52 protein-coding genes (1 of these 52 cut by a window edge) are annotated in these 54,000 nt (G+C 73.9%); 20 read left to right on the forward strand and 32 right to left on the reverse strand.

The genetic code is table 11. From position 1 onward, the window contains the following. The 10 genes from V6U77_RS05650 to V6U77_RS05695 form a co-directional block, all read right to left on the reverse strand. A protein-coding gene (locus V6U77_RS05650) for a polymorphic toxin-type HINT domain-containing protein (RefSeq protein ID WP_334605092.1) crosses the window boundary here: on the reverse strand, positions 1 to 2,603 show its start. The gene continues 4,219 nt to the left of window position 1, outside the view; only the first 2,603 of its 6,822 coding nucleotides appear in the window; it begins with the start codon at positions 2,601 to 2,603; its stop codon lies off the left edge, out of view. A 93-nt stretch (positions 2,604 to 2,696) separates the two neighbouring features. Then, on the reverse strand, positions 2,697 to 6,164 hold the full coding sequence (locus V6U77_RS05655) for a LamG domain-containing protein (RefSeq protein WP_334605154.1): 3,468 nt from the start codon (positions 6,162 to 6,164) through the stop codon (positions 2,697 to 2,699). Between the two features lie 113 nt (positions 6,165 to 6,277). Next, on the reverse strand, positions 6,278 to 9,415 hold the full coding sequence (locus V6U77_RS05660; RefSeq protein WP_334605093.1) for a DNRLRE domain-containing protein: 3,138 nt from the start codon (positions 9,413 to 9,415) through the stop codon (positions 6,278 to 6,280). Between the two features lie 928 nt (positions 9,416 to 10,343). Further along, on the reverse strand, positions 10,344 to 11,840 hold the full coding sequence (locus tag V6U77_RS05665; protein ID WP_334605094.1) for a phytoene desaturase family protein: 1,497 nt from the start codon (positions 11,838 to 11,840) through the stop codon (positions 10,344 to 10,346). Between the two features lie 14 nt (positions 11,841 to 11,854). After that, entirely contained in the window at positions 11,855 to 13,648 is a 1,794-nt protein-coding gene (locus V6U77_RS05670) for an ABC transporter ATP-binding protein (protein ID WP_334605095.1), read from the reverse strand. Next, positions 13,645 to 14,415: a class I SAM-dependent methyltransferase gene (locus tag V6U77_RS05675; RefSeq protein WP_334605096.1), complete on the reverse strand. Its 771-nt coding sequence runs from the start codon at positions 14,413 to 14,415 to the stop codon at positions 13,645 to 13,647. Before V6U77_RS05675 ends, V6U77_RS05670 begins: the two co-directional genes overlap by 4 nt. 1 nt (position 14,416) lies before the next feature. After that, positions 14,417 to 14,977, reverse strand: coding sequence for a hypothetical protein (locus V6U77_RS05680; RefSeq protein WP_334605097.1), 561 nt, complete (start codon positions 14,975 to 14,977; stop codon positions 14,417 to 14,419). Further along, a complete protein-coding gene (locus V6U77_RS05685) occupies positions 14,974 to 16,833 on the reverse strand; it encodes an alpha/beta fold hydrolase (RefSeq protein WP_334605098.1) in 1,860 nt (619 codons plus the stop codon). Before V6U77_RS05685 ends, V6U77_RS05680 begins: the two co-directional genes overlap by 4 nt. A gap of 143 nt (positions 16,834 to 16,976) precedes the next feature. Then, a complete protein-coding gene (locus tag V6U77_RS05690; RefSeq protein WP_334605099.1) occupies positions 16,977 to 17,204 on the reverse strand; it encodes a hypothetical protein in 228 nt (75 codons plus the stop codon). A 37-nt stretch (positions 17,205 to 17,241) separates the two neighbouring features. Beyond that, the gene (locus V6U77_RS05695) at positions 17,242 to 17,466 is read right to left on the reverse strand and encodes a hypothetical protein (protein ID WP_334605100.1); all 225 of its coding nucleotides are present in this window, start codon (positions 17,464 to 17,466) and stop codon (positions 17,242 to 17,244) included. Positions 17,467 to 17,628: 162 nt separating this feature from the next. Here V6U77_RS05695 and V6U77_RS05700 point away from each other — a divergent pair, with 162 nt between their 5' ends. Genes V6U77_RS05700 through V6U77_RS05710 form a run of 3 tightly spaced genes read left to right on the forward strand, consistent with a single transcriptional unit; the run spans position 17,629 to position 19,819 of the window. Beyond that, on the forward strand, positions 17,629 to 18,114 hold the full coding sequence (locus V6U77_RS05700; RefSeq protein WP_334605101.1) for an XRE family transcriptional regulator: 486 nt from the start codon (positions 17,629 to 17,631) through the stop codon (positions 18,112 to 18,114). After that, positions 18,104 to 18,616 carry a hypothetical protein gene (locus V6U77_RS05705; RefSeq protein WP_334605102.1) on the forward strand — a complete coding sequence of 171 codons (513 nt, stop codon included), beginning with the start codon at positions 18,104 to 18,106 and terminating at the stop codon, positions 18,614 to 18,616. The genes V6U77_RS05700 and V6U77_RS05705 overlap by 11 nt, the downstream gene beginning before the upstream one ends. A 15-nt stretch (positions 18,617 to 18,631) precedes the next feature. Further along, entirely contained in the window at positions 18,632 to 19,819 is a 1,188-nt protein-coding gene (locus V6U77_RS05710; RefSeq protein WP_334605103.1) for an MAB_1171c family putative transporter, read from the forward strand. Positions 19,820 to 19,898: 79 nt separating this feature from the next. Here the strand turns inward: V6U77_RS05710 and V6U77_RS05715 are convergent, their stop codons facing one another. The 3 genes from V6U77_RS05715 to V6U77_RS05725 form a co-directional block, all read right to left on the reverse strand. Beyond that, the gene (locus V6U77_RS05715; RefSeq protein ID WP_334605104.1) at positions 19,899 to 20,861 is read right to left on the reverse strand and encodes a golvesin C-terminal-like domain-containing protein; all 963 of its coding nucleotides are present in this window, start codon (positions 20,859 to 20,861) and stop codon (positions 19,899 to 19,901) included. Further along, positions 20,861 to 21,025: a hypothetical protein gene (locus V6U77_RS05720; protein WP_172896572.1), complete on the reverse strand. Its 165-nt coding sequence runs from the start codon at positions 21,023 to 21,025 to the stop codon at positions 20,861 to 20,863. Before V6U77_RS05720 ends, V6U77_RS05715 begins: the two co-directional genes overlap by 1 nt. Before the next feature lie 189 nt (positions 21,026 to 21,214). Beyond that, a complete protein-coding gene (locus V6U77_RS05725; RefSeq protein WP_334605105.1) occupies positions 21,215 to 22,003 on the reverse strand; it encodes an aldo/keto reductase in 789 nt (262 codons plus the stop codon). Positions 22,004 to 22,098: 95 nt separating this feature from the next. Between V6U77_RS05725 and V6U77_RS05730 the strand changes: the two genes are divergently transcribed. Together V6U77_RS05730 and V6U77_RS05735 are read left to right on the forward strand one after the other, a co-directional pair. Further along, the gene (locus V6U77_RS05730; RefSeq protein ID WP_334605106.1) at positions 22,099 to 23,160 is read left to right on the forward strand and encodes a DNA polymerase ligase N-terminal domain-containing protein; all 1,062 of its coding nucleotides are present in this window, start codon (positions 22,099 to 22,101) and stop codon (positions 23,158 to 23,160) included. A gap of 16 nt (positions 23,161 to 23,176) precedes the next feature. Continuing rightward, positions 23,177 to 24,370, forward strand: a complete 1,194-nt coding sequence (locus V6U77_RS05735) for a threonine synthase (protein ID WP_334605107.1) — start codon at positions 23,177 to 23,179, stop codon at positions 24,368 to 24,370. Positions 24,371 to 24,387: 17 nt separating this feature from the next. Here V6U77_RS05735 and V6U77_RS05740 read toward each other — a convergent pair whose 3' ends face one another. The 3 genes from V6U77_RS05740 to V6U77_RS05750 all read right to left on the reverse strand — a co-directional run bounded on the left by V6U77_RS05740 (position 24,388) and on the right by V6U77_RS05750 (position 27,454). Next, entirely contained in the window at positions 24,388 to 26,184 is a 1,797-nt protein-coding gene (locus tag V6U77_RS05740) for a glycoside hydrolase family 15 protein (protein WP_334605108.1), read from the reverse strand. Positions 26,185 to 26,230: 46 nt separating this feature from the next. Next, complete coding sequence (locus V6U77_RS05745; protein ID WP_089001794.1) at positions 26,231 to 26,623, reverse strand: cupin domain-containing protein; 393 nt, start codon at positions 26,621 to 26,623, stop codon at positions 26,231 to 26,233. 354 nt (positions 26,624 to 26,977) lie between these two features. Then, complete coding sequence (locus V6U77_RS05750; RefSeq protein ID WP_334605109.1) at positions 26,978 to 27,454, reverse strand: septum formation initiator; 477 nt, start codon at positions 27,452 to 27,454, stop codon at positions 26,978 to 26,980. A 102-nt stretch (positions 27,455 to 27,556) separates the two neighbouring features. Here V6U77_RS05750 and V6U77_RS05755 point away from each other — a divergent pair, with 102 nt between their 5' ends. From V6U77_RS05755 to V6U77_RS05770, 4 genes are all read left to right on the forward strand, one after another. Beyond that, positions 27,557 to 28,252 carry a response regulator transcription factor gene (locus tag V6U77_RS05755; RefSeq protein WP_334605110.1) on the forward strand — a complete coding sequence of 232 codons (696 nt, stop codon included), beginning with the start codon at positions 27,557 to 27,559 and terminating at the stop codon, positions 28,250 to 28,252. Next, on the forward strand, positions 28,249 to 29,523 hold the full coding sequence (locus tag V6U77_RS05760) for a sensor histidine kinase (protein WP_334605111.1): 1,275 nt from the start codon (positions 28,249 to 28,251) through the stop codon (positions 29,521 to 29,523). The genes V6U77_RS05755 and V6U77_RS05760 overlap by 4 nt, the downstream gene beginning before the upstream one ends. A 163-nt stretch (positions 29,524 to 29,686) precedes the next feature. Further along, positions 29,687 to 30,211 carry a PepSY domain-containing protein gene (locus tag V6U77_RS05765; protein ID WP_334605112.1) on the forward strand — a complete coding sequence of 175 codons (525 nt, stop codon included), beginning with the start codon at positions 29,687 to 29,689 and terminating at the stop codon, positions 30,209 to 30,211. Positions 30,212 to 30,333: 122 nt separating this feature from the next. Continuing rightward, entirely contained in the window at positions 30,334 to 31,437 is a 1,104-nt protein-coding gene (locus V6U77_RS05770) for a beta family protein (protein ID WP_334605113.1), read from the forward strand. A gap of 46 nt (positions 31,438 to 31,483) precedes the next feature. Here V6U77_RS05770 and V6U77_RS05775 read toward each other — a convergent pair whose 3' ends face one another. After that, positions 31,484 to 31,765, reverse strand: a complete 282-nt coding sequence (locus V6U77_RS05775; protein WP_334605114.1) for an adhesin — start codon at positions 31,763 to 31,765, stop codon at positions 31,484 to 31,486. Positions 31,766 to 32,079: 314 nt separating this feature from the next. Here V6U77_RS05775 and dacB point away from each other — a divergent pair, with 314 nt between their 5' ends. Then, on the forward strand, positions 32,080 to 33,663 hold the full coding sequence (gene dacB, locus V6U77_RS05780) for a D-alanyl-D-alanine carboxypeptidase/D-alanyl-D-alanine endopeptidase (protein WP_334605115.1): 1,584 nt from the start codon (positions 32,080 to 32,082) through the stop codon (positions 33,661 to 33,663). A gap of 37 nt (positions 33,664 to 33,700) precedes the next feature. On the opposite strand, the gene V6U77_RS05785 is transcribed toward dacB, so the two are convergent. The 5 genes from V6U77_RS05785 to V6U77_RS05805 all read right to left on the reverse strand — a co-directional run bounded on the left by V6U77_RS05785 (position 33,701) and on the right by V6U77_RS05805 (position 36,928). After that, complete coding sequence (locus tag V6U77_RS05785) at positions 33,701 to 34,027, reverse strand: hypothetical protein (RefSeq protein WP_334605116.1); 327 nt, start codon at positions 34,025 to 34,027, stop codon at positions 33,701 to 33,703. A gap of 143 nt (positions 34,028 to 34,170) precedes the next feature. Beyond that, the gene (locus V6U77_RS05790) at positions 34,171 to 34,515 is read right to left on the reverse strand and encodes a DUF1330 domain-containing protein (protein ID WP_334605117.1); all 345 of its coding nucleotides are present in this window, start codon (positions 34,513 to 34,515) and stop codon (positions 34,171 to 34,173) included. Between the two features lie 118 nt (positions 34,516 to 34,633). After that, complete coding sequence (locus V6U77_RS05795) at positions 34,634 to 35,065, reverse strand: nitroreductase family deazaflavin-dependent oxidoreductase (RefSeq protein WP_334605118.1); 432 nt, start codon at positions 35,063 to 35,065, stop codon at positions 34,634 to 34,636. A gap of 98 nt (positions 35,066 to 35,163) precedes the next feature. After that, positions 35,164 to 36,126 (reverse strand): hypothetical protein, encoded by a 963-nt coding sequence (locus V6U77_RS05800; RefSeq protein WP_334605119.1) that lies wholly within the window; start codon positions 36,124 to 36,126, stop codon positions 35,164 to 35,166. Between the two features lie 208 nt (positions 36,127 to 36,334). Beyond that, positions 36,335 to 36,928 carry a pentapeptide repeat-containing protein gene (locus V6U77_RS05805; protein ID WP_334605120.1) on the reverse strand — a complete coding sequence of 198 codons (594 nt, stop codon included), beginning with the start codon at positions 36,926 to 36,928 and terminating at the stop codon, positions 36,335 to 36,337. A 76-nt stretch (positions 36,929 to 37,004) separates the two neighbouring features. Between V6U77_RS05805 and V6U77_RS05810 the strand changes: the two genes are divergently transcribed. Both V6U77_RS05810 and V6U77_RS05815 read left to right on the forward strand, forming a co-directional pair. After that, positions 37,005 to 38,237: a serine hydrolase domain-containing protein gene (locus V6U77_RS05810; RefSeq protein WP_334605121.1), complete on the forward strand. Its 1,233-nt coding sequence runs from the start codon at positions 37,005 to 37,007 to the stop codon at positions 38,235 to 38,237. Between the two features lie 137 nt (positions 38,238 to 38,374). Further along, the gene (locus V6U77_RS05815; RefSeq protein ID WP_334605122.1) at positions 38,375 to 39,016 is read left to right on the forward strand and encodes an NAD(P)-dependent oxidoreductase; all 642 of its coding nucleotides are present in this window, start codon (positions 38,375 to 38,377) and stop codon (positions 39,014 to 39,016) included. Positions 39,017 to 39,023: 7 nt separating this feature from the next. Here V6U77_RS05815 and V6U77_RS05820 read toward each other — a convergent pair whose 3' ends face one another. Together V6U77_RS05820 and V6U77_RS05825 are read right to left on the reverse strand one after the other, a co-directional pair. Further along, positions 39,024 to 39,488: a PPOX class F420-dependent oxidoreductase gene (locus V6U77_RS05820; protein WP_334605123.1), complete on the reverse strand. Its 465-nt coding sequence runs from the start codon at positions 39,486 to 39,488 to the stop codon at positions 39,024 to 39,026. A gap of 87 nt (positions 39,489 to 39,575) precedes the next feature. After that, positions 39,576 to 40,217, reverse strand: coding sequence for a DUF6642 family protein (locus V6U77_RS05825; protein WP_089001809.1), 642 nt, complete (start codon positions 40,215 to 40,217; stop codon positions 39,576 to 39,578). A gap of 304 nt (positions 40,218 to 40,521) precedes the next feature. Between V6U77_RS05825 and V6U77_RS05830 the strand changes: the two genes are divergently transcribed. After that, positions 40,522 to 41,310: a D-Ala-D-Ala carboxypeptidase family metallohydrolase gene (locus tag V6U77_RS05830; protein WP_334605124.1), complete on the forward strand. Its 789-nt coding sequence runs from the start codon at positions 40,522 to 40,524 to the stop codon at positions 41,308 to 41,310. 177 nt (positions 41,311 to 41,487) lie between these two features. Here the strand turns inward: V6U77_RS05830 and V6U77_RS05835 are convergent, their stop codons facing one another. From V6U77_RS05835 to V6U77_RS05845, 3 genes are all read right to left on the reverse strand, one after another. Next, positions 41,488 to 41,922 carry a hypothetical protein gene (locus V6U77_RS05835; protein WP_334605125.1) on the reverse strand — a complete coding sequence of 145 codons (435 nt, stop codon included), beginning with the start codon at positions 41,920 to 41,922 and terminating at the stop codon, positions 41,488 to 41,490. Between the two features lie 99 nt (positions 41,923 to 42,021). Further along, entirely contained in the window at positions 42,022 to 42,762 is a 741-nt protein-coding gene (locus V6U77_RS05840; RefSeq protein ID WP_334605155.1) for a response regulator transcription factor, read from the reverse strand. Next, positions 42,741 to 43,994: a sensor histidine kinase gene (locus tag V6U77_RS05845; protein ID WP_334605126.1), complete on the reverse strand. Its 1,254-nt coding sequence runs from the start codon at positions 43,992 to 43,994 to the stop codon at positions 42,741 to 42,743. Before V6U77_RS05845 ends, V6U77_RS05840 begins: the two co-directional genes overlap by 22 nt. 133 nt (positions 43,995 to 44,127) lie before the next feature. On the opposite strand from V6U77_RS05845, the gene V6U77_RS05850 reads away from it, so the two are divergent. The 5 genes from V6U77_RS05850 to V6U77_RS05870 all read left to right on the forward strand — a co-directional run bounded on the left by V6U77_RS05850 (position 44,128) and on the right by V6U77_RS05870 (position 48,666). After that, positions 44,128 to 45,024 carry an ABC transporter ATP-binding protein gene (locus V6U77_RS05850; protein ID WP_334605127.1) on the forward strand — a complete coding sequence of 299 codons (897 nt, stop codon included), beginning with the start codon at positions 44,128 to 44,130 and terminating at the stop codon, positions 45,022 to 45,024. Then, a complete protein-coding gene (locus tag V6U77_RS05855) occupies positions 45,021 to 45,818 on the forward strand; it encodes an ABC transporter permease (protein ID WP_334605128.1) in 798 nt (265 codons plus the stop codon). Before V6U77_RS05850 ends, V6U77_RS05855 begins: the two co-directional genes overlap by 4 nt. A 2-nt stretch (positions 45,819 to 45,820) precedes the next feature. Beyond that, complete coding sequence (locus V6U77_RS05860; protein ID WP_334605129.1) at positions 45,821 to 46,564, forward strand: YqeB family protein; 744 nt, start codon at positions 45,821 to 45,823, stop codon at positions 46,562 to 46,564. 37 nt (positions 46,565 to 46,601) lie between these two features. Continuing rightward, positions 46,602 to 47,132, forward strand: a complete 531-nt coding sequence (locus V6U77_RS05865; RefSeq protein WP_334605130.1) for an SOUL family heme-binding protein — start codon at positions 46,602 to 46,604, stop codon at positions 47,130 to 47,132. Between the two features lie 115 nt (positions 47,133 to 47,247). Further along, positions 47,248 to 48,666 carry an amino acid permease gene (locus tag V6U77_RS05870; RefSeq protein ID WP_334605131.1) on the forward strand — a complete coding sequence of 473 codons (1,419 nt, stop codon included), beginning with the start codon at positions 47,248 to 47,250 and terminating at the stop codon, positions 48,664 to 48,666. On the opposite strand, the gene V6U77_RS05875 is transcribed toward V6U77_RS05870, so the two are convergent. From V6U77_RS05875 to V6U77_RS05895, 5 genes are read right to left on the reverse strand one after another with little or no spacing between them, the layout of a single operon-like run. After that, positions 48,633 to 49,313: a 4Fe-4S cluster-binding domain-containing protein gene (locus V6U77_RS05875; protein WP_334605132.1), complete on the reverse strand. Its 681-nt coding sequence runs from the start codon at positions 49,311 to 49,313 to the stop codon at positions 48,633 to 48,635. The genes V6U77_RS05870 and V6U77_RS05875 overlap by 34 nt on opposite strands. After that, positions 49,306 to 50,292, reverse strand: a complete 987-nt coding sequence (locus V6U77_RS05880; RefSeq protein ID WP_334605133.1) for a ComEA family DNA-binding protein — start codon at positions 50,290 to 50,292, stop codon at positions 49,306 to 49,308. The genes V6U77_RS05875 and V6U77_RS05880 overlap by 8 nt, the downstream gene beginning before the upstream one ends. After that, positions 50,273 to 50,485 (reverse strand): DUF2997 domain-containing protein, encoded by a 213-nt coding sequence (locus V6U77_RS05885; protein ID WP_334605134.1) that lies wholly within the window; start codon positions 50,483 to 50,485, stop codon positions 50,273 to 50,275. The genes V6U77_RS05880 and V6U77_RS05885 overlap by 20 nt, the downstream gene beginning before the upstream one ends. After that, positions 50,485 to 50,937 carry a hypothetical protein gene (locus V6U77_RS05890; RefSeq protein ID WP_334605136.1) on the reverse strand — a complete coding sequence of 151 codons (453 nt, stop codon included), beginning with the start codon at positions 50,935 to 50,937 and terminating at the stop codon, positions 50,485 to 50,487. The genes V6U77_RS05885 and V6U77_RS05890 overlap by 1 nt, the downstream gene beginning before the upstream one ends. Positions 50,938 to 50,968: 31 nt before the next feature. After that, positions 50,969 to 52,630, reverse strand: a complete 1,662-nt coding sequence (locus V6U77_RS05895; RefSeq protein WP_334605138.1) for an AAA family ATPase — start codon at positions 52,628 to 52,630, stop codon at positions 50,969 to 50,971. A gap of 222 nt (positions 52,631 to 52,852) precedes the next feature. On the opposite strand from V6U77_RS05895, the gene V6U77_RS05900 reads away from it, so the two are divergent. Together V6U77_RS05900 and V6U77_RS05905 are read left to right on the forward strand one after the other, a co-directional pair. Continuing rightward, positions 52,853 to 53,785: a ParA family protein gene (locus tag V6U77_RS05900; RefSeq protein ID WP_334605139.1), complete on the forward strand. Its 933-nt coding sequence runs from the start codon at positions 52,853 to 52,855 to the stop codon at positions 53,783 to 53,785. Next, positions 53,782 to 54,000, forward strand: a 219-nt coding sequence (locus V6U77_RS05905) for a hypothetical protein (RefSeq protein WP_334605140.1), incomplete at its 3' end; no start/stop codon positions are given. The genes V6U77_RS05900 and V6U77_RS05905, both read left to right, overlap by 4 nt.

Consider the following 54,000-nt stretch of genomic DNA (forward strand, 5'->3'; position numbering starts at 1 on the left):
TGCGTCTCGGTCGCGGTGTTGTGCCGCCACGGGATCGCGATGCTCTTGCTGACCGCGGCGGCACCGTCGTACACCACGCTCTCGAGCTGGTGCCCGGAGAACTCGGGGTGGTCGGTGTGGGCGCCGCCGGTGGAGTCGGTGACGGTGACCGTACGGGTGCCGCCGTCCGGGTCCTTGTCGCCGTGCATGCCCCGCAGGTATCGGTACGCCGTCTTCGTCGTCTGGGTCTCGCCGTCGCCGGCGGTGACGACCACGTGGCCGTAGCCGCGCCACTCGCTCCACGTCCGGTCCTCCGCCTTGGAGAACCCGTCGGGCTCCGTGTGCCGCCAGGCCGCCCCGTCCAGGTACTGGTACCGGGTCACCATGTCCGGTGCGCCGCCGGTCCGGTCGGTCTCGACGACCTGCTCGACCACGTACTTGTGGAACCAGTCGGTGATCGGGTCGCCGCTGCCCAGCGGGCTCCACTTCACGGGATAGCAGCGTCGCGTGCTGTTGCCCGGCGTGGGCAGCGTGCTCTCCGTGCAGTCCGCCTCGGCGTAGTTGACGTCGACCTGCCCGCCCGAGTCGTTCCACACCGTGGCCAGCCGGAAGCGGACCAGCGGAGCGATGAAGTCGCCGGTGCGGTCGATCCGGTTGGGCAGCTGGAGGCCACCCAGCTCGACCGACGGCATGGCGATGTCCGCTGCCGGGCCGTAGCTGCCCGTGTGGGTGATCTTGTGCAGCCAGAGGGTCCGCGAGCCGTCGCCGTTGTCGGTGAACAGGTGGTCGAGCTTCCAGGTGTCCACCGGCGTCCAACCGGTGCCCTCGCGGATCTCGGTGGTGATGCCGGTCAGGCGCACCCGCGTCCAGAACGTCGGGGTGATCTGGTCGAGCTTGCACTTGGTGTTCACGGCGCAGTTACGGTCGAACGGCACGTCCGGCCAGTGCGACGCGGTGGCGGCGGTCAGGTCCTGCGGGTCGCAGTCGACGCTGCCGCTCGGCAGGCACCGCTCCTTGGTGGCGAACACGACCCGGGCCGGGGCGTTGGTGGTGTAGACGGCGTTGTGGCGCTGGCCGTAGTCGACGCGCTTGAGCGAGCCGCCCCGCACGTACGGCACGCCGTTGACGTCGGTCTTGTTGCCGCGGGCGTAGTAGTTGATTTCCTGGTTGTAGTAGTACGAGGTGACGTTGCCGTAGCGGTCCTTGACGTAGTCGAGGCTCCACCGCCACGCCTGGTCGCAGTACGCCGAGGTGAAGGTCGCGTTGTAGCACGGCTCGTTCACGTCGTCGCCGTAGATCGGCAGGGTCCAGGCCGACTTCGTCTCTTCCTTGCCGGCGGTCCAGCCGGGGAGCCGGTTCATGCCGAAGTAGTACTCGGTGCCGTTGGTGGTGGTGACCCGCCAGTACTCACCGTCGTCGTCACCGTTCACCGCACCGGAGAGGCGCTCGACCTTGGAGCCGTCGTCCGTCGCGAACCGCCAGGTGTTGCCGGTCTTGACCAGCTCCGTCGACCTGCCGTTGAGCAGGATGGTCGCGTTGTCGAACGCCCAGCACTGGTCGGCGTACTGGTTGTGCCCGTCCTCCGCGCACGGCTTGTACCGGCGTTCGATGTGGCCCGGCTCGTAGTTGAAGCCCTCTCCGATCCACGAGCCCTGGTTGTTCGTGGTGGCGGTCCGTCCGTCGACCGACTGCGACGAGTACCCGAGGGTGATCCCCGGAGCGTTGCCACCGGGCACCGGCGGCGTCCGCAGCGGGTAGCTCCAGGAGAAGCCGCCCGTGGACGGGGCCACCGACCACTTCGACGACGGGGAGAGACTGGTGGCGCCGTAGTCGCCCTGCGACGAGGCGTCCGTGGCGGTCATGGCGAACAGCGCGCCGGTGCTCGCCTCGGCCGACACCGTCTTCGACTCGCCGTCGTTGGTCGTCGGCACCGGCACGCCGGCACAGTCCGCCCGTTCCGGAGTGGTCAGGGCGCACTCCGGCAACCGCACCAGCCGCAGCCGGGCGCCGAAGTCGCCGCCGTAGGCGCCGGCGATCCCCTCGTAGCCGAGGCCGAGACGGATCTTCCCGGCGGCGGAGCGTCCGTCGTTGCGGGTCAGCCGCACGAGCGGGCCGTCCACCTTCGCCCGCTGCGAGGCCTCGCGGTCGAGCACCTCGACCCGCACCTTGCCCGGAGCCGGGTCGGGGGCCGGGCTCGGGTCGCCGGTCGCCGCTGGGCGGCTCCCACCGGGGGACACCTTCGTCGCGGCCGGCACGGCGGACACCGAGACCGGCAGGCCGCCGATCTTGGCGGTCGCGGTCGGGGCGGCCGACCGGGCAGTCGAGGCGGACGGCACGGAGACGTCCGCGGCACCGGCTGCGGGCCAGGAGACCTTCGCCGGCTCGGCGGTCGCGGCGGCCACCGCCGGGTTGCCCTTGCGGGGCTTCACCGGCAGCGGATCGCGCTTCGGAAGCACCTTCGACGAGTCTGACGTCGACGGTCGGTTGGACTTCGGCTCAGCCGAGGCGGGGTTGGTCGCGAGCTGGATGAAGCTCGCCCCCATCACGCCGGCCATGGCCCAGGAGATCGGTCTCGTGAACCGGCGGTTGAACACGCCGGAGCGGACCGGAGGTCGGGAGAACATCGCCCCTCCAGGGGTCGGGTCGGGAAGACAAGGAAGATCGCGGCGCGAGGCGGTGGGCCCGACCGGTACGGAACGGACCCACCGCCTGCCGCGTCACAGCGTCAGTTGCTCGCGTACCGAGACGTTGAGCTTCTGGATCAGCACCGGGTCGGTCACCCCGTCATAGACGCGGACGTCGTCGATCGCGCCGGACAGGTGCTCGTCGAAGGCGCCGGCGACGAAGGCCCGGCCCAGTTGCACCCCGCCGGTGGCGGCGAAGGGCGACTTGAGCTCGATCGCCTGGCTGAAGGATCCGTTGACGTACAGGGCCATCTCGCGGATGTAGCCGTTGTAGACGAGGGTGAGGTGATCGCCCTTGCCGATGAGCTTCGGTGCCTCACCGGCGCTTCTCGTCGTCCACTCCGGGGCCGCCACGTCGCTCTCGGCCATGGCCAACTCCCACGAGCCCTGGTCGTTGCAGCGCACGATCACCGAGCTGCCCTGGCTGCCCTTCTGCGAGAACACGGTCATCGGGGCACCCGCGCAGTTGCTGGTCAGCTTGACCCGGGCGCTGATCGAGAAGCTGCCCGCCATGTCGGCGTTCGTCGGCGTGCTCGCGTAGCTCGCCGGCTGGCCGTTGAGCGCCAGGTGTCCGCCACCGAGCAGGGAGAGCACCGGGTGGCGGTAGATCGTCGCCGCCGGTCCCAGCGTGACGCCCGTGCCGTTCTTCTCCTCGGGGCTGACTCCGCTGGTCTCGGCGTTCAACCGCCAGTAGGCCTTGCGGTTCGGCGCCGTCTTCTTCAGACCGGTGACCTCCGCCGGGAGGATCAGCCGGTCGAAGACCGAGACGTCCGCCATCGACCCCTGCCAGTTGTCGAAGTAGCCACCCTTGGTCAGGGTGCGGCCGATCTGCAGCGGGCCACGCGACTTGGTCAACGACCGACGTTGGGCGACGACCGGGGCGGCGGTGCCCACCTGGAGCGACATCTCCTTGCTGGTGCCGTCGAAGATGGCCGCGACGTACGTCCAGCCCGTCGTGGCCGGGCCCCCGATCACCTGCCACCGGCCCAGCGTGACCACGTCGTTGACCGGCATCCGGAAGTACCAGACGCCCTCGTCGATCCCCAGCGAGGGCCCCGGCTCACCGGTGCCGTCCTGGCTGATCGCCACCTGCCTCCGGGTGGGGTCGTCGACCTTGAACCAGCCGGTGATCGCGAAGCTCGCCGACGTGTCCGTCAGCACCGGCCTGGCGGTGGTCAGGTAGGCGTTCGCCGTGCCGTCGAAGCGGGCCGCCGTGTCGGACGGGCCGCCGGGGCCCTCCGCCCCGAAGGTGATGCCGCTGCCGACCGTGGCGTCGTTCTCGCCGAGGCCGTCGTGCGCCTCGTCCTGACCCGGGACCTCGCCCAGGGACCACTGCGACGTCGGAGGGCGCTTGCCCACGCGGAAGGTGCAGGAGGCGATGGTGCTCGACCGGCCGGCCCGGTCGACGGCCTGGACGTTGATCGTGCGGGGGCCCTCCTTGTCCGGGTGCCAGTTGGTGAGCGTGACCGGGCCGCCGTCGGTGGCGGGTTGCAGCACGTTCGTCGGTACCGGGTTGGTGTTGAACCCGTAGCGGTACTCCACGACGTCCGTGGCGGCGGAATCGAAGGTGAAGCTGGCCGGCACACCGATCGAGCCCAGCCACTCGTCGCTCTCGATGCAGTTCGACGCCCCCGCCGTGCCGTTGTCCGCCGCGTCCTGCGGCAGGTAGACGGCGGAGTCGACATCCGGGGCGCTGGGACTGGTCGTGTCGTACCGGAACTGGCAGACGTCGCGGGTGCCGTCACTGCTCCACGGCCCGGCCTTGGTGTTGTCGCTGCCCCGGACGTCCCAGGAGATGAGCACGTTCTGCGGGATGTCGCTCGGCACGGTGTAGGAGAAGACCGATCCGCTGGCCTTCAGGGGTGTCACGTACGTGCGCGTCTGCGCCGTACCACCGGGCGGCGTCCAGGTGACCCGGAACTCGCCCTTGACCTGCTCCGTGTGCGCCGAGGAGTGGTCCGGGTCCCGCAGCACCGCGTTCAGCCTCGGCGGCACGTCCACGTACGGCGCGTTCGCCCCGTAGACACACTGCCCGCCGGGCGACATGGTCAGCTCGTTGAGGTTCGGGATGAGCGGCGACCGGTTGTAGCGGACCGAGAGGACGCCGTTGTCGCAGAAGCGCTTGCTGTGCGTGTAGTCGCTCTCGTTCGTCGCCCGCAGGCCGAGGACCACCGATCCCTTGTTCTCCTCCGCGGCGATCTCCACCGCCCGCTTGGCGTTCCAGCTCGCGTTCTGGTTGGTCGAGGTGCACGACGACTGGACGCTGGTGGGGGATGCCGTCGCGAGCAGGGTCGCGCCGCTCCAGCCGGCGCCCCCCGGCTGGTTGCCCCAGTTCGTCGAGGTCCCGATGGTGGACGAGAGGGGCATGAGGTAGAGCGAGGCGGCCCGGGCGGTCGAGTTCCAGGCGTGCTGCATCGTCACCCGGAACTCGGCGCTCAGGATCGTCTTTCCGGAGTACGGCGTGGCGAGCCGGTAGAACAGCCGCTTGATCTTGGAGTTGTTGCACGAGCTGGGGCAGAGCCCGATCCGCTCGTGCCGCTTGCCGTCGAACTTCCAGTACTCCTCGCTGGGGTACCCGCTGTCGACCATCGCCCAGCCGCTGTTGGTGCTGCTCTGCCACACCGGGTCGATGTACAGCGGGAAGGACGCCTCCGGGTCGGTGAGCATGGCCCGGTTCGGAGTGAGCGTCAGGGTGTTGTCGGCGTAGTCGAGACCGACCTGGGCCACCTCGGACGTGTCGCCCGGGCCCTGCACCGAGGCCGCACCCGGATCGGTGCCCGCGGACGACGACCGGGCGGCGATGCCCTCGCCGTCCGGCGTCCCGCTGTCCCACATGGTCGGGGCGTCGGCCTCGAGGACCGGGTTGCCGGTGGCCGGGTCGAGCGCCACCACGCCCCCGTCCCCGGTCTCCTGGATGGTCAGGCCGGTGGCGGTGACGCCGAGCTGGAGGTTCTGCAGTTCCGGCAGGTTGGCCGCCTCGGGCGTCTTGACCAGGAGCACGTGCGAGAAGCCCTCGACGGTCACGGTCGCCACCAGGTCGACGTCCGGGAACACGTTCGGGTAGGTCGCCTGGCTGCCCACGACCAGCGGGGCGGGCAGCGGCCCGTGCGGCCAGGTCAGCGTCATGCTCTTCTGGTCCCGCGACGCCACCATGAGCGGCGCGGTGCCGCCCTGGGACAGCTCCATCCCCAACAGCGCGGCGGTCGGCCCGTACGCGCCGTTGGGCAGGACCATCAGCGTCGAGTCGGCGGGTACCCAGGCGTCGCCCTGGGTGACCCGGACCGGTTGGGCGTGGTCGTTGGCGATCAGCGTGCCGTCGGGCTGCGCGAAGACGTCGCGGTGCTCCGTGCGGTGCGACAGCACCTCGACCGGTTGGTCGAGCGCCTTGGCCGCCACCAGCGCCTCGGCCTCGGTGTCGCGGATCGGGTCCTGCTCCAACGCGGCGGTGGGCACCACGGGCGGTGCCGGCTGCGGCGGCTCGACGAACGCCCCGGCGGACATCAGCCCGGCCAGGCCGAGCGTGAGACCGAGCGTGAACAGCCGGCCCCGCTTTCTCCTACGACTGGCCACCCTCAGGTCCTCCCCCGTTGAGCTGTGCGAATCGATGTGTGTCATCAGCTGACCGCCGCCCCGAACATGCTCTGGCCGGTGGGCAGGCCGCCCTGGCCTGGTTGCAGGGTGATGCTCGGTACGTGGTTGCCGGCGGCGAGGTCGGCCCAGCTGAAGCCGTACACCGCGTCGAGGCCGTAGGGCGTGCCGACGTACAGGCGCTCCGCGGTCGCGCCGAGCGAGGTGCCGACGAGCTCCTGCGTGCGTACGGAGCCCGGCATGCTGGTGCCACCGCGCCCCAGGGTCACCGGGGTGCCGATCGGGTTGGCCAGGGCGGGGAAGAGCCGCACCTGGCCGGAGTCGGCCGTCTCCCCGGCGTCGTCACCCGGTGCGCCGATCGCGATGAACATCGTCGCGTTGGTGCCCTCGCTGGCCGGCGCGGTGTTCGTCACCGCGACCTTCTCGCCGAGGTAGTTGCCGTCCTTCGACGCGTAGGTGATCGCCGGCAGTTCCGCCGCGGCGTTGGCGGCGGTGATGTGGAACCGGTGCACCAGGCCGGCGTCCGCCTCCAGCTTTCCGGTTGCCGCGACGGTGATGTCCTCCCCCGGCACGCCGACGACCAGCAGCGAGTCCCGCTGCCCGGCCGGCGATCCGACCGGGCGGTACGGCGCCAGGGCGATGGACTTGCCGAAGTTGTCGTCCGCCTGGGAGACGTTGGAGACGTTCGCCCCGTTCAGGATCGCCGCGTCCTGGGTCAGTCCGGCGGCGAGGGTGGGCAGCCCGCTGGTCAGGGTGTGACCGAAGACGTTCACCGCGCCGGCGAAGGTCTCCGTGCCGATTCCCTCGCCCGGGGAGCTGACCGCCCAGTGGTGCTTGGAAGCGGCGACGGCGTAGCCGGTGCGGTCGTCGATCTCCGCCGTGCCGGGGATCCCGCTGCCCTGGCTGAGCATGAGATTCAGGTTGCCCCGCAGGTAGTGCACGGTGCCGGCGATAGCGCCGGTGGGCAGACCCTCGCCGGGCGCCCCGATCACCAGGTACGGCTCGCCGCTGGCGGTCCGGCTGCCGGCCACGGCCTGGCCGAACCAGTCGTTGGACTCGGCCGCGTCCGGGACGTTCGTGGAGTCCTGGTGGTAGACCAGGGACGTCTGTGTCTGCGCCAGGCCCGCCGGTGAGCCGAACAGCACGTAGACGGCACCGGCATAGGGTTGGCCGCTGATGTTCTGGAACGGCACGCCGACCGCGAGGTCCGTACACCCGTCGTTGTTGGCGTCGTAGGCGGAGATGGACGTGCCGAACCGGTCGCCCGCCTCGGCCGAGCCCGGCACCTTGGCGGCGCCCTCGTGCAGGCTGTGCACGGTCGCGCTGCCGCCGTACGTCACGTGGATCCGGCCGGCGCGGACGGCACCGCCCACCACGGCCTCCGGGTCGGCGACCGCGATGTCGGTCGTGCCGTCGCCGTTGAAGTCACTGTCGGTGCCGCCGGTGCAGCCGGTGACGGGGGCGGCGGTGGTGTACACCTGCATCTCGCAGAACGAGGACCAGACGTCACTGCCGGCGACGCCGTCGGCGGCCCTGACCCGCCAGCGGTAGATACCACCGTCGACGAAGGCACCCGCCGGGACGGTCGTCGCGGCGGTGGCGCCGGAGGCGACGTTGCTGAAGGTGGCGGAGCCGATCGCCGCGTCGGCGTTCATCGCCCACCACTCGAAGGTGACCGTCATGGCGGTGCCGTCGCCGTCCGAGACGGTCGCCTTCAGCTGCGGGGTCAGCGTGTTGACCTGTGGGCGGGCCGGGCCGGTCGCGCAGCTGGTGGCCGGGACGGTGACCCGGGAGGTGACGGTCGGCCAGGAGTTGTACGTGACCGACGCCTTCGGGTCCTCGGTCGCCACGGAGCCCTCCCGGGACCGGAACTGCTTGAACCCGGCGGGGACCGTCTCGTCCGTGGCCCGGACGCCCATGCCGGCGCGGGTCTTGTTCGCGTTGGCCGCCCGCTGGAAGAAGCTCTTGCCGTCGATGTTCGCCCACGCGTCGGCGCAGCTGGTCGAGCCGTGCGTGGCGGTCGACGTGGCCTCGTGGTGGTCCCAGGACGGCTGGTTGTCGAACGTCGTGGTGTAGGTCGACGCGCCGGTGGACCAGATCTCCCAGGACGTGGGCGTGCAGGTGTGCGACCAGAAGTTCCAGAACGACACGGTGGCGGCGGTGATCTGCTTGCCGGCGAGGACCGTGGTGTCCCAGGTGAGGAACGAGCGGGTCAGCGTGGCCGGCGTGGTCGCCAGCAGGCCGATCTGCAGGTCCGGTTCCTGGTTCTGGTCGGTGGTCACCGTCTGCCGGACGTACGTGTCGAACGTGGTGGTCAGCGGGTTGACCGTCGGGTCGATGGTCACCGGGAAGGTGGTGGCCTCGCTGGCCAGCCAGCGGGCGTCCGGCGTGAGCGTGAGCTCGACGCCGCCGCCCCGCCGGGCGAGGTCGGTACGCACCGGCCTGCGCTGGGCCGGAGCACCGGTGATGGTCTTCTTCGCGTCCCACATCAGCGGGGCCGGGATCCGGGCGGTCTGCCTTCCGGAGCGGCCGGTCAGGGTAACCGCGCCGTCCGCGCCGCGCGCCGACGACGCCACGCCGGGGCCGGTGAACGGGAAGCTGACCCGCTCGACCTGGGCGACGGCGGACCGCGTCTTGACGACGAGGAACTGCTCGAAGCCGAGCCGGGTGGCCTCGACGACCAGGTCCACGCCCGGCCGGGCGTCCACGTAGGTGGCCCGGTTGCCGGTCAGCACCGGCGTGGGCAGCGCCCCCGACCAGCCCATCGCGACCCGGTCGTCGCCGGTCCCGACGGCGGCCAGTTCGTGCTCGCCAGCTCCGGCCGGCCCGGAGATCCTCAGGTCGTTGGGGTGCGCGACGGGCGCGACCGAGCCGTCGGGGGCCGCCTTGAGGGTGAGGTCGACGGGCACCCAGCCGCCGTCCCGCTTGAACCGCTGTATGCCGGCGGCGACCTCCGCCCGGAACTGCCCGTCCGGCAGCGCGAAGACCTCGGTCGTCGCCGAGGTGAGGCTCTTGACCTGCACCGGCTTGCCGCTCTCGCGTGCCGTGCGCAGGGACACCGCCTCATCCGATTTGCCCTGAACGCCACCTGTCACGCCGTCCGGGCCGGCGGCGAGAAGCTCCGCCGGCTCTCCGGAGATACCAAACAACGCGACCGCTGTCATGACCGCGACACCTGCCGCAAGGCATGAACGAACGGTGGCCGTCATCCGACGGTCCACGAACCCTCCCCCGTGTCTCTTAACTTGTGCGAGCCGGGACTCTATGGACTCGATGTCGGAGAGCACAAGGCTGGTTACAAACTGTCAGGACGGATGCTTTCGAACCGGACATCTCCCCGGGCCTCCGTCACGCTCAGGGGTCGCCATCTCGGCGACGACCGGCCCGGTGTGCGGCCGACCGGGCTGGGGCGCACATCGCCGGAGCCGACCGGCACCAAGCCGAAGACGCGGAAAACCGCAGGTCGAGCACAAACGACAGCTGATTGACCAATCAGGATCGGGGTTCGTGCCACATCGGACCGACAGGAGGAATGCTCTGCACCATCCTGTTCGATCTAACCGTGAGTGACAATCGACAGTTGAGCGAAAGCCACGCCGACGGGACGCCCCGACGACCCCTACGGATGCGTTTCATCGTCCTGACGACGAAACAGCGCATCGAACGGACGAACGAGAATGACGTCGGACGGCCCGAGGCCGCTCTTCCGACGGGAACCTCGGAACTTAACCCCTGTTCAGGTGGCCGGCGGGCCCACCGGCGAGAGCGCTCTCGAAATCGGCGGCGCAGGCCACGCCGACAAATCCATCGATGGCCGCGCGACGCATTTCTCCGGAGCACCGGTCGACGGGTGCCGGAACAGCACCCGGATTCTCGATGGCAGAGGGCACACTGCCCGAAATGGTGCCGGGACCACGACACGGATCACGTTACTTCCGTTTGCCCGAGATACGGCGGAACGACCGGGCGGCTGTCGCGGCCGCCGTGACTACCGGATCCGAGGGCCACCGACGACGTCCGCGTACGGCATTCAGCGGCTCGACGCTGGCCTGACCGGTCCCGTCCACTCCCCGGCGAGGGACGACCGTCGCGTCACGCCGTGGCCGGGCGGCGGAGCAGCTCCAGCGGGTCGGTGCGGACGCCGAACCGGTGCCGCAGCGCCCGCCCGGCGGCGTGCAGGCCGGACATGCCGTGCACGGCCGGGCCGGGCGGGGTCGAGGCCGAGCAGAGGTACACGCCGGGCAGCGGGGTCCGGTACGGGTCCCACCGGGGCACCGGGCGCATCACCAGTTGCCACGGGGTGAGCGCCCCGCCGGAGATGTCCCCGCCGACGTAGTTCGGGTTGTGCGCGGCGGCCCCCGCCGCCGGCACCACGTGCGTGGCCAGGATGAGGTCACGAAAGCCCGGAGCGAAGCGTTCCACCTGCGCCACGACCTGGTCGCTGACGTCGCGTGGCGAGCCGTTCGGCACGTGCGCGTACGCCCAGAGCACCTGCCGGCCGGCGGGCGCGCGGCTCGGGTCGACCACGCCGGGCTGCACCGCCAGCACGTACGGGCGCTCCGGGTGCCGGCCGCGCACCACGGCCGTCTCGGCGGCCCGGGCCTCGGCGGCCGAGCCGACCAGGTGCAGGGTCCCGGCGCCGGCGCAGTTCGGCTCCGCCCACGGCACCGGGCCGGCGAGCGCGAAGTCCACCTTGCACGCGGCCCCGCCGTACCGGAAGGAGCGCAGGCGGCGCGCGTACCCCCCGGGCAGCCGTTTCCCGGCGATGCGCAGCAGGCCGGCGGGCGAGACGTCGAGCAGGACCGCGCGGGCCGGCGGCAGGTCGGCCAGGTCGTCGATCCGGACACCGGTGAGCACCCGGGCGCCGAGCCGACGCAGGCGGGTCACCATCGCGTCGGTGATCGCCCGGCTGCCGCCCGCGGGGATGGGCCAGCCGACGGCGTGCCCGAGGGTGGCCAGCAGCAGCCCGACCCCGGCCGGTGCGAGCCGGCGGGGCGGGGCGATGGCGTGCGCGGCCACCCCGGCGAACAGCGCGGCGGCCGCCTCCCCACGGAACCGGGCCGACCCGGCCGACGTGCCCTGTTCGAGGGTGCGCATCCCGAGCAGCAGCGCGGCGAGCGGATCGCCGGGCACCGCGCGCAGATCGGACATGGCGGTGTCGACCACACCCGGCCAGCGCCGCACCAGAGGACCGAGCAGGGACCGCCAGGCCGCTCCGTCCCGACCCAGCCCGTCGACGGTACGGTCCAGGTCCCGCCAGGCCAGCGCCGCCCGGCCACCGTCGAGCGGGTGGGCGTACGCGATCTCCGGTTGCAGCAGCCGTACGCCGTGCGCGGCCAGGTCGAAGGCACGGAAGAACGGCGAGCCGAGCGCCATCGGGTGCACCGCCGAGCAGACGTCGTGCCGGAACCCGGGCAGGGTCAGCTCCTCGGTGCGGGTGCCGCCGCCGGTGGTGTCGGCCGCCTCGTAGACCTCGACGGCCAGTCCCGCCGAGGCGAGCACCAGCGCGGCGGCCAACCCGTTCGGGCCGGAGCCGACGACCACCGCGTCCGGTCCGCCGGTCACCCGGCCGTCCTCCTCCCCCGCCATCCCCTCCTCCCGCCTCAGACCAGTGCCTGTTCCGCGGCCAGGCTGGCGTAGAGCGCGTCGGTCCGGACCAGGTCCGGATGCGAGCCGACGGAGCGCGCCTCCCCGTTCTCCAGCACCACGATCTGGTCGGCGGCGAGCACCGTGGAGAGCCGGTGCGCGACCACGACCACCGTGGTCCGGCGGGAGATGTCCTGGATCACCTCGCGCAGGGCCGCCTCGTTGGTGGCGTCCAGTTGCGAGGTCACCTCGTCGAGCAGCAGCAGCCGGGGCCGGCGCAGCAGCGCCCGGGCCACCGCGATCCGCTGCCGTTCCCCGCCGGACACGGAGAGCCCCCGGTGCCGGATCGGGGCGTCCAGGTCGCCGCCGAGGCGCGCCAGCAGGGGATCGAGCCGGGTGGTGCGCAGCACGGCGCGGATCTCCTCGTCGGAGGCGCCGGGCGTGGCGTACGCGACGTTCTCCCGCAGCGTTCCGGCGAGCACGGAGACGTCCTGCTCGACGTAGCCGATCGCGGCCCGCAGCTCGCCCAGTGGCCAGTCGGCCAGCGGGCGCCCGTCGAACAGGATCCGGCCCTGCTGCGGTTCGTGGAAGCGCTCGATCAGGGCGAGCACCGTGGTCTTGCCCGAACCGGAGGGGCCGACCAGGGCGGTGAGCCCGCCGGCCGGCACGGTCAGCGTGAGGTCACGCAGGGCCGGCTCGTCCCGGTCCGGGTAGCCGAAGCGGACGCCCTCGAACGCCACCTCCGCCGGCGGGCCGTCGGCCCGCCGGGCACCCGCGAAGGGCGCGGCGGCGGCAGTCGGGCCGGCGGCCGCGAGCGGCGCCGCCGGGGGCAGGTCGATCGGCTCGGTGGGCAGCGCGTCGATCTCGGCGATCCGGGTCAACGCCGCCCGCCCGACCTGCAGGTAGGTGCCGGCGCCGACGAGCTGCATCACCGGTTGGCTCAGGTAGGCCACGTAGAGCAGGAAGGCCACCAGCGCCGAGACCGGCATCGCGCCGCTGGCCACCCGGGCGCCGCCGACGCCGAGCACGACCAGGAACGCGACCTGGATGGCCAGGCCGGCGCTCGTTCCGGCGACCGAGCCCCAGCGGGCCAGGCTCACCCCCTCGCGGTACGCGGTCAGCGCCGACTCGTCGATCCGGGCCGCCTCGGCGGCCTCGGTGCCGGATGCCTTCATGGTCGTGAAGGCGCCCAGGGACCGCTCCAGGGCGGCGCCCATGTCGCCGACCGACTCCTGGGAGCGCAGCGCGGCGGCCCGGATCCGGGGCATCAGCACGCCCATGATCAGCACCAGCAGCACCACCACGACCGCCGTGACGCCGAGCAGGGCGAGGTCGACCACCGCCATCAGCAGCACCGCGCCGAGCAGCAGGACCCCGCCGGTCAACAGGTCGATGAGGGACTGGCTGGCGATCTGGCGCAGCAGCATGGTGTCGCCGGCGACCCGGGCGAGCAGGTCGCCGGGCGCCTGCCGTTGCAACGCGGGCACGGTGAGCCGCAGCAGGTGCCGGACCAGACCGCGCCGCCCGTCCAGGGCGACCGCTTCGGCGGTACGCAGGATCAGGTAGTTGCCGACGCCGAGCAGCACGGCGGCGACGAGCACGAGCCCGGTCAGCACGGCCAGCGCCCGGCCCACCCCCCGCTCGGCGGTGAGGCCGTCGATCAGGGCCTTGGCCGCCAGCGGCTGCGCCAGCCCCAACAGGCTCGACGTGAGCAGCAGCACGGCGGCGGCCAGGAACGGCCCGCGGTGCGGCCGGACGTATCCGACGATCATGCGGAGCCAGTGCCGGTCCCCGGCCGCCGGCGTGCTCACCGCTCACCCCGGTGGCGGTAGACGTTGACGTGCATCGGTTCCATGCCGGTGAACTCGTTGCCGGCCCAGTCGCCGTGCCGCGCGACGCGGACCAGCCCGGCCCGCTCGGCGTAGTCGTCGATCTCGTCGGCCGTGGTGAGCCGGCTCAGCTCGGAGGCGATCCGGGAGCGACCCTCCTCGATCCAGATGTGCGCCAGGTGCCAGATCCGGTTCTCCACGTCGATGGTGGAGTACGACAGCAGCCCGCTGTCGGGTCCGGGATAGGGCACGAAGAAGGAGTCCCGGGCCCGTCCCTGGTTGAGCACCGCCAGCGAGAACTGCGGGTTGTGGGTCTCCACCACGAGCGTTCCGCCGGGGGCCAACCGGGCGGCGGCCGCCTGCACGACGCGCTGCTGCTCGTCCGGGTCCAGCAGCATCGACAGCGTGCCGCAGACGCAGTAGACCAGCCCGTACCGGCGGTCGTCGGCCCAGTCGCGGATGTCGCCGTGCACCGGCGTGACCGGGCGGGGCCGGTCGGTCAGGGCGGACCGGAGCGCGTCGAGCATCTCCGGCGAGGAGTCCACGCCGACGATCTCCCCGATCCGCTCGGCCAGCGGCAGGGCGATGCGCCCGGTGCCGACGCCGAGTTCCAGGGTGGGCTGACCGTCGCCCGGGTGCAGGTCGGCGAGGTATGCGACCACCGGTTCCACCGCCGGGCCGCCCGGGAAGAGCCGGTCGTAGAAGTCGACGAACTGCCGTCCGTAGCCGATGTCGGCGATCTCGGTCATCTCAGGTGCCCTCCGGCAGCGGTACGAACGGGGAGACCAGCAGGTAGTCCGGCTTGTGGGACTCGTCGTAGCCGGCGCCGCGGGCGATCACGAACTGGAACCCCCGGGGCAGGTCCGGTCCGGGGTGTTGCCGGCGCACGACGTGCTCGACGATGTCCCGCATCACCTCGTACGGCGCGGTGGTGGTGATGTCGACGCCGGGGGTGCCCAGGTGCGAGATCAGCTCGGCGCAGATGTCGAAGATCGCCTTGTCCTGCCGGCGTTCCGGGAACCAGACCATCTGTCGCCACTGCCGACGCGGGATGAGGGCGGTCTCGACCCACCGGGTCTGCTCGCCGTCGGCGGTGAGCACGCGGTGCAGCAGGTGGAAGTCGTGCTGCGCCGGTTCGGGGGCGAAGAACCGCCAGTTGCCGATGAACAACCCGGGCACGTCGTAGCGGCGGAACCGGTCGAAGACCTGCTGCGGGTGCTGACTGAGCACGGTCACCCCGAACCAGCCGACCAGGCCGGCGGTGATCGCGGTGGTCAGCGGGCGCAGGTCGGAGCCCACCCGGCGGCTCACCGGTCCCCCTCCACGCCCGACTCCATGACGTCGTCGACGAACGCGGTGAGGATCTTGACGACCTCCTCGGACCGCGCGGCGTCGGTGAGGATCTCGTCGTGGTCGGCGTCCTCGACCACGTGCCGCTCGGCCCGGGGCGCGGCGGCGGCGAACTCGTCGTGCAGGTCGGCCTGGACGGCGTCGGTACGCGCGGTCGCCCCGGCCGTCACCACCACCAGCGGCACGTCGATCCGGGGCAGTTCGGCGTCCTCGTCCTCGAAGCGTTCCTGCACCACCTTCCACTCCCGACGGGCGGCGGCCCAGAGTTCGGGGTCGCGGTACTGGGCCAGGGCGAGCTGGCGTACCGACTCCGGCAGCCGGTCGACCCAGGCGGCCCGGGGCAGCAGCGAGCCGAACCCGGCCCGCAGGGAGCCGGGCATGATGGCCAGGGTGCTGGTCAGCGCCTTGCCCCCCTCGGCCTGACGCAGGGAGCGGCGCAGTTCGGCGGGGTGGCTGGAGTCGACCAGGGCGACCCCGCGTACCTGCCGGCCGAGCTGTTCGGCGGCGAGCAGGGCCAGGTAGCCGCCGAGTGAGTGGCCCACCAGGATCACCGGCCGTTCGCCGGCCACGTGCCGGGCCAGGTCGACGAGGTCGTCCACCATGGTCTCGAACCGGTACTCCCCCGTGCCTCGGTAGCGGCTGGCGCCGTATCCGGCGCGTTGGTAGGTCACCGTGGTGAACCGCGTGCCCAGCGGGGCGGCGATCCGCTCCCAGTGCTCGGCCGTGGCGGCCAGCCCGCTCTCCAGCAGCAGCACCGGTCCGTCGGCGCCCGTTTCGGTCGGCTGCCCCGCGTGGCGGTAGGACAGGACGTTGCCGGCGGTGGTGGTGAGGGTGCGCTCGTCGCCGCGCCCCCGCTCGATCATCCGGCGCCGCCGGATCCGGGCGATCTGCCCGGCGGCGAAGAGGGCCAGCCCGGCGGCGCCCGCCATGGCTGGCAGGGTGTCGTCGCGCCGCACGCCGGCGGCGTCGCCGGTCCGCTCCCGCGGCCGGGTGGTGTAGGCGACCGCCGGATAGGTGGAGGTGAAGGCCCAGAAGAACCGGCCGAGCCCCATCACCCGGGCGTTGACCAGGTGGAACGCTCCGGCGGCGGCGAGCAGGTAGGGCGCGGGGCGGCCCCGGGCGGCGTACACGACCGGGAAGGCGCACTCCATCGCCAGCACCCCGTGGGCGGTGAGCTTGGTCAGCCTCGGGTAGCGGCGCATCAGCTGCCAGACCTGCGGGTCGCCGTAGGTGAGGGTCCGCACGATGCCGGGCAGTGCGCGCCCACTGCGCCAGGTCTCGCTGGGCAGCTTGGCCCAGCCGGACACGGTGTAGGAGAGCACCGACTGGAGGGCGACGAACCAGAGGCAGGCGTCCACCACGGCGGGGCGGCGCTGGTTGGCGCGGGCGGTGGTGGTGAGCGCCTGCACGAGGAAGGAGACCTGGTCGGCGCCGTCGCTGCCGTACAGGTGCTGGGCGTGCAGCGCGGCCTGGCTGCCGGTGAGCACGGCGTTGGCGGCGACCCGCTGCCGATGGTTGAGCGGCAGCCAGAGCGCGGCAGCCGCGGCGGCCCGGCTGACGTGCAGCGCGGTGACCACCCGCTCGTCGGCGGCCAGGTCCAACGCCTTGGTGAGGCGGGGAGAGTGTGCCTGGAAGGTACGCCGGTTCACCGCCCAGTTGTTCGCCCCGCCCCGCTGCCGGTCCCGACGCCGGGTGAGGTACTCGAGGCTGGCGAAGAGGTGGGTCACCGAGCTGATCCGCTCGGTCCAGGTCAGCACGGTGGAGCGGTCGAGAACGGCGGGTTGGCGGCGTCGGTCACGCCAGAGACGTCTCTTCATGGGGTCAGCGCTTCCTGACGGTGCGTGGAGAACCGGGGTGGGAGGGGGTCCGGCGGCGGCCGGGAGGGTCGGTGTGCCGTTGCGGCGGCACACCGACCCGGTACGGCAGTGACCGGGCGCCCGGTCGTGTGCCGAACCGCCTGCTACCGCGGTCGGGGCGTGGGACCGCCGAAGTTGCGGGCGGCGGCGTACCCGGCGGCGAAGAGCCCCGCCACCGAGCCGACCACGCCGACCCCGGCCGCCACGCCGACGATGGTCGCCGGAGTGGCCAGTACGGGCATCCCGCCGACCCGGGTGCACGCCTCGTCGGCGTCGATCGGGATCGTGGCGAGGGCGGGGTCCGCGTTCACCTTCACGGCGAGGACGGACATGGGTCACCTCCTGACTGAGGGTGTGGGCTGTCGGCGATCATTGCGGCCTCGGGCGGGTGCCCTCGGCCATGTTGCGGACGACGCCGATCATGTAGCCGGCGTGGAACGCCACGGCGCCGACGGCGACGCCGAGCGCCACCGCCGACGGGGTCGCGAGCACCGGGGTGAGCCCGGCCAGCCCACGGGCGGTCCGGTCCTGCTCGCTGAGGTCGCCGAACATCTCCAGGGAGATGTCGTTGGTGTGGTCGACGAGTGCGGTCATCTGGTTCACCTCCCTACGTGCAGTGGTTAGCCAGCGTGAAGGACGGCGCGCACGTCATTCACACCAGCTAAAATTTTCTGAATCGCTAGGATGTCCGAGGGGGCCACGGCCGTCAACCACGCACAGTGGGATCCACCCGATCGGCGAGGGGAGGGGAACCACATGGACCAATCGACGACGGGCACCCTCGCGGAAAAGATCAACAGGCTCTTCGAGGTGATCCGCCGACCCGACCGGGAGCACTACCGCAACGAGGAGGTGGCCACCGCCTGCCGCGAGGCCACCGGGGAGAGCTTCTCCACCACCTACCTCTGGCAGTTGCGCAGTGGCCGGCGGACCAACCCCACCAAGCGGCACCTGGAGGCCCTCGCCCAGTTCTTCCAGGTGCCGGCGGCGTACTTCTTCGACGACGAGCAGAGCTCCCGCATCGCCGAGGAGCTGGAACTTCTCGGCGCGCTGCGCGACAGCGCCGTACGACAGATCGCGCTCCGGGCGGTCACCCTCTCCCCCGAGGGGTTGGACACCATCAGCGACATGATCGAAGCCATCGGTCGTCGGGAGGCGCGCCGGGCCGGGCCGGCCGGCGCGGAGCCTCCCGGCCACGGCGACCGGCGCGGCACCGGCGGGCCGGGACGCGATGGCGGTTGACCGGAGCATGTGGCGCCGGTGCCAGCGGATCGTCGACACGCTGTCGATCCCGGCGCCCTTCGACCCCACCCGGTTCGTCGACTCGCTGGCCCGACAGCGGGGCCGCCCGGTCGAGCTGGTGCCGATGCCCGGCGGCGTGAGCCAGTGCGGCGCGCTCGTCGCCACCGACCGGGCCGACTATCTCTTCTACGCCACCAGCACCACCCGGCTGCACCGGGAGCACATCCTCCTGCACGAGGTCGGGCACCTGCTCTGCGGCCACGTCGACGACCGCTCCCTCACCGCCCTGCCCCCCGTGCTGCTGCCGAACCTCTCGGCCGATCTGGTCCGCCGGGTGCTCGGCCGCTCCGACTACTCGGCCGCCCAGGAGCAGGAGGCCGAGTTGATCGCCTCGATGATCGCCCAACGCGCCCGCCGTGGCCCGACCGCCGGCACCGGCCCCGTCGACCCCGAGGTGGCCGACGGCCTGGCCCGCCTCGGCTCGGTCTTCGACACCGGCTGACCAGGGCGGGGCGCCGTGCTGACCTGGCTCAACTTCGTCGCCTTGACGCTCGCCATCGTCGTCGCGGCCTACAAGCTCGTCCCGGTGGGCGGCACACGTCGCACCGACGGCACCCGCTACCTCTCCGCCTTCTTCCTCTGCATCGGCCTGGGCCTCGCCGTGATGTCACATCCGGTCCTCACGGCGATCGGCCGCGTCGAGCCGGTGCCGAACCTCGGCCGACTGCTCGGCAACAGCCTGGAGATGCTCGCCGCGTACTTCCTCGGCGCGCTCGGTCAGAGCATCGCCCGCCCGGCTGACACGCGGCGTTGGCTGCGCCGCCACGGTGTCCTGCTGGCCGGCGCGACCTTCCTGATGGCGGCGCTGCTGGTCGGCGCCGACACCACATTCACGTTGAACTTCGTCAACGCGTACTCGCGGGATCCGGTGGTGGTCGGCTACCTGGTGGTGTTCTTCAGCCACATCGCGGGCTGCCTGCTCACCTTCATCGCCAGCGTGGGCGGCTACGTGCGTCACGCCCCCGCCGGGGTGCTGCGGACCGGGCTGAGCCTCGTCGTCACCGGTGCCGCGCTGGGCATCGTCTGGGCCGCCTGGTCGGGCGTGCGGCCCGTGGTCACCCTGGTCACCGGGCGGCCCCTGGCCACCGCGCTGCCGATCGGCTCCACGCTGGGCTCGCTCTGCATGCTGTTCTGGCTGGCCGGGGCGACCCTGACCGCCTGGGGCGACCGGATCACGGCACCGCTGCGCTGGCTGCGCGCCCTGCGCCGGCTGCGTCGGATCGAACCGCTCTGGCGGGCGATGCGGGCCGCCGTGCCGCATGTGGCACTCAACACCAGCGGCGGCTGGCCGTTGCCCGGCGCGGAGTTCGCGCTCTACCGGCGGGTGATCGAGGTCCGCGACGCGCAGTTGGCGCTGCGCCCGTACGCGCATCCCGACGTGTCCCGCTGGCTCGGCCCGGCGGCGGACCCGGCCACCGTGGAGGCGGCGGTGATCGCCGCCGCCCTCGTCGGGCACGCCCGTGGTCGGGACTACCGTGCCGAGCACCCGTTCCAGGACGTGGACGCCTCGCTGGCCTCGGAGAGCGCCTGGCTGGCCCGGGTGACCCGGCAGTTCGTCGACTCGGCCGACGTGCAGCGGGTCCGCCGGCTCGCCGCCGCCGAGGCCGACCGCGCCGACCGGGAGGCCGTCGACCGGAACCGGTGACCCGCGACGCCCCCCGCCCAGGCGGGCGGGCGGCGGCTCCGGCTGGCCGGGGCCGCCGCACGCGGCGTACGTCGACCGGTCAGACCCGGGTGAGCCGGACCGCGTCGGCGACGACGAGGCCGGGGGCCGAACTCCACCGGCTGACCGCGACCCGGTTGGCGTCGCCGGCCGGCAGCGTGAACGTGCCGAGGGAGCGCCACTGCCCGCCGGTCGCCGCCTGGTTGACGATGACCGTCCGGTTGCCGGTGGTCGTGGACACGATGTACGGCGTGGCGGTGTTGTAGCCGCTGACGGCCGGCCACCAGGCGTCGACCCGGTAGTTCGCGGTCGCCGGGACGTTGAACCTGTACCAGGCGGCGTCGCTGGCGGCGACGGGCTGGGCGAAGCGGTAGTCGGTGCCGTAGCGCTGCGCCGAGTACGACGAGGTGCCCCAGTTGGTGCTGGCGGTGAAGCGGCCGGCGGTGGAGTTGTCCACCACGGAGCTCCAGGTGCTGCCGCCCGCCATCTTCGCGGCGACGTCGGCGCGCATCGTGTTCAGGTCGATGAAGGACGGGTCGATCTTGCCGCTGGTGCTCGTCTCGCGGTGGCCCCGGGCATAGCTGGCGTCCCTGCCCAGTCGCTTGAGGACGGCGGCCGTGGCGGCGATCGACGCGTTGTACTGCGCCGCCGTCATCTCCTGGTTGACCCCGTTGTAGTCGATCTCCCAGCCGATCATCAGCGTGTTGCCGTCACCGGCGGGGATCGGCCCGCTGCCCCGGCTGACGCCCGCGTGGTTGCAGCGGCCGGCGGAGATGACGTGGAAGACGCCGTGGTAGTCGACGAGGGCCTGGCAGAGCGGGCCGGGCAGGTCGGAGCGGCCGTTGATGCAGACGTTGAGCGCCGGGTGCGGGTTGCTGGCGCTGGAGGTGGCGGCGGTGTGGTGCCAGAGCACGCCGATCGGGTCGAACGAGCCGGGACGCATGCGGTTGACCCAGTCGCCGTGGGTGACGACCTGGACGCCCGCCCCCCGCAGGACGTCCACGAGCCAGGGAACGGTGGCCATCAGGACTCCCCGAGCAGGTCGGCGAGGCACTCGGCCTTCGGCGCGGCGAGCGGGGCGGCGCTCGCCGCGGCGGGCTTGGCGGCTACGGCCACCGCGGTGGCCACCAGGGCCGACATGCCCAGCACCCCACGTCGGGGGAGGCGGGCGGGTCGTGACGCGTTCATGGCGCTCCTTCAGACAAGGGCGGAGGGGTTCCGACTCATCGATGAACTGGTGACGCGCACCGTATATCGTCACGAGCATCTATGTCGATACCCTTCAACGCCCCTATTCAGGCTGAAGGAATTTGGCAACCGCGGTCCGGGTCCGACCACCCCGACCGGGGCCCGACCGGGGTGGTCGGAAGGGGTTCGTCAGGGGTTGCCGAGGGCGTCGATGTCGCGCATCTCCTCGGCGGTCAGCGAGAAGCCGAAGACGTCGGCGTTGACGCGGATCCGCTCCGGGGTCACCGACTTCGGGATCACCACGATCTCGTGGTCGATGTGCCAGCGGAGCACCACCTGGGCCGGCGAGACGTCGTGCGCGGCGGCGATGCGGGTCAGCACCGGGTCGGCGAGGTCGCTGGTCTTGAACGGGCTGTACCCCTCCAGCACCACTCCCCGGTCCCGGTGCTCCCGGTGCCGCTGCCGGTCGTACAACGAGGGGCTCCACCGGATCTGGTTGACGGCCGGGTTCTCCTCGGTCGCCTGGATGAGCTCGTCGATCTGCCCGGTGTCGTAGTTGCTCACCCCCACCGCGCGCGCGAGCCCCGCGTCCCGGGCGGCGAGCATCTCCCGCCAGACGGGGATGCTGTCCGCGGGGTTCGCCGGCGGCCAGTGCACCAGCCACAGGTCGACGTGGTCGGTGCCGAGCGCGGCCAGGCTCGCCTCGATCGTCTCCCGCTCCCGCCCGACCCGGTCCGGGGGCAGCTTGGTGGTCAGGAAGAGGTCCTCACGGCGCAGCCCGCTCTCCCGTACCGCCCGGCCGACCTCCTCCTCGTTGCCGTACATGGTGGCGGTGTCGACGTGCCGGTAGCCGGCGTCGAGCGCGGCGAGCACGGCGTCGTACCCGGCCTGGCCGGTGGCCTGCCACGTGCCGAAGCCCAGCAGGGGCATCCGCACCTCGCCGGGGAGCGTAACGGTGGGCTGGTCGTCATGGTCCATGCCGCGGGTCTTACCCGTGCTGACCTACCCCATGCCCGTCGAACCGGACACGCGGGTGGCCGGCGGGCCGGCGCGGATTGCCGGAGAATGCGGGTGTGGCTGACCCGCTGGAGGAGTACCGGCGCAAACGGGACGCGGCACGCACCCCCGAGCCGGTACCGAGGCGAGCACCGCCGCGCAGGCAACTCGCCGACGGCACGGCCCGGTTCGTCATCCAGCAGCACCACGCCCGGAGCCTGCACTGGGACCTGCGGCTGGAGCACGAGGGGGTGCTGGCCTCCTGGGCGGTGCCGCGCGGGCTGCCCCGCGACACCGGCCGCAACCACCTCGCCGTGCACACCGAGGACCACCCGATGGAATATCTCGACTTCCACGGCGAGATCCCGGCCGGCGAGTACGGCGGCGGGCGGATGACCGTCCACGACCGGGGCACCTACCGCTGCGAGAAGTGGCGCGACGACGAGGTCGTCGTCGTGCTCGACGGGGAGCGCACCTCCGGGCGGTACGTGCTCTTCGCCACCGGCGGCAGGAGCGGGCGGGACTGGATGGTCCGCCGCACCGACCCGCCGCCGGAGGGCTGGACGGGCATGCCGGAGCTGGTCCGGCCGATGCGCCCCACCCCGGCGACGAAGCTGCCCGCGGACGAGGCTCGGTGGGGCTACGAACTGCGCTGGGACGGGGTGCGCGCCGTCGCGTACGTCTCGGGCGGGCGGCTGCGGCTGCTCGCGGAGGACGACGAGGACGTCTCGGGGGCGTACCCCTGGCTGCGGGAGCTGGCCGAGGAGCTGGCGCCCACGGAGGTCGTGCTGGACGGGGTCCTGGTGCGCATCGACACCGCCGGGCGGGTGCGCCCGGCGCGCGGCGGACGGCGGACCCCCGACGCCCAGTACCTGATCTTCGACCTGCTCTGGATGGAGGGCGTGACCAGCGTCGACGTGCCGTACGCGCAGCGCCGGGAGCTGCTCGACGGCCTGGCGCTCGCCGGCGGGCACTGGCAGACTCCGCCCTGGTTCCCCGGCGCCGGCCGGGAGGCGCTGCGGACCGGGCGGGAGCAGGGGCTGCCCGGGGTGGTGGCCAAGCGCCTGGACTCGGTCTACGAGCCGGGCCGGCGCAGCCGGCACTGGCTGAGCATCGACGCGAGCCGAGACACGAGCTGAGACGGCGAGGAGCATCGTGTACCTGACGCACCTTGAGTGCCCGCGCTGCGGGCGGGAGCACGACGCCGGCAGGCTGACCAACCTCTGCGACTGCGGCTCCCCGCTGCTGGCCCGCTACGACCTGGCGGCGGTGGCGAAGGTGCTCACGCCGGAACGGTTCCCGCTGCGCCGCGCCGACCTGTGGCGCTACCGCGAGCTGCTGCCGGTGGCCGATCCCCGGCACGAGACGACGCTGGGCGAGGGCTGGACGCCGCTGCTGCGCACCCCGGCCTACGGCGCCGAGATCGGCATCGCGGACCTGATGGTCAAGGACGAGGGGTTGACCCCGACCGGCTCGTTCAAGGCGCGCGGCGCGGCGGTGGGCGTCAGCCGGGCCCGCGAGCTGGGCGTGCGGCACATCGCCATGCCGACCAACGGCAACGCGGGGGCGGCCTGGGCCACCTACGCCGCGCGGGCGGGGCTGGGCGCGACCATCGTCATGCCGCTGGACGCGCCGGCCATCTGCCGGCGCGAGTGCGTGGCGGCCGGGGCCGACCTGCGCCTGGTCGACGGGCTGATCGGCGACGCCGGGCGGCACGTCGCGGGGCTGGTCGCCGGCTCCGGCGGCGCGGTCTTCGACGCCGGCACGCTGCGGGAGCCCTACCGGCTCGAGGGCAAGAAGACGATGGGGTACGAGATCGTCGAGCAGCTCGGCTGGCAGGTGCCGGACGTGATCGTCTACCCCACCGGCGGCGGGGTCGGCCTGATCGGCATCCAGAAGGCGCTGCACGAGCTGCGCGAGCTGGGCTGGATCGAGGACAAGCTGCCCCGGCTGGTCGCGGTGCAGTCGACCGGCTGCGCGCCGATCGTGCGCGCCTTCGCCGCCGGTGAGCAGCGGGCGCGGCCCTGGGCCGACGCGCACACCGTGGCGTTCGGCATCACCGTGCCGGCCCCGCTCGGCGACGAGCTGATCCTCGACGCGCTGCGTGCCAGCGCCGGCACCGCGATCGCCGTGGACGACGCCGAGATCCTGGCCGACCTGCGGGACTTCGCCGCCCGCGAGGGGCTGCTGCTCTGCCCGGAGGGGGCCGCCGGCCTGACCGCCGCCCGGCACCTGCGCGCCGGCGGCTGGATCCGGGCCGGCGAACGGGTGGTGGTGCTCAACACGGGCGCGGGCGTGAAGTACCCGGAGACGGTCGACGTCGCCGACGTCCCGGTGCTGCCCGCCTGACGTGACACCCCCCGCCGTCAGTCGGTGGTGGGATCGGTCAGCCGCCAGGCGGCGCTGACCAGGCCGATGTGCGACAGCGCCTGCGGGGTGTTGCCGAGCTGCGCTCCCGTGCGCGGGTCGATCTGCTCGCTGAACAGGCCGACGTCGTTGGCGTGCCCGAGCAGCCGCTCGAAGAGCGCCTCGGCCCGGTCCCGCTCGCCGGCCATGGCCAGGCACTCCACCAGCCAGAACGAGCAGGGCAGGAAGCCCGCCGGGTCGGTGCCCCAGCGGCGCAGGAGACCGAGGCCGGCGCCCAGCTCGCGCTCGACCGCCTCGATGGTGGCGCGCATCCGCGCGTCGGTCGCCGGCAGGAAGCCCACCAGCGGCAGCAGCAGCACGGAGGCGTCCAGCTCCGGTGAGCCGAACGCGCCACCGTACGCGCCGGCCTGCTCGTGCCAGCCCTCGCGCAGCACGGCGGCCCGGATCTCGTCGCGGACGGCCGCCCAGCGCCGGGGGTCGGCCCGGTCGCCGAGGCGGGGCGCGAGCCGCACCGCCCGGTCCAGCGCCACCCAGCAGAGCACCTTCGACGTGAGGTAGTGCCGGTCGGTGTCCCGGGTCTCCCAGATGCCCCGGTCGGGCAGGTGCCAGGTGGCGGCCACCTGCTCGGTCAGTCCGAGCACCATCTCGCGCAGCTCCGTGTCGAACGCCTCGCCCAGGTGGTCGCGCAGTTGCCAGACCGCCGAGATCACCTCGCCCGGCACGTCGAGCTGGCGCTGCCGCCAGGCGTCGTTGCCGACCCGCACCGGCAGGCTGCCGCCGTAACCGCGCAGGTGGGCGCACTCGTACTCGGAGACGTCCCGCTCGCCCTCCAGGCCGAAGAGCACCGGCACGGGCTCGGGGCCGACCCGGCCGATCGAGCGGGCCGCCCAGGCGAAGAGCCGGGACGCCTCGGACGGGCAGGCCGCCACCCAGAGGGCGCGCAGGGTCATCGCGAAGTCGCGCAGCCACGAGTAGCGGTAGTCGTAGTTGCGGTCGCCGCCGACGAGTTCCGGCAGCGACGTGGTCAGGGCCGCGACCACCGCGCCGCTGCGGGCGTACGTGAGGCCGGTCAGCACGGTCGCGCTGTGCCGTACCTGCTCCGGGTGGCGGCCGTCGTAGTGGTGCGACTCCCGGTAGGCCTGCCAGGCCCGCACCGTCTCGGCGAGCGCGGCGACCGGCTCCAGCCGCGCCGGTCCCGCCCCGTACGCCTGCCCGTACGCCACGTCGAAGCCGACCACCTGTCCGGCGGAGACCTCGAACTCCTGCCGGACACGGTCGGAGTCGACGTTCGGCGGGATCTCCCCGGCGTGCAGGCTCAGCACCACGGGGCCCGCCGCCGCCAGCACCCCGCCGTCGGGCTGCTCGTGCAGGTACGGGGTGAGCAGGCCGTACTCCGGGCGGGGGCGGAAGTCGAGCGACATCCGCACCCGCCCGGCGAGTCCCTCGACGACCCGCAGCAGCACCGCCGGGGAGTTCATCCCCAGTTGGTGGCCGCGGGCGCCGAACTCGGCGGCGAGCGCGTCGGTGACCGCCACGCTCCCCTCCGGGGTGTGGTGCACGGTGCGCAGCACCAGCGTGTCGGCCACGTACGCCCGCTCCACCCGGTGGCCGGGGAGCCCGGCGGCGGTGGGTGCCAGCCGCCAGTGGCCGGCGTCCGGGTCGAGCAGGCGGCCGAAGACCGACGGCGAGTCGAACCGGTCCGGGCACCACCAGTCGACCGAGCCGTCCCGGCCGACCAGGGCGCCCGAACGGCAGTCGGAGAGGAACCCGTAGTCGGAGATCGCCTGCTGCTCCACCCGCTGCGGGTACCCCGTTCCCGCCGCCTCAGGCGGCACCGCGCGGTCAGGAGGTGGGTGGCTCGTCCTCGCCGGCGGCCTCCGCCGCGTCGGCCTCCTCCTTGGTGCGGTGCACCGCCTGGTCGGCGTGCTCCGGCGGACCGTAGACGGTGTAGAGCACGAGCGGGTTGGGGCCGGTGTTGACGAAGTTGTGCTTCGTGCCGGCGGGCACCACCACCAGGTCGCCCTGCACGACCTCGCGCTTCTCCCCCGCCACCCGGGCCTCGCCCGTGCCGCTGACGAAGGTCAGGATCTGGTCGATGCCCTCGTGGACCTCCTCGCCGATCTCACCACCCGGCGGGATCGTCATGATCACCAGCTGGGTGTGCTCACCGGTCCACAGCACCCGCCGGAAGTCCGGGCTCTTCTCGGCGACGGTCGCGATCGTGAAATGCTCCATGCCGTCACACATACCCGCTGCGGCCCGACACCACGCCGGGACTCGCAAATGGTGGAATTCGCCACTCGTGCGGGGTTTCGATCCCGGGTGGACGGGGATGGAGTGGACAGCCGGTGCACGGTGGCCGGTCGAGCCAGGTCCCCGCCGGCGTACCGCCGTACGGCTGCGGTGGTGGGAGACGGCCAGAGCGCGGCGACGTTCGATCCCCGGGATCCGGACGGCGCCGCGCGCTCGTGCCCGGCGCCCTCCGGGGTCGGACGTGAGCCGCTCCAGCGGTCCGGCGACCACCCGGGCGGACGTCCGATCAAGGAGAGCCACCGCCACCGCACCCCGGCTGACCCGCACCGGAACGGCTCAGTCGTCGTCCTCGGCCGACACCGGTTCCAGGCCCACGCAACGCACCCTCAGCTCGGACTCGCCCGACGGGCCGGTGAAGGTCACCTCGACGTCGTCGTCCGGCCCCGACTCCGCGTCCGAGATCCGGTAGCCCGGCGCGGGCGTCCAGGAGACCAGCCGCGCCCCGCCCGGCCCGCATTCGGCGACCGCGCTGCCACCCGTGGTGACGAAGGCGCGACGGACGCCCGCCGGGGCCGAGCCGCTGGCACCCGGCGACGACGGCCCGCCGGTCGGGGTCGCCGTCGGTCGGCCGGCCGACGTGGCGGCGGGGTCGGGGGACGCCAGGGCGCGCTCGACCTCGTCCTGGCTGAGCACCCCGCCCGGCGTACCGGCGATGCTCTCCCCCACCCACCGGATCGCGGCCACCCCGATCAGGGTGGCGACGACAGCGGTGGCCAGCCACCCGGCGACGGCGAGGAACGAACGGCGGCGCATTCCCCGAGTCTCCCCGATCGGGGGTTGGGACGAGCCCCGGACAGGGCTAAGGGAGGGTTAAGGTCGCCGCCGGCGCGTCCCGCGGCGGCTAGCCTGCCTCCTGTGGCCCGCCTGCTGCTCGTCGAGGACGACCTGACCATCCGTACGCCGCTGCTGCGGGCGCTGCGCGAGCGGGGGCACGCGGTGGCCGCCGCCTCGACCGCGATGGCCGGCCTGCGCGACGCGCTCGACGACCGGCCCGACCTGGTGGTGCTGGACCTGGGGCTGCCCGATCTGGACGGCCGGGAGCTGCTGCGGATGCTCCGCGCGGTCAGCGCCGTGCCGGTCATCGTCGCCACCGCGCGCGACGACGACACCGAGATCGTCCGGGTGCTCGACGCCGGGGCGGACGACTACGTGGTGAAGCCGTTCACGGCCGCGCAGCTCGACGCGCGGATCCGGGCGGTGCTCCGGCGCGGGACGGGCTCCGCCCCGGCCGAGGACCCGGCGCTGGAGGTGGGCGGGCTGCGGGTCGACCCACGGTCGCGGCAGGTCACCCTGGACGGCGCGCCCGTCGAGCTGACCCCGCGCGAGTTCGACCTGCTGCACCACCTCGCGGGCCGGCCCGGCCAGGTGGTCACCAAGCGGGAGCTGCTCGCCGAGGTGTGGCGGGTCCCGTACGGCGGCGCCGACAAGACCGTGGACGTGCACCTGTCCTGGCTGCGGCGCAAGCTCGGGGAGAGCGCGCAGGCACCCCGCTACCTGCACACCGTGCGGGGCGTCGGGGTCCGGCTCGAGGCGCCGGGGAGCGCCGGATGAGGGCCCGGCTGGCCCTGCTGGTCGCCGCGGTCAGCGTGCTCACCCTGGTCGCCTTCCTGGTGCCGCTGGCGCTGCTGGTGCGTACGGTCGCGGCGGACCGGGCCACCGTGCGGGCCACGGCGGACGCGCAGAGCCTCGTCACCGTCGTCGGCACCGCCGACACCGCGACGATCCGGCTGACCGTCGAGCAGTTGGCCACGGAGTCCGCGCGGTCCGTCACGGTGTTCCTGCCCGACGGCACGGTGCTCGGCGCCCCGGCCCCGCGTACGCCCGCGGTGGCGCTGGCGGCGCGGGGGCAGAGCCTCACCGCCGAGTCCGGCCGGGGACGGGAGGTGGTGATCGCCGTGCAGGGGCGCCCGGACGGCACCGGCGTGATCCGGACCGTGGTCCCGCCCGCCGAGCTGACCGCCGGGGTGACCCGGTCCTGGCTGGCCCTGGCCCTGCTCGGCGTGCTGCTGGTGCTGATCGGGCTGGCCGTCGCCGACCGGCTGGCCCGCACCCTGGTCCGGCCGATCGGTGAGCTCTCCGCGGTGTCGCACCGGCTCGCGAACGCCGAGCTGGACGCGCGCGTCACGCCCGCCGGGCCGTCCGAGCTGCGGGAGGTGGCCGGCGCCCTCAACCACCTCGCCGGCCGCATCCAGGTGCTGCTGGTGCAGGAGCGCGAGGAGGTCGCCGACCTCTCGCACCGCCTGCGCACCCCGCTGACGGCGCTGCGCCTGGAGGCCGAGTCGCTGCGCGACCCGGACGACGCGGCCCGGGTGACCGCGGCCGTGGACGGGCTGGAGCGCGCCGTCACCGGCCTCATCCGGCAGGCCCGCTGGCGCGTGCCGACGGCCGGGGCGGCCAGCGCCGACGCGGCGGCCGTGGTGGCCGAGCGGGTGGCGTTCTGGTCGGTGCTCGCCGAGGACACCGGGCGGGCCGTGACGCTCGACCTGGCACCCGGACCACTGCCGGTGGGCGTGCCCGCCGACGAACTGGCGGCCGCGGTGGACGCCCTGCTCGGCAACGTCTTCGCGCACACCCCGGACGGCACCGCGTTCGCCGTCCGGCTGACGGCGGAGGCGGGCCGGGCCACGCTCACCGTGGCGGACGAGGGGCCGGGCATGCCGCCGGGCACGATCGACCGTGGCGCGAGCACCGCCGGCTCGACCGGCCTGGGCCTGGACATCGCCCGCCGCGCCGCCCAGGCCAGCGGGGGCCGACTCGTCCTGGGCGCCGCGCCCTCCGCAGGCACGCAGGTACGCCTCGAACTCGGCCCGCCCCGGCCATGACCGTCCCTCGGCCTACGGCCCGCGGCCCCGGGTGGCCCGGCTGCTGCGACCCCCGACCGGCCGGGCCGCGCAAGGCTTAACCCGGCCTTAGCGTTCGGGCAGCGTGGCGCTATCGGAACCGGCGCGATGCTGGGCACCGGAAACCGAGGAAGGGTGAAACGAGATGAAGCGCAAGTCCCTGGTGCTGGCGTCGCTGGGAGGCGCCGCCGTGCTCGCCGTGACCGGCGCGACCTTCGGCGTCGCGGCGGCCGACGGTGGCACGGCACAAGCGACCACCCTGGCCGCAGCCACCACCGCCCCGACCACGCCGGGTACGCCGGGCGCCCCGAGCGGCGCCCCGGCGCCGAGCGGTACGCCGGCCACCGGCACCCCGTCGGCGACCGGCACCCCGTCGGGCAGCGGCGCTCCGGCCGCCGGCGACGACGCGGTGAGCGAGCAGCGGGCCGGCGAGATCGCGCTGGCCCGGGCCGGCGGCGGCAAGATCGTCGAGGTCGAGCGCGAGGACGAGGACGGCCGCGCCGTCTGGAGCGTCGAGATCGTGTCCGGGCAGACCGAGCACGAGATCGACGTCGACCGGGGCGACGGCACCGTGGTCAAGGCCGAGCAGGAGCCGGTCGACGACGACGATGACGACGACCGCGACGACGACGACTCGGACGACGACTCCGACGACCGCGACGACGACTGATCCACGGCCGTCACCGCCGCCGTCCCGCCACGCGGGGCGGCGGCGTTGCCGTTCCGGGGCCACCGCGACGGTACGGGCCGATCGACCCTGTGACGGACACCGATGTCTGGCTACATTGGGGTATGGTGCCCGCCCACGAGGGCCGGGCGGCGGAACCGGTCTACCGCCCCATCCTCGCCAACCGGCGGGGCGAGCTGGAGGCGCTCGGTCATCTCGACGACGTCGTCGCACCCCTGCTCGCCCCGGTCCTGCAGGTCTCCGTCCTGGACCAGCTCACGCTGGACGTGCTCCGTCAACTCCCCGGAGGGCTGCTCACGGCCGTCGACGTCACCGGCCTGCCAGACGCCCCGGAGACCGAACTGGTCCGCTGGGGCGTACCGCTGATGCCGGTGATCGGGTTCGCGGACAGCGACCGGCGCCTCGTGGCGCACGGCGCCGCGGCCCGGGCCCACGCCCGGCGGGCCGTCGTGCGGCTGCGGATCGGCCACGACCGGACCGGCCCGGACGCGGCCACGGCGGCCACGGAACGGGTCTGGCGGTTCACCCGCCTGGTGCCCGAGCAGTGTGACCTGCTCCTCGACGCGGGCGACGTGTGCTGCCGGGCCGACGTGCGGGTGGCCGAGCCACGCATCCGCCGGCTGCTGGAGTGGGCCCGCCGGCACGCCTGGCGCTCGGTGAGCGTGGCGGCGGGCGGGATGCCGCCGGCGGTCCGCGCCCTGCCCACCGACGAGCCGGTACGCCTCGACCGTTGGGACTGGCAGCTCTGGCAGCGGCTGGCCGACCTCGGCGTCGGCTATGGCGACTACGGCGTCGGCTCCGCGGTGCCCGGCGCCGAGCAGTCGGGCGACCGGCTGCCCACGGTCCGCTACACCACCGACGGCGCCTGGTGGGTGTACCGCTGGTCGCGGCGGGGCGGACGCGGCGACGACCGGTTCGCGGACCTGTGCCGCACGGTCGTCTCGGCACCGCACTGGCCGGCCGCCGGCGCGGCCTTCTCCTGGGGCGACCACGAGATCCTGCGGCGCGCCCGCAGGGGCGCCGGTGCCGGATCCGCCAGCAACTGGGCGGCGTGGAGCACCTCGCACCACCTGGCGCACGTGCTGGCCACCCTGGCGCACCCACGGCGGGAGTCCACGCCGGGGCCGTGGCGCTCCGGTCAGGCGTTCCCGGACCGGGGTCGTCCCGCCCGGCCGCACCGCGGCGGGGAGACCCACCGGGCCGGCTGAGGGCCGCACGGCCCACCGGCGCCGGCGGGAGGGCGGCGTACCGCCGTCACTGCTTCTCGCTGAACCCGAACTGGATGACGCCCTCGTCGTCGACGCTGGCGTCCACCGAGGCGTCACCGAGCAGCTCGGCGGCGTCGGAGTCCAGGAAGATGCGCGCGCCCTGGTTGTCGACCACGTGGTCGCCGTCGACCGGTTCGGCGACCAGTTCGACGGTGAGCGAGCCCGCGTCGGTGTCGGCGGCGATCCGCACCCCGCCGTCCTCGGCGACGTCCTGCTGGTTGGCGAGGTCTCGGATGACCAGCACGGCGTTGTCGGTCATGGTGAGCATGGCGGAACTCCTCGTGGATTCTCGGATTCACGGTGCGGGACCGGGCATCGGCCCGCGGACGAGCACACGTGGGAGGCGATGGATGGCGACACGCACTGGCCGTCGCGCTTCGGGGCGGCTGAGGGCCCCTCCACGACCTACGTTGCCCCCTGCCGGGGCATCCGTCAAATAGAGCGGATTCAGTGCGCGCGTCGGGCGTGATCCGGTCGGAGACGGGTAACCACCACCACGACGGCCGCCCGGCCGGCGCCGACGGAAAATTTCTTTCCATCGGCGGCCTTTCCTGGCAGATACCTGCATGGCAGCATCTCCCCATGCATCGTCGTCTCTTCCCCCGGACGCTCGCGCTGGTGGCGCTGGTCGCCGCCGCCGCCACGGCGGGCGCGCCGACCGCCACCGCCGAGTCCCCCACCCCCGCGGCGACCCGCCTCAACGCCACCATCGACGCGATCCTCGCCGACAGCCGGCTGGCCGGGGCGCAGGCCTCCGTGGTGGTCAAGGACGCGACGACCGGCGAGACGGTCTACCACCGCAACGGCGAGCGCCGCCTGGTGCCGGCCTCCAACACCAAGCTGCTGACCTCGGCGGCGGCGCTGGAACTGCTGGGGCCGGGCCACCGCTTCAGCACCGAGGTGCGCACGAGCGGCGCCCGCCGGGCGGGCCTGGTCTCCGGCGACCTCTACCTGCGCGGCGGTGGCGACCCGACCATGCTGGCCGCCGACTACGACGCGCTGGCCGCGCAGGTCGCCGCCGCGGGCGTCCGGGTGGTCACCGGCGACCTGGTGGCCGACGACACCCGCTACGACAGCACCCGCCTCGGGCCGGACTGGACCTGGGACGACGAGCCGTACTACTACGCCGCGCAGGTCTCCGCCCTGACCGTGGCACCGGACACCGACTACGACGCGGGCACCGTCGTCGTCCACGCCGCCCCCGGCGCGACCGCCGGCGCGCGTCCGGTCGTCACCACCACCCCGGCCACCCGCTACCTGAAGATCGAGAACCGGGCCGAGACGGTCGCCGGCGGGGAGACGTCGGTCTCCTTCGAGCGCGCGCACGGGAGCAACACGGTCGTGGTGACCGGGCAGATCGCGCTCGGCGCCGCGCCGGCGAGCGACTGGGTCAGCGTCTGGGAGCCCACCGGCTACGCCGCCGACGTCTTCCGGTCGGCGCTGCGCCGGCACGGCGTACGGGTGCTCGGCCGGACGGTGCTCGGCCAGCCCACCCCGGAGAACGCGACCGAGGTGGGCCGGCACCGCTCCATGCCGCTGGCCGAGCTGATGGTGCCGTTCCTGAAGCTGTCGAACAACGGGCACGCCGAGGTGCTGACCAAGGAGATCGGCCGGGTGCTCTCCGGCGCCGGCACCTGGTCGGCCGGGCTCGCCGCGATCAGCGAGTACGTCGCCGACGCCGGGGTGGACACCGGCACCCTGCGCCAGCGCGACGGCTCCGGGCTCTCCCGGCGCAACCTCGTCCCCGCCGACGAGTTCGTGGACCTGCTCACCGCCGTACGCACCGAGCCCTGGTTCGACACCTGGTACGCGGCCCTGCCGGTCGCCGGCGAGGCGGACCGGTTCGTCGGCGGCACCCTGCGCAGCCGGATGCGGGGCACCCCGGCGGCGGGCAACGTGCACGCCAAGACCGGCAGCCTGACCGGGGTCTCCGGCCTCTCCGGCTACGTCACCGACGCCGACGGGCGGGTGCTGGCGTTCTCGATCCTGCTCAACAACTACCTGGCCTCCTCGGTGAAGACGCTGGAGGACCAGATCGCGATCGCCCTGGCCTCGTACACCGCGAAGAGTGTGACCGGCGCCCGGGTCGCGCCCCCGGCGGCGCCCGACGTCCCCCGGGTCCCGGAGGGCCTGGAGTGCGCCTGGATCAAGCCGAACGCCTGCTGACGGGCCGGCGGGGCCCGGTGCGAGGGCCCCGCCGGCGTCAGGCGACGGGACGGTGCGGAAGCTCGGCGGCCGGGTCCCCGCGCTCGATCAGCGCGGCGATCTCGGCGGGACGCAGGCCGCGTTGCGCCAGCACGCGGGTCCCCCAACGGTGCAGCCGGCACGGGTGCGGGCTGGCGTCGTTGCGGCAGACGGTCCCGCCGGACCAGGCCCTGGGCGCGTGCACCACGATCGCCCGCACGGCGAACTGGGCGTCCTCGACCGTCACGTACGGCGGCATCGGGATCTCCCGGAGCACCTCCCCGGACGGCTCCCCGGCGCCCCGGGGGGTGCCCGGACGGACGGTGCGGGTCGTGACGCTGCTCATCGGTCAAGCCTCCACAAGGGATTGTCGGAGATGGACAGCAGAAAGTTACGACAGGCTCGACGCAGCGCGACGGACAAACTGTCCCGCGAGGTGGACACGGACCACCCGGCGGCGGGGGACCGTCGTCGGGGCGGAGCCGCCGGTCAGCCGGCCGCCCGCGCCCGCAGCCGGGCGGCCGTCCGGCGGGGGTCGTAGTCGGGGGCGACGCCGTCGACGATCAGCGCCGCGCCCGGGATGTGCCGGGTGCGCAGCGGCAGGATCTCCTGGTACGCCGGCGAGTCGTACCAGGCGCGGGCCCGGTCCAGGTCGGGGAACTCGATGACGACCACGGTGCCCGGCCAGTCGCCCTCCCTGACCTCCACCTCGGCGCCGTGCACCCGGAACCGGCCGCCGAACGGTTCCAGCGTGGCCTGGATGCGCTCGAGGTAGGTGAGGATGTCCTCGTTGACCGGGGTGTCGTGCAGGTGGGCGAGCGCGAACGCGGGCATGGTGCCTCCCGGGAGCCGGTCCGCCCGGCCGGACGGACCGGGGCGGTACGCCGAGTCTTCCGCCGGCACGCCCCCGGCGTCGATTACCCGTCAGGTAACGACGGCGGGTCGCTCCCGCTCAGGCGCGTTCGAGCACGACGACGGGGATCTCCCGGTCGGTCTTCGCCTGGTACTCGTCGTACGCCGGCCAGATGGCGGCCATCGTGGACCACATGCGCGGCTTCTCCTCCGCCGTCGCGGTCCGCGCCCGCGCGGTGAACCGCTCGGCGCCCACCTGCACCTCGACCAGCGGCTCGTCGAGCAGGTTGAGGTACCAGGCCGGGTGCTTCGGGTCGCCACCCTGCGAGGCGACGACCAGGTAGGCGTCGCCGTCGCGGCCGTAGATCAGCGCGGTGCGCCGCAGCTTGCCGCTGCGCCGGCCCCGGGTGGTCAGCAGCAGGGTGAAGACCCCGGGCCGCCACTCGTGCCCCTCGCCGCCGCCGGTCTCGACGTACCGCCGGATGTGGTCGGCCACCCAGCCCTGCGGGCTGTCCAGCACCTGCTCGCCCATCGGCCCTCCCGTTCGCCCTCGCGCACCCGGTCGTCGCGACCACGCTACTCCGGGCAGCGGCCGGTCGCCGGGCGAACGAGGCCGCCCGGACGCCCGGGTCAGCGCAGCGCGACCGCCTGGACGCCGACGTTGCCGCAGTCGTCGCTGAACGCCTGCTCCACCGTCCAGGTCAGCACCAGCCGGCTGCCCTTCGGCGCCTGGAACCGGATGGTGAACTCGGTGGACCGGCTGGTGTGCCGGTCCTCGATCCGCAGGGTCCGGCTCGGACCGCCGACGGAGAGGCGGGCGTCCAGCCGTCCCCGGGCCATCCACACCCCGCCGTACAGCCGGACGGTGCGCGCCCGACCGTCGGCGACCACCGCGAGCGTGAAGCCGCTGCCGGCGCCGCACCGGTAGACCCCGTGGGGCGAGCCGCTCACCGACGCCACCGGGCTGCCGTCGCGCCAGCTGAAGGTCTCCTGGTTGTCGTCCCAGCCGCCCCGCCGGCCGGTGCCGCCCTCGTCGCGGATCTCGCCGGAGCCGCCGCGCTTGCGGACCGCCGACTCCGCGCCGCGCAGGCCCCAGTGGACCCAGTCGCGGCTGCCCACCGTGGTCAGGTCCACCTCGCCCGGTGCCTCGGCCATGCTGGCGGCGAGCACCGCCCGCACCGGCGGCGCGGACGTCGGTGGCGTCGGTGGCGTCGGAGACGGGCTCGGCGGACGTTGCCGGGGCCGCAGCCCGGGCGAGACCAGGCCGGCGTCGAGGTCGCGCCCCTCCAGCCCGGGGAAGCCGCTCGGCCGGCCGGCGCCCGCCGGTACGCCGCCGGCGGTCTCGCCCTCCGGCTCGGGGTCGCCGGCGGTCAGGTACGACACGAGGGCGACCAGGCAGGCGACCACGGCGATCCCCTCGACGGCCCACCGGCGGCGCTGCCGCGCCCGGGCCAGCCGTCGCAGGGTGGTGCGGGTGTGCCCGGCCTGTGGCGGGGGTGGGGGCGGCGTCCCGGGCGGGGCTGCCGGCCCGCCGCCCCGGCGGCCGTACCGCGGCGGCCGGATGCGCTGTCGGGTGAGGTCTTCCTCCGCCACCGACCCTCCACCTTCCACCGGCCCCGGCCCGGTCGCGGGCGTCCGTTGTGGGCGTCCCGCGCCCGCACCGCCTCGTCCGTTGCGCCGGACGGACGGGCGTGTCCAGTTCGTCACCGGACGGTAGCGGACATCGATCAGGACCGCGGTCGCGGGTCCCGCGGCGCCTCGGGTCCGGGCAGGCGGTCCGGACAACCCGCGCCGGCTCCGCTCAGCGGATCTCGAAGCCGAGCGCCTGCGCGATCACCATGGCCTGCGTGGCGTCCACGATCGCCCCGGCCCGCTCCACCACCGTCGGGTCGAGCGCGGTGAGGTCGCTGCCGCGCAGGTCGGCCCCGGACAGCCGGGAGCTGTGCAGCTGTGCGGCGGAGAGGTCGACGCCGGTGACCGTGGCCCCGGTGAGGTTGGCCCCGGTGAGATCCGCCTCGCGCATCCGCACGTCGGTGACGCGCACCCCGCGCAGGTCGGCACCGGGCAGCGCGACGAACGACCAGTCGCCGCCGGCGACCGTCAGCGGCCGCAGGTCGCACTGGGCGAAGGTGCTGCCCACGAGCTTGCAGCCGGTGAACTCCGCCTCGAAGAAGTTGCACCGCTGGAAGGTGCAGCGGGTGAAGGCCGAGTCGGTGTGCCGGGAGGCGTTGAAGCTCACGTTGCCGAAGGTGCAGCCGTCGAAGACCGCGCCCCGGCTCACCGCCTCGGTGAGGTCGACGTGGAAGAACTCGCAGCGGACGAAGCGCCGGTCCACCAGTTCCTCGCCGTACCAGTCCTCGTCGCGGAAGGTCGCGTCCTCGGTCAGCTCGGGCATCGCACCAGGCTACCGAGGCGGTGGGACAACGCGGCGGCCCTTCCACCGCGGCGTACCGGCTAGTAGTTTCGGCGGCGTGAGTGTGGCACGCAGCATCGACCCGGACCAGATCGGCTTCGACCCGGCGCGGTTGGCGCGCATCGACGAGCACTTCGGCAGGTACGTCGACAGCGGTCGCCTCGCCGGCTGGCAGGTGCTCGTTACCCGCCGTGGCGAGATCGCCCACTCGTCGACGTACGGGCTGCGCGACGCCGAGGCCGGCCGGCCCGTCGAGACGGACACGCTCTGGCGCATCTACTCGATGACCAAGCCCGTCACCTCGGTCGCCGCGATGATCCTGTGGGAGGAGGGCCGCTTCGAGCTGACCGACGAGATCAGCCGGTGGCTGCCCGAGTTCGCGGACATGCGGGTCTACGCCAAGGGCTCGGCCCTCAAGCCGTACACGGTGCCGGCGGTCGAACCGATCCGGGTCTGGCACCTGCTCACCCACACCGCCGGCCTGACGTACGGCTTCATGCAGACCTCGGTGGTCGACTCCATCTACCGGGCCGCCGGCTATGACCTGTACCCGCCGGCGGACGTCGACCTGGCCACGGCCTGCCAGGCGTTCGGCGAGCTGCCCCTGCTGTTCCAGCCCGGCACCGCCTGGGGCTACTCGGTCGCCACCGACGTGCTCGGCCGGCTCGTCGAGGTGGTCTCCGGGCAGAGCCTGGACGCCTTCCTGGCCGACCGGATCTTCCGCCCGCTGGGCATGACGGACACGCACTGGTGGGCCGGGGGCGACGCCGCCGACCGGCTCGCCGCCCTCTACGCGCCCGACCCGCGCACCGGCCGCGCCTTCCGCTTCGACAAGCTGGGCGCCCTGGCGTACGAGAAGCCGCTGCTGCTCTCCGGCGGCGGCGGCCTGATCTCCAGCGCCGCCGACTACCACCGGTTCACCCAGATGCTGCTGCGCGGCGGCGAGCTGGACGGGGTACGCCTGCTGGGGCCGCGCACCGTGCGCTTCATGACCCGCAACCACCTGCCCGGCGGGCAGGACCTGGAGACCCTCTCGGCCGGCGGCTTCGCCGAGACCACCCTCGACGGGATCGGCTTCGGGCTCGGCTTCGCCGTGGTCGACGACCCCGTGCCGAGCCGGGTGCCGAGCAGCCCCGGCGAGTACTACTGGGGTGGCGTGGCGAGCACGGCGTTCTGGGTCGACCCGGCCGAGGAGGTCACGGCCCTGTTCTTCACCCAGCTCATGCCGTCGAGCACCTACCCGATCCGACCGCAGCTGCGCCAGCTGGTCTACTCCGCCCTGGTCGACTGAGCCGGGCCCGGACTCCGCCGGCGCACAGGGCGGTTGGGCCGGCCGGGATCCCCGGTCCGCCAGCGCACGGCGGCACCGGTCAATAGCCTGGAGACGGGCTACGTCCGCCGGGCCGGACGGGCCGGGCGGGAGGCGGTATGAGCAACATCGTCATTTTCGGTGCGGGTGGCACCGCGGGCTCGCGGATCACCGCCGAGGCGGTCGGCCGGGGCCACCGGGTCACCGCCGCGGTGCGCCGGCCGGAGGCCACCTCCTACCTGCCACCGGCCGTCACGGTGGTGACCGGGGACGCCACCAGCGAGCGGAGCGTACGGGAGCTGGCGCCCGACACGGACGCCATGGTGGTGGCGATCGGCGGCGGCGAACACGACCTGTGGCTCGACGCGGCACGGAACCTGGTCGGCGTGCTGCGCGGCATGCCGGCCGCGCCCCGGATCATCCACGTGGGCGGCGGGTCGACCCTGCTCACCCCGAAGGGCACCCGCCACCTCGACGAGCCGGACTTCCCCGAGGAGTACCGCGACGCCGCACTGGGGCAGGCCGACGCCCTCGACTTCTACCGCTCCTCGGCCGACGGGGTGACCTGGACGTACGTCTCCCCGCCGCCGCTGGAGTTCCATCCGGGCGAGCGCACCGGGCACTACCGCACGGGCGGCGACCAGCCGGTGACCGACCACGAGGGCCGCTCGGTGCTCAGCTACGAGGACCTGGCGGTGGCGATCGTGGACGAGATCGAGCAGCCGCGCCACGAGAACGCCCGCTTCACCGCCGCGTACTGAGGGCGGGTCAGTCGGCGAGGTGGGCCGGGAAACCACCGGTGGCGATCGGACCCCAGGCGTCGACGGTGACCCGGATGAGCGACTTGCCCTGACGCAGCATCGCCGCCCGGTACTCGTCCCAGTCCGGGTGCTCGCCGGAGATGCAGCGGAAGTACTCCACCAGCGGTTCCAGCGCCGCCGGCAGGTCCAGCACCTCGGCGGTGCCGTCGAGGTGCACCCACGGGCCGTTCCAGTCGTCGGAGAGCACGCACGCCGACACCCGTGGGTCGCGGCGGACGTTGGCGACCTTGGCCCGCCCGGGATAGGTGGAGACCACCAACCGCCCCTCGCCGTCCACCCCGGCCGTGACGGGGGACGACTGCGGCCGGCCGTCGGCGCGGGTGGTCATCAGCACCACCCGGTGCCGCGGCCGGAGGAACTCGGTCAGCTCGGCCCGGTCGACCCGGGTGTTCGTCGCGATGCTGCGTGCCATCGTTCGTTCCTACCAGGGCGGCCGCCGCACGGCGACCGCACCGGCCCGCACCCGGGCGCATGGGCCCGCACGGGCCCGCGGGCGGCCTCACCGCGGTCGCGGGGCGGCGCGGCGGGCGGCGGGCTGGGCGGGCACGCGGGGGCGGACCGACGGCCGCCAGGCGCGGCCGTTGGCGTAGATCACCCGGAAGCCGAGGTACGAGGCGAGCGGCGCCCAGTGCGCCGAGCCCATCCGCAGCTCGGCGGCGTTGTGGCGCTGACCGTTGGCCAGCACGTCGAGCAAGACGGTTTCGAAGGCGGCCGACTCGACCCAGTCCACCTCGCGGGTGTACCCGCAGATCAGCGCCGCTCCCGTGGCGTCGAGGAAGCCGCGCAGCACCGCGTCGGAGGCGCGCAGCACCGAACAGCTGCCGAAATAGAGCCGTCGGCCCTCGCAGCGACCCGCCATCAGTTCGGCGACGTCGGCGAGCGCCACCGATTCCCAGTCGGTGAGGCAGAGCCGGCTCGGCTCGCCGTGCATCGCGAAGAAGCCGACCCGGTGGTCGGCGTACTGCTTGAGCAGCCAACGGTCCACGAAGTAGAAGAGCTCGTCTCGGGTGGCCGCGTCCTTGTGGATGAAGCGGATCTTGCCGAGCCGTTCGAGCAGTTCGAGGGTGGGCAGCACGGAGCCGCGCTCGTTGAGGTCACGGTGCCACTGGCCCTCGATGCAGAAGACGCCACCACGTGCCATGCCGCCCCTCCCCCGGTCCCGCCGGCGCTGACGTTACCGGGTCGGATCGGCCGGCTCACATCACCCTGCGTGTGCCCTACTGCCGCTTTCCGTGCCCTTCGGGGTTTCCTGTCGTCGAATGCCGACCCTTGGGTGATTCGCAATTCGCGTAATGCCCAGGGAACGCTCAGGAACGGCGAATCGTGAGGACAATTCTCGTTAATTGCCGCGAACCGTCGGTCGGCCTGCCAGGGTGGAAATCACGGGACGGGCAGGCCGATGTCCCGGATGCCACCCCAATCGCACTCCTATCGGGAGGACTTCTGTGCGCGTTAACACCCTGAAACGGGTCGCTGTCGCATTCGCCCTGGCGTTGCCGGCAGCCGCTGTCGCCACGGTGGTCGCCGCGCCGGCGGCCCACGCCGACGGCTGCTACACGTGGAAGCGCAACCTCTACCAGGGGCGCTCCGGCGACGACGTGCGCCAGTTGCAGATCCGGGTGGCCGGGTGGGCCGGCAACCGGGACATCGTGGAGAACGACGGTCGGTACGGACCGAAGACGGCCGCCGCCGTCAAGCGCTTCCAGTCCGCGTACGGGCTGCGCGCCGACGGCGTCGCCGGGCCGCAGACGTACGGCAAGCTCTACGACCTCCAGGACAACGACTGCACGCCGCAGCACTTCAGCTTCAACGAGATGGACGACGGCTGCGGTCGCGGCGGCTGGAGCGGCGGTCCGCTCACCCCCGCGCAGACCAGGCAGAACGCGCTGCGCACGATGTGGAAGCTGGAGGCGATGCGGCGCAGCCTCGGCGACAAGCCGCTCTACGTCAGCAGCGGCTTCCGCAGCCGTACCTGCAACAACCGGGTCGGCGGGGCGTCGGACAGCCAGCACCTCTACGGCAACGCCGCCGACCTGACCTCCCGCACCAGCTCCCTCTGCCAACTGGCCCGCGACGCGCGCAGCCGGGGCTTCAGCGGGATCTACGGGCCCGGCTACCCGGACCACGACGACCACGTGCACGTCGACTCACGACGGGAGAACGACCGGGACGACACCCCGAACACCACCAGCTGGTCCGCGCCGGACTGCGGGATCGGCGCCGGCAACGACTGACCGGCCGAATCGGCCACGCCGGGCGACCGGGCGACCGGGCGACGAGGGTCACCGACGGTCGACGGGTGACGGGTGACGCCGGGAGGTGGCACGGCGACGCCGGCCCGGGACGCGGGACGACACCCCGTGTCCCGGGCCGGGTCCGTTCCCGGTCGCGCCGGCGGGCGTACCCCCCGCTCAGCTCGCCCGGGGCCAGCGCGGCGCGGTGGCGGAGGAAGCCACCGGCCGGCCGGGGCCGGCGGGCCGGGCGCCGGGCGCGACCGCCCGCGGACCGGCCGGGTGCCCGGTGGACGTGCGGGTACCGGGCGCGGGGCCGGTCACCGTGAACGGGAACGGCACGTGCACGAAGGGGTTGCCGTGCCGCACCAGGGCGTCGATCTGCCGCTCGTTGAGGCCGTGCCGTTCCAGCACCCGCCGGCCCCAGCGGTGCAGCCGGCACGGGTAGGTCGCGCCGTCGTTGCGACACAGCGGCCCGGCCGGCCACTCCTCCGCGGCGTGCACCACCACGGCGCGCACCGCGAGCCGGACGTCCTCGGGGGTCAGCGGCGCCGGTACCGGCACCTCGCCCAGGATCTGGTCGATGGGATCCGTCGACTGCTCACCAAATCGCACGGCAGGGCCTCCCGCGGCTCCGGCAGCGGTGCGGCCGACCCGCCGCACCGCATCCTCGGCGACTGGTACGGAGCCCGACCCCGAAAGGTTCAACACCGCTCAGACGAGGCCGGCGTCGTGCACCAGCAGGGCGACCTGGACCCGGTTGTTGAGGTCGAGCTTCACCAGCAGCCGCGACACGTACGCCTTCACGGTCGCGACGCTCATGAACAGCTCGGCGGCGATCTCCGCGTTCGTCCGGCCCCGCCCGACCGCGACGGCGACCTCGTGCTCCCGCTCGCTGAGCCCGGCGAGCTGGCGCCGCGCCCGCTCCCGGCGCGGCTCCGGGCCCCCCGGCGCGCCGGGCGCGGTCACGTGGTCGATCAGCCGGCGGGTGACCGCCGGGGAGAGCGTCGCCTCCCCCGCCGCCACCCGGTGCACCGCCCGGACGATCTCGGCCGGCGGGGTGTCCTTGAGCAGGAAGCCGCCGGCCCCCGCCCGCAGCGCCCGGAGCACCTGCTCGTCGGCGTCGAAGGTGGTCAGCACCAGCACCTCCGGCGGGTGCGACGACGCGCGCAGCGCCTCGGTGGCCGCGAGACCGTCGACCCGGGGCATCCGGATGTCCATCAGCACCACGTCGGGCGCGCAGGCGGCCACGGCGGCGGGCACCTCGCCGCCGTCGGCGGCCTCCCCGACCACGAGCAGGTCCGGCACGCCGCCGAGGATCATCGACAGGCCGGCCCGGACCAGCGCGTCGTCGTCGACGATCAGCACCCGCACCGGCCGGTCGGCGGTGGGCCCGGCCCCGTCCCCGGCCGGCCCGGTCACGCCCGGCCCGCTCACGCCGGCCACGGCAGCCAGGCGGCCAGCCGGAAGTCGCCCGAGTCGTCCCGCCCGTACTCCAGCCGGCCGCCGGCCAGGCTGACGCGCTCCGCGATGCCGACCAGGCCGGTGCCGGCGCCGGGGATCTCCGGGCCGGCGCCGCCGCCGACCGGCCACCGGTTGCGGATCTCCACGCTCAGCCCCTCGCCGGGGGCGCCGGTGACGTCGAGGGTGACCGCCGCGCCGGCGGCGTGCTTGCGGGCGTTGGTGAGCCCCTCCTGCACGATCCGGTAGACGCTGCGTCCCACCGCCGCGGGCACCCGCTCCACCGAGGTGACCACCTCGCGCATGCCGATGCGGACCCCGGCCGACCGGGACTCCTCGACGAGCACGGGCAGGTCACCCAAGGTGGGCTGCGGGCGCTCGGGATCCGCCTCGGCGGTGTTCTCCGCGCGGAGCACCCCGATCACCTCCCGCAGGTCCTGCAACGCGGCGTGGGCGCTGGCCCGGATCACCCCGGCCGCCCTCGCCACCTCCTGCGGCGCCGCGTCCGGCCGGAACTCCAGCGCGCCGGCGTGCAGGCTGAGCAGCGAGATCCGGTGCGCCAGCACGTCGTGCATCTCGCGGGCGATCCGGGTGCGCTCCAGGTGCCGGGCCTGCGCCACCCGCAACTGCTGCTCCGCCTCGGCCCGCTCGGCGCGCTCGCGCAGCGACACGACGAGCTGCCGCCGGGCCCGGACGAACATCCCCCACGCCAGCACGGAGAGGCCGACCACCACTCCCCAGGCGACCGTGGCCCAGTAGGGCATGTGCGGATCCGGGCGCAGGTAGCTGAAGACGGCGTTGGTGACGAGGCCGGCGGCGCTCACCGCCAGCGCGACGGCCGTGCGGCGGTGCACCACGACCGTGAAGTAGATGATCAGCAGCGGGACCGCCGCCGCCATCGAGAACAGGGTGAGCGGCGTGGTCGCGACGAGGAGCCCCAGCGGCCACCGGCGTCGCACCCAGAGCAGCGCGCAGCAGACGAGCCCGACCAGGGCGTCGGCCGGGATCATCCAGCGCTGCGGCAGCGGGGTGGAGAACTCGGGGTCGGGCCCGGCCGCGTCGGCCGTGGCGAGCAGCACCCAGCCGAGGGAGAGCAGGAAGCAGAGGCAGTCGATCACCCAGTCGCGGGTGGTGCGACGCGGGCCCCGCCCCGCCCGGGCCGTCGGGTCGACACTGATCGCCCCCGGCAGCAGCCAGGGGTGCTCCGGAACGGCGGCACTGGTCACGCGCCCATGCTAGGCAGCCGTTCGACCGGCCGGCCAGCTACCAAAGTCGAGACCCGAACGTCGACCAAGGTAGCGACCGGTCTGCACCGTCGGCCGCAGCGGACGGCCGGGTGGCTCCGGCAGCGTGACCGGCATGATCAGCGTGGAACACCTCACCAAACGGTACGGGCGGCACACGGCCGTCGACGACGTGTCGTTCCGCTGCGAGCCGGGCACCGTCACCGGCTTCCTCGGGCCCAACGGCGCCGGCAAGTCCACCACCATGCGGATGATCTGCGGGCTCACGCCGCCCAGCGGCGGCGGCGCCACGGTCGGCGGCCGGCCGTACCGGGAGCTGCCCAACCCGGGGCGGGAGGTGGGCGTGCTGCTGGACGCCTCGGCCCAGCACGCGGGGCGCACCGGGCGGGAGGCGCTGACCGTGGCCGCGGCGACCATGGGCGTGGACCGCCGCCAGGTCCCCGCCAAGCTCGACCTGGTCGGGCTGAACGAGGTCGCGGCCAGGCGCCGCCTGCGAGCGTACTCGTTGGGGATGCGGCAGCGGCTCGGCCTGGCGCACGCGCTGCTGGGCGACCCCCGGGTGCTGATCCTCGACGAACCGGCCAACGGCCTGGACCCGGAGGGGATCTTCTGGATGCGCGGCCTGCTGCGCGACTTCGCCGACCGGGGCGGCACCGTGCTGCTCTCCTCCCACCTGCTGCGCGAGGTGGAGGCGGTCGCGGACCGGCTGGTGGTCATCGGGGGCGGCCGGATCGTGGCCCAGGGCGACAAGACCGAGTTGCTGGCCGGCGGCGGGACGCTCGTGCGGGCCCGCGACGGCGCGGCGCTGCGCGCGGCCCTGGACCGGGCCGGGCTGGCGCTCACCGAGGGCACCGAGGGGCTGCTGGTCCACGCCGACGCCGACGCGGTCGGGCAGGCCGCCGCCGACGCCGGCGTCGCCCTCACCGAACTGCGGGCGGCCGGCAGCGGCGGCCTGGAACAGCTCTTCCTCACCCTGACCGCCGGCGCGTCGACCCAGGAGGCCGTCCGATGACCACCGCCACCACCGCCAGCCCGCCCACCGCCGCCGCTCTCCCGCGCCATCCGGGCGTACGCCGGCCGTCGCTGCTGCGCCTCACCGGCGTGGAGCTGCGCAAGCTCGTCGACACCCGGGCCGGGCTCTGGCTGCTGATCACCATCGGGCTGCTGGCCGCCGCCCTCGTGGTGGTCCAGTTGATCTGGACGGACGACGCCGCGCAGACCTTCGCCAACTTCTTCCTCTCCTCGATGCTGCCGATCGGGCTGCTGCTGCCCGTGCTGGGCATCCTGTCGATCACCGGGGAGTGGTCGCAGCGCACGGCGCTGACCACGTTCGCCCTGGTGCCCCGGCGGGGCCGGGTGATCGTCGCGAAGCTGGCCGCGATGGTGCTGGCGGCGCTGGCGTCGGTGCTGGTGAGCCTCGGCGTGGCCGCCGCCGGCACGCTGGTCGCCGGGGCCACCGGCGGCGCCGGCACCTGGCGCATGGAATGGGTGCTGGTGCTGCACGCCGTGGTGCTCCAGGTGGCCAACGTGCTGATGGGGGCCGGCTTCGGCCTGCTGCTGCTCAACACCCCGCTGGCGATCGTCGGCTTCCTGCTGCTGCCGACCCTCTGGTCGATCCTCGGCGAGATGATCCGGCCGCTGCAGGGCCCCGCGGGCTGGCTCGACACGGGCCGGACCATGGAACCGCTGCTCACGCCCGACGTGACCGCCGGCCAGTGGGGGCGCTTCGCCGTGTCGCTGCTGCTCTGGCTGGCCGTGCCGCTGGTCGCGGGGCTGGTCCGTACGTTGCGGCGCGAGGTGTCCTGACGGTGGACGGTTACGGCTCCCCCACCGTCGTCGACGGCGGCGCGGCGGAACTGGCGTTCCTCTGGGGCGCCCTCCCCCCGCTCGGCGCGGGCGCCGGGTGGCTGCTCGTCGCGGGCGCGCAGTGGGTCGCCGGGCTGTCCTGGGCCCCCGCGCAGGACCTCTTCGAGCTGGTCGCCGGCCTGCCCGACCCGCAGGCCGGCTTCGGGGGGCTGGCCCTCGGCACCCTGGGCGGCCTGCTGGTCGCCGCCGTGGGCACCGCCGAGCGGCTCGCCGTCACCGTCGGCACCGAACGGGTACGGCTGCGCCGCGACCGCGCGGACCGGCAGGTCGAACGGCGACCGGTGCGCGCCGTCTTCGTCGACGGCAAGGACCTGGTGCTGCTCGGCGCGGACGACGGGGAGCTGGTCCGGGAGCGGTCGGACCTGCCCGTCGACCGGCTGCGCGACGCGTTCCGCGCGCACGGCTGGCCGTGGACCGACGGCGACCCGCACCGGGACGCGTACCGGCGATGGGTGCCGGGCCTGCCCGGACTGCCGCCCGCCGCGGACGCGCTGCTGCGGGCCCGGCAGCGGGCGCTCGACTCCGACCGGGGCGGCGAGGCCCGCGAGCTGCGCGGCGAGCTGGGCCGCGCCGGGGTGGTGCTCCGCGACGACGGGCGGCGGCAGTACTGGCGGCTGACCCGGGCCGCCCCGCAGCCCCGGCCGGGGGACACGACTTCGGCTGAGCCGGAGGTCGACGGCCGGTAGCGTTGCTGGCGAGAGGTCCCGGGCCACGGGGGGCGCGATGACCGAGCAGCAGCCGTACCGGGTGGTGGCGCGGCACCCCGGCTTCGAGCTGCGCCGCTACCCGCCGCACCTGGTCGCCGAGGTACGCGCGGAGGGCGCCTTCGAGCAGGCCGCCCGGGACGCCTTCCGGCCGCTGGGCGCGTACCTGCGCGGCGCCGACCGGTCCCGGCGGGCGTCCTCGCGGGAGACGATCGCGCTGACGGTGCCGTTCGTGCAGGAGGAGGGGGACCGGCCGGGTCACTGGCTGGTGTGGCTCGTGATGCCGGGCGGCTTCGACACCGACACGCTGCCCGAGCCGGCCGACCCCCGGGTGCGTGTCCGGGCGGTCCCTTCACAGCTCGCCGCCGCGACCCGCTTCTCGGGCCGCTGGACGGCGCGGGCGTTCGAGCGGCGGGCGACCGCGCTGGGCCGCGCGGTCACCGCGGCCGGGCTGAGCCCCGCCGGGGCCGTGCGGTACGCGCGTTTCGACCCGCCGTGGAAGCCGTGGTTCCTGCGCCACAACGAGGTCGTGCTGCCGGTCGCCGAGTGAGCCCCCCGTGCCGCGTCCCGGCACGGTGGCGCCCTCGCCGGAGATTGACGTACGTCGTTCTTGGGTACGCGCAGGGGCATCGCGTCGGCGAAGACGGTTCGGGAAGGGGACGACGATGACCTCCACGGGACGGACGGCGGGCGGCGGCACGGGGATCTTCCGCCGCAAGCCGGTCGAGGAGATCGCCGACGAGAGCGGCGACGGGCTCGCGCGCTCCCTCGGGCTCTGGCAGCTCACCGCCATCGGGGTGGGCGGCATCATCGGCGCGGGCATCTTCGCCCTGGCCGGTGCCGTGGCACGGGAGACCGCCGGCCCGGCCGTGCTGGTCTCGTTCCTGATCGCCGGGCTCGCCAGCGCGGCGGCCGCCCTGTCGTACGCCGAGTTCGCCGGCATGATCCCGAAGGCCGGCTCGGCCTACACCTACGGTTACGCGGTGCTCGGCGAGGCGGTGGGCTGGTTCATCGGCTGGGACCTGCTGCTGGAGTACACCGCGATCGTGGCCGTGGTGGCGATCGGCATCTCCGGCTACTTCTCGTTCCTCGTGGGAGAGCTGGGGGCGGACCTGCCGGCCTGGATGCTCGGCGCCCCCGGCACCGGCGAGGGGCGGGTGGTCGACCTGTTCGCGGTGGTCCTCTGCCTGTTCATCGCGTTCCTGCTGAACCTCGGCATCAAGTCCGCCGCCCGGTTCGAGACCGTCGTCGTCGGGCTGAAGATCGCCGTGGTGCTGCTGGTCGTCGTCGTCGGCTTCTTCCACGTCAGCACCGCGAACTACTCGCCGTTCTTCCCCTTCGGGGTGGGCGGGGCGTTGACCGGCGCGGCCACGGTCTTCTTCGCCGTGTTCGGCTACGACGCGATGAGCACCGCCGCCGAGGAGTCGAAGGACGCCCGCCGGCACATGCCCAGGGCGATCATCTACTCGCTGGCGATCTCGATGGTCCTCTACGTGCTGGCCACCCTGGTGCTGACCGGCATGCAGAACTACCGGGACATCGACCCGGAGAGCGGCTTCTCCTCCGCGTTCGCCTCCGTCGGGCTCTCCGGCCTGGCCAGCGTGATCGCCGTCGGCGCGATCATCGGCATCCTGACCGTGATGTTCACCTTCATGCTCGGCGTGACGCGGGTGTGGTACTCGATGAGCCGGGACGGGCTGCTGCCGGGTTGGTTCGCCAAGCTGCACCCGGTCCGGCGGGTGCCGAGCCGGGTCACCTGGATCGTCGGCGTGGGCTCGGCCCTGATCGCGGGCTTCCTGCCGATCCGGGAGGCCGCCGAGCTGACCAACATCGGCATCCTGCTGGCCTTCGTGGTGGTCTGCGTGGCGGTGATCGTGCTGCGCTACCGCCGCCCGGACGCGCCGCGCACCTTCCGGTTGCCGGGAATGCCGGTCGTGCCGGCGCTGGGGGCCGCCTTCTCCCTCTGGCTGATCACCTATCTGGCCCCGGAGACGTGGCTGCGCTTCGCCGTCTGGTTCGTGCTCGGCGCGGTGGTCTACGCCGTCTACGGCTACCGCCGCTCGGCGCTGGCCCGCCGGGACTGAGGTCGGGTCACCGACGCCAGCAACTCGTCGAGGGCGTCGACCTCGGCCCAGCCGTTCACCGCGACCCCGCCGGCGGCGTCGACGGTCACCTCGACCCGGTCCGGGCTGTGCGACACCTCGTCGAGCAGGCCCGGGAAGCGGTCGTCGAGCAGCACGAACTCCTGGTTGGTGGAACCCACCCAGGGCCGCCGGGTGTCGATCCGGTCGGCCAGGAACGGCCCGGCGACGAGGAGGTCCGTCGCCGCGAGCAGCGCCGCGACGTCGTCCCGGCCGGCGTCGACCGCCCGGTGCAGCTGCGCCCTGGTGTAGCCGGTGAAGGTCATCACCGAGCGGCCGGCGGCGCGTACCCCGGCGGCGACGGCCGCCAGCGGGGCGGCCTGGTCGAAGGGCTCGCCGCCCAGCAGCGTCAGCCCCTCGGTGTCGGCGTCGAGCACCCGGCGCACCAGGTCGGCGGGGGCGACCCGCTCCCCGCCCCGGAAGCTCCACAGGTGCGGGTTGAAGCAGCCGGGGCAGCGGATGGCGCAGCCCTGCACCCAGACGGCCGTCCGCTCGCCCGGCCCCTCGGCGCGGGTGGCGGCCAGGAACCGGGCCACCGACACCGCCTCCGCCCCGGCCGCCGGGCGGGGCCCGGGACCGTCGTCAGACATCGAGGACCCGGCCGGGTGGCGGCTGCCCGGGCGCCGGCCCGGCGGGCGGGACGCAGGCCACGGCGTCGCGCAGGCGCGCGTACTCGTGGGGGGCCAGGTTGGCGGCGGCCGCGAACTCGGCCAGGCTGCCGAAGGACCCACGCCGCTCCCGCTCGGCCAGCACCTGCCGGGCGCGCCGCGGGTCGAAGCCGGGCAGCGCGGCGAGGGCCTCCGGCCCGGCCGTGTTCACGTCGACCGTCCCGGACTCCCCGTCGGCCCACGGGTCCGACGGCGGCGCGAGCGGCTCGGACCCGAAGGGGTCGACCGGCTGGTGCGGCACCATCGTCGGATCGGCCGCCGGCGGCGGGTACCCGGCCGGCGCGGGCGGCTGTCCCACCGGCGACCCGGGCGGCGGGGCCGCCGGCCCGAACGACTGCGGCGGATACGCCGACGTGGCTCGGGGGTGCCCGGCCGACGGGGGCGGATAGGCGGCCGCCGGGTACGAGGGCGGGTAGGCGGCCGGTGAACCGGGCGGATACGTCAGCGTCATGCCCGGGTAGGGGCCGGGCACCGGGCCGACGGGAGCCGCCCGGGGCAGTGGGGCCAGCGGGTACGCCCCTCCCGGCCACGCCGCCGCCGACCTGGCGCGGCGGTGCGTGAGCCAGCGCAACCACGCCGGATTGATCAGCGCGGCGTGCAGGATGCTGGACGCCCAGACGGCCAGGAGCACGCCCACCGCCCAGTCGCTGACGGCGTTCTCCTTGTCCGACCCGCCGACGAGCATGAACGCCGCCCAGCCCACCACGGCGTAGACGATGCCGGGGACCCACCAGGCCGCGCGCCGGGCCCGCAGGCCCACGTAGATGAACCCGAAGCCGCCGAGGCAGCTGCACCCGAGGACGGGCAGCAGCAGCCACCAGCTCTGCAACACGTGCCACATCGCGCTCGGCCGGGGGGCGGCCGGGGGCGGCCAGCCGGGGCTAGGCGCGTTCGACGTCACGTTGCTCCTGCCGGGCGGGCACGGCCGCGCGACCGTGGTCGGCGGTGTACGCGCTGCGCACCGTGCGGGCCGCCAGCAGGTCCTCCAGCACGGCGATGTAGTCGAGGCAGCCGTCGCCGAGCACGTCCCTGGTCTCGGCGCTCACCACGCCCTCGCTGGTCACGGTGACCACGATGCGCGGCTGCCCGCCCATCAGGACCTGCCCTCGACGGCGAACACCAGGCGCACGCTCGCGTCCTCGGTGACCTGTTCAGACTCCAGCCGCAGCCCGGCGGCGGGGGCCTGCTCGCGCAGCCGCTCCAGCACGGCCCGCTGGACCTGCCGCCCGTACGCGGCGTCGATGGCCCGGACCGCCTCGACGGCCCGCTGCTCGTCGACCTCGCCCGTGAAGTGCGCCGACCAGATGCCGTCCTCGCCGCGCTGGAAGCCGGCCCGCACGTCGGCCCAGTCCGCGATGATCGCGTCCGGCTCGGCGGCGACCGCCGCGCCGGTGTCGCGCAAGGCGGCGACGAGCAGCGTCTCGTCCCGCATCCGGGTCTGCACCTCGCAGACGACGCGATCCTCCCCGTCCCGCCCGGCGGTGGCGGCGTGGGTCGCGGCGACGGCGGCGACAGCCAGCGGCAGGAGTATCAGTGAGACGCTCATCGGGACCCTTCCCTCGGTGTCGACCCACAGACTAGAACTCGACCGCTCGCCCGCCATGACCCCGTTGCTGCCCCGGGCCGCCGGGCCGGGAGCCGCCCGGGCCGTTGGGACGACCGCCGAGGTCCCAGTCCTCGGCGGCGGTGGCGGCGACGGCGCGGGCGTCGGCCCAGGACCGTACGGCGTCGATGCGTTCCGCCTGGGTGACGCTCAACGGCACCATGCTGACCAGGGCCCGCACCAGGTCGTCGCGGCGCAGCGGACGCCGTTCGGCGAAGGCGTCGAAGAGCCCGCCGACGACGGCCTGCTCGATCTCGGCCCCCGAGTAGCCCTCGCTGAGCCCGGCGAGCTCGCCGAGCAGGGCGTCGTCGGGCGTCAGGGCACCGGCGACGGCCGGGTTGCGCAGCCGCCGGGCGAGGTGGACCCGCCAGATCGACGCCCGTTCCGCGCGGGTCGGCAGGTCGACGAAGAAGATCTCGTCGAAGCGTCCCTTGCGGAGCAGTTCCGGGGGCAGCCGCTCGAAGTCGTTGGCGGTCGCGATGACGAAGACGGGCTTGGCCTTCTCCTGCATCCACGTCAGGAAGGAGCCGAAGACCCGGGCGGAGGTGCCGGAGTCGCCGGCCCCGCCGACGAATCCCTTCTCGATCTCGTCGACCCACAGCACGCAGGGGGCGGTCGCCTCGGCGGTCCGGATGGCGCTGCGCATGTTCTGCTCGCTCGACCCGACGAGCCCGGCGAAGACCCGCCCGACGTCCAGCCGCAGCAGCGGCAGGCCCCAGGCGGAGGCGATCGCCTTGGCGGTCAGGGACTTGCCGCAGCCGGGCACGCCGGTGATCAGGACACCCCGGGGCGCGGGCAGCCCGTACGCCGCCGCCTCGGCCAGCCAGGAACCGTCCCGCTTGGCCAGCCACCGCTTCAGGTTCTCCAGCCCGCCGACGTCGGCGAGGTCGACCGCGGCGTCGACGAACTCCAGCAGCCCAGACTTGCGTACGGTCTGCCGCTTCTCCTCGTGCACGACCGCGAGGTCGCTGCCGTCGAGCACGCCGTCGTTGACCATGGCGCGGGCGAACGCGTTCTCCGCCTCGTGCAGCGTGAGCCCGAGAGCCGCCTTGGCGAGCCGTTCCCGACCGAGGCCGTCCAGGGCGATCCGGATCCGGCCGCTGGCGGAGTTGGCGGCGATCATGCCGTCCAGCACCCGTCGGATCTCCGCCTCGGTGGGCAGCGGGAAGTCGACGATCGTCACGTCCTTCTCGAGCTCCACCGGGATGTGCAGCACCGGCGAGACCAGGACGAGGGTGCGTGGCACCGGACCGGTCTTGAAGGCCGCCACCACGTCCCGCAGCCGGCGGACCACGCCCGGGGTGCCCGGCCGGTCGCCGCTGCCGTGCGCCGGGTGCAGATCCTTGAAGATCAGCACGCTGGGGTGGTCGACGCGCAGCGCCGCGGCCAACGCGTCGTCCGGGTCGGTGGTGCCCTTGCGGGCGACGCCGTCGGGCTGCACGAGCCCCGTGGTCAGCGACCAGGTCCACACCGCCCGGGGCGTACGGACGAGGGTGGCGTCGTGGGCGACGGCGCAGACCTCGGCGACCACCCGCTGCTCCTCGGACGACTCGACGTAGAGGACCGGGAAACGCGCCTTGAGCATCTGCGACAGTGCGTCGCGGAACGGCACCACCACCGCCACCACCCCCTCCACCGACCGAAGAGCAGCGCAGACTCTAACAGCCGCACCCACGCCCGCCCTGGGCGTCGATCATGGGGTTGGCGGCGCGGGCTCCGGCATTTCCCCCCGCCAACCTCATGATCGACGCGTCGCCACCGGGGGTGGTGGGTGGGGAGGGTGGGGAGGGTGGGGGGTTGGAGGGGGTGCCGCACCGGATCGTCGGCCCGCTACCGTTCCGGGTCTCAGGAGGTGCCGGTGTACGTCGTGTCCGTGATCAACTACAAGGGTGGGGTCGGCAAGACCACCGTGACCGCCAACCTCGGTGCCGAGCTGGCCAACCGGGGGATGAAGGTGCTGCTCATCGACCTCGATCCGCAGGCCAGCCTCACCTTCGGCTTCTACGACCCCGACGACTGGCGGGACCGGTTGCGCGACGGCCGCACGGTGAAGCGCTGGTACGACGGCCTGCGCGGGGACACCCCCGCGACGACCCTGGGCGAGCTGGTCGTCTCCCCCGGCCCGGTCAACGCGCGACTCACCGGCGCGGGCCGGCTCGACCTGATCGCGTCCCACCTTCAGCTCGTCGACATCGACCTGGCGCTGGCGCGGGCCGTGGCCGACGGCGACGAGTACGACCGCGAGCTGTTCCGGGTGCGCGGCTCACTGGCCGAGGGGCTGCACGACGACGCGCTCGGCGGCTACGACATGGTGCTCATCGACTGCCCACCGAACTTCAACGTGGTCACCCAGTCGGCCATCATCGCCAGCGACCACCTGCTGATCCCGGCGAAGGCCGACTACCTGTCCACGCTGGGCATCGACTACCTGCACGGCAACGTCCGGGAACTGGTGGAGCAGTACAACGCCGACGCCCGCCGGTTCGCCACCACCCGCCGGCACCACAAGGTCGCCCCGGGCGTCGCCGGCGTGGTGTTCACCATGATCCAGCTCATGGCGCAGCGGCCGATCGCCGCCCATCAGGGCTACATGGACCAGGTCCGGGCGCTCGGCCTGCCGGTCTTCCCCACCGCCCTGCGGGAGAACGTGACGGCGTTCGCCACCAACGCCCCGCGCGGCGTGCCGGTGGTGCTCCGCGACCGGATCGCCACGCCGGCCGTCCGCGACGAGCTGCGCCAGCTCGCCACCGAGTTCCTCGACCACCTGCAGCCAGAGCGGGTCGTGCCGTGACCGACCCGGCCCGCGTCGCCGACCTGGTGACCGCGCTGCTGCGGGACCTCCCGGCCGCCGACGTCGCCGCCCTGGTCGAGGGGCGGGCCCGGCTCACCGTGGTCCCGCTCGACGCGACCCCACCCGCCGACCTGTCCGCCGCCGCCGGGCACCCGGACGCCGCGCCCGCCGGCCGGGCCACCCCCGCCGGGCGTCCGACGACCGCGCGCACCGGC

Origin of the sequence: Micromonospora sp. CPCC 205546 (genome assembly GCF_036902715.1) — a bacterium.
GTDB lineage: Bacteria > Actinomycetota > Actinomycetes > Mycobacteriales > Micromonosporaceae > Micromonospora.

Bases quoted from the DNA above. Each gene is read 5' to 3' on its own strand.
- V6U77_RS05855 (WP_334605128.1), top strand. From the start codon at position 45,021: ATGACCACCGCCACCACCGCCAGCCCGCCCACCGCCGCCGCTCTCCCG.
- V6U77_RS05715 (WP_334605104.1), bottom strand. From the start codon at position 20,861: ATGGCCACCGTTCCCTGGCTCGTGGACGTCCTGCGGGGGGCGGGCGTC.
- V6U77_RS05690 (WP_334605099.1), bottom strand. From the start codon at position 17,204: ATGTCCGTCCTCGCCGTGAAGGTGAACGCGGACCCCGCCCTCGCCACG.
- V6U77_RS05750 (WP_334605109.1), bottom strand. From the start codon at position 27,454: ATGCGCCGCCGTTCGTTCCTCGCCGTCGCCGGGTGGCTGGCCACCGCT.
- V6U77_RS05775 (WP_334605114.1), bottom strand. From the start codon at position 31,765: ATGCTCACCATGACCGACAACGCCGTGCTGGTCATCCGAGACCTCGCC.
- V6U77_RS05850 (WP_334605127.1), top strand. From the start codon at position 44,128: ATGATCAGCGTGGAACACCTCACCAAACGGTACGGGCGGCACACGGCC.
- V6U77_RS05795 (WP_334605118.1), bottom strand. From the start codon at position 35,065: ATGGGCGAGCAGGTGCTGGACAGCCCGCAGGGCTGGGTGGCCGACCAC.
- V6U77_RS05785 (WP_334605116.1), bottom strand. From the start codon at position 34,027: ATGAGCAGCGTCACGACCCGCACCGTCCGTCCGGGCACCCCCCGGGGC.
- V6U77_RS05700 (WP_334605101.1), top strand. From the start codon at position 17,629: ATGGACCAATCGACGACGGGCACCCTCGCGGAAAAGATCAACAGGCTC.
- V6U77_RS05875 (WP_334605132.1), bottom strand. From the start codon at position 49,313: ATGTCTGACGACGGTCCCGGGCCCCGCCCGGCGGCCGGGGCGGAGGCG.
- V6U77_RS05790 (WP_334605117.1), bottom strand. From the start codon at position 34,515: ATGCCCGCGTTCGCGCTCGCCCACCTGCACGACACCCCGGTCAACGAG.
- V6U77_RS05815 (WP_334605122.1), top strand. From the start codon at position 38,375: ATGAGCAACATCGTCATTTTCGGTGCGGGTGGCACCGCGGGCTCGCGG.
- V6U77_RS05685 (WP_334605098.1), bottom strand. From the start codon at position 16,833: ATGAAGAGACGTCTCTGGCGTGACCGACGCCGCCAACCCGCCGTTCTC.
- V6U77_RS05655 (WP_334605154.1), bottom strand. From the start codon at position 6,164: ATGTCCGCCGGGGCGTTCGTCGAGCCGCCGCAGCCGGCACCGCCCGTG.
- V6U77_RS05665 (WP_334605094.1), bottom strand. From the start codon at position 11,840: ATGGCGGGGGAGGAGGACGGCCGGGTGACCGGCGGACCGGACGCGGTG.
- V6U77_RS05675 (WP_334605096.1), bottom strand. From the start codon at position 14,415: ATGACCGAGATCGCCGACATCGGCTACGGACGGCAGTTCGTCGACTTC.
- V6U77_RS05770 (WP_334605113.1), top strand. From the start codon at position 30,334: ATGGTGCCCGCCCACGAGGGCCGGGCGGCGGAACCGGTCTACCGCCCC.
- V6U77_RS05820 (WP_334605123.1), bottom strand. From the start codon at position 39,488: ATGGCACGCAGCATCGCGACGAACACCCGGGTCGACCGGGCCGAGCTG.
- V6U77_RS05720 (WP_172896572.1), bottom strand. From the start codon at position 21,025: ATGAACGCGTCACGACCCGCCCGCCTCCCCCGACGTGGGGTGCTGGGC.
- V6U77_RS05825 (WP_089001809.1), bottom strand. From the start codon at position 40,217: ATGGCACGTGGTGGCGTCTTCTGCATCGAGGGCCAGTGGCACCGTGAC.
- V6U77_RS05660 (WP_334605093.1), bottom strand. From the start codon at position 9,415: ATGACAGCGGTCGCGTTGTTTGGTATCTCCGGAGAGCCGGCGGAGCTT.
- V6U77_RS05745 (WP_089001794.1), bottom strand. From the start codon at position 26,623: ATGGAGCATTTCACGATCGCGACCGTCGCCGAGAAGAGCCCGGACTTC.
- V6U77_RS05890 (WP_334605136.1), bottom strand. From the start codon at position 50,937: ATGAGCGTCTCACTGATACTCCTGCCGCTGGCTGTCGCCGCCGTCGCC.
- V6U77_RS05705 (WP_334605102.1), top strand. From the start codon at position 18,104: ATGGCGGTTGACCGGAGCATGTGGCGCCGGTGCCAGCGGATCGTCGAC.
- V6U77_RS05760 (WP_334605111.1), top strand. From the start codon at position 28,249: ATGAGGGCCCGGCTGGCCCTGCTGGTCGCCGCGGTCAGCGTGCTCACC.
- V6U77_RS05885 (WP_334605134.1), bottom strand. From the start codon at position 50,485: ATGGGCGGGCAGCCGCGCATCGTGGTCACCGTGACCAGCGAGGGCGTG.
- V6U77_RS05695 (WP_334605100.1), bottom strand. From the start codon at position 17,466: ATGACCGCACTCGTCGACCACACCAACGACATCTCCCTGGAGATGTTC.
- V6U77_RS05725 (WP_334605105.1), bottom strand. From the start codon at position 22,003: ATGGACCATGACGACCAGCCCACCGTTACGCTCCCCGGCGAGGTGCGG.
- V6U77_RS05865 (WP_334605130.1), top strand. From the start codon at position 46,602: ATGACCGAGCAGCAGCCGTACCGGGTGGTGGCGCGGCACCCCGGCTTC.
- dacB (WP_334605115.1), top strand. From the start codon at position 32,080: ATGCATCGTCGTCTCTTCCCCCGGACGCTCGCGCTGGTGGCGCTGGTC.
- V6U77_RS05870 (WP_334605131.1), top strand. From the start codon at position 47,248: ATGACCTCCACGGGACGGACGGCGGGCGGCGGCACGGGGATCTTCCGC.
- V6U77_RS05765 (WP_334605112.1), top strand. From the start codon at position 29,687: ATGAAGCGCAAGTCCCTGGTGCTGGCGTCGCTGGGAGGCGCCGCCGTG.
- V6U77_RS05805 (WP_334605120.1), bottom strand. From the start codon at position 36,928: ATGCCCGAGCTGACCGAGGACGCGACCTTCCGCGACGAGGACTGGTAC.